The sequence below is a fragment of the Micromonospora sp. IBHARD003 genome (assembly GCF_056106285.1).
Map to the genome: position 1 here is coordinate 5,051,896 of NZ_JBWBBX010000001.1, position 57,671 is coordinate 5,109,566.

Sequence of the window (57,671 nt, forward strand, 5' to 3'; positions counted from 1 at the left end):
CCATCAAGCCGCTCGAGGACCGCATTGTGGTCCAGCCGCTCGACGCCGAGCAGACCACGGCCTCTGGCCTGGTCATCCCGGACACTGCTAAGGAGAAGCCCCAGGAGGGCGTCGTCCTGGCCGTCGGCCCGGGTCGCTTCGAGAACGGCGAGCGCCTGCCGCTCGACGTCAAGACCGGCGATGTCGTGCTCTACAGCAAGTACGGCGGCACCGAGGTGAAGTACAACGGCGAGGAGTACCTCGTCCTCTCGGCCCGCGACGTGCTCGCGATCGTCGAGAAGTAGGTCGGTCGTCCGGGGGTGTCCCCGGATGACCCGCACCAGCAGGTTTGCTTGAGCCGCGCCCTGGCCCCCGTGTCTGAGAAGCCGGGTCGCCGGGGCGCGGTTCGTTTTTCGCGATGGCGGCTGTCCCGCAGGCAGCCGAGGATCGCAACGAGAGGACTTGAGAAGCTCCATGGCGAAGATCCTGAAGTTCGACGAGGACGCCCGTCGCGCCCTTGAGCGCGGCGTCAACAAGCTCGCCGACACGGTCAAGGTGACGATCGGCCCCAAGGGCCGCAACGTCGTGATCGACAAGAAGTTCGGTGCGCCCACCATCACCAACGACGGTGTCACGATCGCCCGTGAGGTCGAGATCGAGGACCCGTACGAGAACCTCGGCGCCCAGCTGGTGAAGGAGGTGGCGACCAAGACCAACGACATCGCGGGTGACGGCACCACCACCGCCACCGTGCTCGCCCAGGCGCTGGTCCGCGAGGGTCTGCGCAACGTCGCCGCCGGTGCCTCCCCGGCCGCCCTGAAGAAGGGCATCGACGCCGCGGTCAAGGCCGTCTCCGACGAGCTGATCGCCACCGCGCGTCCGATCGAGGAGAAGTCCGACATCGCCGCCGTCGCCGCGCTGTCCGCCCAGGACCAGCAGGTCGGCGAGCTCATCGCCGAGGCGATGGACAAGGTCGGCAAGGACGGTGTCATCACCGTCGAGGAGTCCAACACCTTCGGTCTGGAGCTGGACTTCACCGAGGGCATGGCCTTCGACAAGGGTTACCTGTCGCCGTACATGGTGACCGACCCGGAGCGTATGGAGGCCGTCCTCGACGACCCGTACATCCTGATCAACCAGGGCAAGATCTCCGCGATCACGGACCTGTTGCCGCTCCTCGAGAAGATCATCCAGGCCGGTGCCTCCAAGCCGCTGCTGATCATCGCCGAGGACGTCGAGGGCGAGGCCCTGTCCACCCTGGTCGTCAACAAGATCCGCGGCACCTTCAACGCGGTCGCGGTCAAGGCCCCCGGCTTCGGTGACCGTCGCAAGGCGATGCTCCAGGACATGGCCACCCTCACCGGTGCCACCGTCATCGCCGAGGAGGTCGGCCTCAAGCTCGACCAGGCCGGTCTGGACGTGCTGGGCTCCGCCCGCCGCATCACCATCACCAAGGACGACACCACGATCGTCGACGGCGGTGGCAAGAGCGAGGACGTGGCAGGCCGCGTCGCGCAGATCAAGGCCGAGATCGAGACCACGGACTCCGACTGGGACCGCGAGAAGCTCCAGGAGCGCCTCGCGAAGCTGGCCGGCGGCGTGTGCGTGATCAAGGTCGGCGCCGCCACCGAGGTGGAGCTGAAGGAGAAGAAGCACCGTCTCGAGGACGCCATCTCCGCGACCCGCGCCGCGGTCGAGGAGGGCATCGTCTCCGGCGGTGGCTCCGCGCTGGTCCACGCCGTCAAGGTGCTCGAGGGCAACCTCGGCAAGGCCGGCGACGAGGCCACCGGTGTCGCGGTCGTGCGCCGCGCCGCCGTCGAGCCGCTGCGCTGGATCGCCGAGAACGCCGGCCTCGAGGGCTACGTCATCACCGCGAAGGTGGCGGAGCTGGAGAAGGGTCAGGGCTTCAACGCCGCGACCGGCGAGTACGGCGACCTGGTGAAGGCCGGCGTCATCGACCCGGTCAAGGTCACGCGCTCCGCCCTGGAGAACGCCGCGTCGATCGCCTCCCTGCTGCTCACCACCGAGACCCTCGTGGTGGAGAAGAAGGAAGAGGAGCCGGCGGATGCGGGCCACGGCCACGGTCACTCCCACTGAGCTCCCGGGGCCACCGGGCCCCGCTGAGTTCCTGGGGCCCTGAGCTCCCGGGGCGCTGAACGCCCCGTGCTCCGGACCCTCCGAGCTGCGCCGTCCCCAGGGACGGAGGAGCCCCCCGTTCCCTCTCCGGGAGCGGGGGGCTCCGTCGTGCGCGGCGGGGTCGGGTCCGTGGGGTCCGCCGTGCGGGCGGGGCGGTCCGTGATGTCCCGGGTACGGACTACATCTCGAGTACGCCGAGCCGGCCCATCAGTCCCAGCCGGTCGTACTGCCACCAGCTCTCGCAGATCATGCCGTCGCGGAAGCGGTGGGTGGTCGTACCGGTCATGGTGCACTGCCGGCCGGTCGGTTCCACCCCCATGAACTCGCCCTTGTGTACGCCGGTCCAGGTCCAGCGGGTGGCGAGGCGGTCGCCTTCGGCGACCTGCTCGTCGAGGACGAAGGTGAAGTCGAACCCGGAGCGCCATTCGGCGACCTGGCGCAGGAACGCGTCGATCCCGACGAGGTCCCCCGGGTTGGATGGATCGTGGTCCCGGTAGTCGTCCGTCAGCAGCTCACCCAGCAGCTCCGGGTTGCCCGCGAGGCCGTCCAGGAAGAACCTGCGGCCGGCGTCCTTGTTCAGCTGCTCGTCCCTGACCACCTCCAGATCGGTGAACGTCGGCATGCCATCGCACAGCGCCACCATCTCCTGGAAGATCCGGTCGGTCTCGGGCAGGTTCGAATTCTTCATCGCCTCCTCGTAGGAAGGGAATTCGACGAGCTCGATGACATGGGTCGAGTCCGAGCGGTCCCTGCCGACCATGCTGTGGGTCGCGGTGCGCTTGCCCTTGGTCTGCTCGACCCAGGTGTCCATGAGCCGGTTGAGCTCGTCCAGGCGATCCGTCTTGCAGTCGATCATTTGTACGAACGTCATGGCGTCTCCTGTGGGAGTTCACTGGGGTATGCCCATTTTAGTGAGATATGCGTGAAGGGGATACGTGCATGGCGGGGGCCTCGGGCGCGGTCACGCGGAACGGTGCAGCGTTTCCGGCCGTACGGGATCGGCGAACGGCAGACCGCGGGCGAACCGCTCCACCTCGTCCAGTGCCCGGTCCGCCAGCCGGTGCAGCTCACCGCCCAGCGAGCCGGCGACATGGGGGGTGAGCAGCACGTTCGGCAGGTCGTACAACGGCGAGTCGGGCGCCGGGACTTCGGGCTCGGTCACATCCAGGACGGCGTTCAGCCGACCGGAGACCAGCTCGGGGAGCAGCGCGGCGGCGTCGACCAGTGAGCCGCGCGCGGTGTTGACGAGCGTGGCGCCGTCCGGCATCAGCGCGAGCCGGCGGGCATCGATCAGATGACGGGTGGCGGGCAGCTCGGGCGCGTGCACCGTCACGATGTCGCTGTGCGCGCAGAGCTCGTCGAGCGGCATCGCCTCCGCCCCGAGCAGGCCCGCCTCGGCGGCGTCGAGATACGGGTCGTACACCAGGACCCGCAGATCGAAGGGGCGCAGCAGCTCGATCACCCGGCGGCCGGTCCGGGAGGCGCCGACGACCCCGACCGTGCGCCGGAAGTTGCCGGCACCCTCGAGCTCGGCGGCCCAGTCGTGGGGACCGCGAAGCTCGCCGTAGCGGCGACGGGCGTGCAGCACCCGCTTGTTGGCGAAGAGGACGGCGGCGAGCGTGTACTCCGCCACGGGCAGGGCGTTGGCCGACGCGACGGACGCGACGGCGATGCCGCGGTCCCAGCAGGCCGGGGTGATGTGGTGCTTCACCGAGCCCGCGGCGTGCACGACGGCCCGCAGCCGCGGGGCCGCGTCGAGCGCGTGTGCGTCGAGCGGTGGCGCTCCCCAGCAGGTGAGCAGCAGTTCGGCGTCCGCCAGTGCCGCGGCGACGGCGGGGGAGGGGGCGGACAGATCATGGGCGACCAGCCGCGGTTCGGTGCGCACGAGCGAGACGAGCCGGCCGCGACGGCCGTCGTCGAGCAGCTGTTCGGCGATGCCCGGCCCCATCGACAGCAGCAGGGACGGCCGGTCGCCGACGTGGCCCGCGGGGGTGTCGTCGGTACGGCGCATGGGGACGTCGGCTCCTCACGGTGACGGGAGGCGCCGGAGCCGCCGGAAGCCCGACATGCCGTCACCGGCCGCCGCGGTGGCGGACGGTGATGCCCCTTCGGCTACTCCCGGCTCCCGGCTGCTTCCGGCTACTTCGGTCCGTACTTGCGGCCGGCCCGGGTGCTGAACCCGCCCAGCAGCCCCCGCGGGGCCAGCTTCACCACGCCCATCAGCGCCTTGTAGCGGGGATCGGGAATGGACAGCGACTTGCCGCGCGCCAGGTCGGAGAGCGCCGCCGACACCAGCTTGTCGGCGTCCAGCCACATCCACCCCGGGATGTTGTCGGTCCCCATCCCGGCCCGCTGATGGAACTCGGTGCGCACGAAGCCCGGGCAGAGCGCCATCAGCCGCACACCCGTGCCCGCGAGATCACGCGCCGCGCCCTGGGTGAACTGCACGACCCACGCCTTGGACGCCCCGTACGTGCCCCGCGGCACGAACGCCGCCACCGACGCCACATTGACCACTCCGCCCCGGCCGCGCTCGCGCATCGCCCCGGCCGCGGCCGACGTCAGCCTCAGCACCGCCTCGCAGTGCACCTTCAGCATCCGCAGCTCATCGGCCAAGGACACCTCGAGATACCGCCCCTTGTTGCCGAACCCGGCGTTGTTCACCAGCAGATCCACCGGGCGTCTGCTGTCGGCGAGGCGCGCCTCGACCGACGCGATCCCCTCTTCCTCCGCCAGATCCGCGCTCAGCACTTCCGCCTCGATGCCGTGCCGGTCGTGCAGCTCGGTGGCCTGCTCCTGGAGCCGCTTGGTGTCGCGCGCCACCAGGACCAGATCGTGTCCGTCCGCTGCCAGCCGCCGCGCGAACGCCGCGCCGATTCCCGCCGTCGCGCCGGTGATGAGTGCTGTCGTCATGAGCGGCACGTTAGTGCCCCGCGCGTATGCACGGCATACGGTGCCGTCCGCTCCCCGTGCTTACGCCGAGCCGTACTTGGCCACGTACTCCTCGGCCGTCCGCAGCAGCGCCGACTCCATCCACGGTGCCGCCACCAGCGTACGCGGCAGCAGTTCCCGCTCCAGTGTGACGGCCCGGAACAGCAGGGCCACGGTGATGTCGTGGTCGGGGCGGTGTACGACCTCGACCGGATCGCCGGCCTGGAGCGTGCCGGGCTCGATCACCCGCAGCAGCGCCCCGGGTGCCGCCGTACGGGTGAACCGCCGGACCCAGCCCCGCTCGCCGACGTGCCCCTGGAAGGTGTTGCAGGGGATGCGGCCGCCGGTCACCTCGAGCACCACGTCCGAGCCGATGCGCCAGCGCTCGCCGATGAGAGCCCCGTTCACGTCGAGGCCCTGGGTGGTGAGGTTCTCGCCGAACGCCCCACCGGCGAGCTTCCGCCCGAGCTCCCGCTCCCAGGAGTCGAGGTCCTCACGGGCGAAGGCCGTCACGGCCCGGTCGTCGCCGCCGTGGAACCGCAAGTCCCCGACGGTGTCCCCCTCGACGCCGCTGCCGGCGACCCCCGTGGGGCCGGGAGCGAAGATCTGCACGGGGCCGTCGACAGGCCGCTTGTCGATGCCGGTGAAACCGGTCGCGGCATCCGTGTAGTCGACGGTCTTGGGGCGCCCCACGTTCACAGACAGAAGCTTCATACGAGCGACACTAGTGCTGTGACCGGATAGGTTCACCGGCTCGCGGCGTCCTGCACGGCGTCTCGCTGCGTTGTCGAATCACCCGAGTACATCCAGTACAAGGGCGATCCTCCGCCTTGCGATACACCGCACCGGACGCCGCGAGCTTCCCGGCAAACCTATCCGGCCACAGCACTAGCGCAGCGACCTCAAAGCATCCATTGAGTATGACGTCCTCAATCCAAGCGGAGCTTATGATTTCTCCGTGATCGAGGCACGTCATCTCCGCATCCTGCGCGCCGTCGCCGCCACCGGCTCCTTCTCGGCGGCGGCCCGCGAGCTGGGGTGCACCCAGCCCGCCGTCAGCCAGCAGATGAAGGCCCTGGAGGCCTCGGTGGGGACGCCGCTGCTGATCCGCACCGGCCGCGAGATGCGGCTCACCCAGGCCGGTGAGGCGCTTGTGCGCCATGCCGCCGGCATCCTGGCCGGGCTCACGGCCGCGGAGGAGGAGGTCGCGGCGATCGCGGGTCTGCGCGCGGGCCGGGTCCGCCTCGTGTCGTTCCCGAGCGGCAACTCCACCCTGGTGCCCGCCGCCCTCGCCGCCCTGCGCGCGGCGCACCCCGGCACCCGTGTCTCGCTCGTCGAGGCGGAGCCTCCGCGCTCGGAGGAGATGCTCCGCGAAGGGGACGGCGATGTGGCCCTGGCGTTCCGGTACGGGCCTGCCGGCGATGAGTGGGACGACCTGGTGGTCCGGCCGCTGCTGAGCGACCGGCTCGTCGGTCTGGTGCCCGAAGGCCACCGGCTCGCGGACGCCGGCGCGGTCGCGATCGCCGATCTGGCGGACGAGCCCTGGATCGCGGGCTGTCCGCGCTGCCGCCGCCAGCTCGTGGCGGTCTGCGAGGAGTCCGGGTTCACGCCCAGGATCGACTTCGCCACGGACGACTACCCCGCCGTGGTCGGACTCGTCGGCGCGGGCCTCGGCGTGGCCGTACTGCCCCAGCTGGCACTGGAGACCGTGCTGCCCAAGGGCGCCCGTACGGTCGTGGTGGAGCCTGCCGTCCACCGCGAGATCGTCGCGCTGACCCTGCCCGACCTGGCTCATGTGCCCGCGGTCGCCGCCACGCTGGAAAAGCTCGCGCTGGCCGCGGCACGCTGAAGCGGCACCGCCACGAGCCCGTCCTCGGGGTCCGTACGGTGCTGATCTGGCGCAACAACAGTGTCGTCTGCCGCAGCAACCCGTCTCGCAGGGCCGTGGTGCGGTTACCTGCGTTGCAGGAACGTTTCTTCGTCTCTCGGTGGAGGGGTGGTCAGCTGCTGCGGCCGGTGACACCGCCCGCGCTCGACGCCGGGATCAGCCGGTTCCGTGCCCGCCCCATGAGCTCCTCACGCTCGTCCTCCGTCAGTCCGCCCCATACCCCGTAGGGCTCCCGCACTGCCAGTGCGTGCGCCGCGCACTCCGCGCGCACCGGGCACCTCATGCAGACCTCTTTCGCCGAGTTCTCGCGCGCACTCCTTGCCGCACCGCGTTCCCCCTCGGGATGGAAGAAGAGAGAGCTGTCTACCCCACGGCATGCTGCGAGCAGCTGCCAGTCCCACAGATCGGCGTTCGGTCCGGGAAGGCGGGAGAAATCTGCCATAGCGCATGTCCCCTTGTAGCCGTGCTGAGTGGATGCCTGAAGCTCCGACCGTACATCTACGGTGTTAGTAGATGTAAATATGACTCATTGCGAATCTAGCCACAGACACCAGCAAAAGGGAAGAAAAGCCGCTAAATGGGGCATACCGCCTCCTGGGCCCGCGGATGAGCCGTGTTGCTCTGCTCCGTGCGCGACTCCTCACGTAGAGTGCCGAAAGCGCCCGTCGCACCCGTAACTCTTTCGAGTGACCGTCGTTGAGAGTGCGGAGGCGGTTGAGAGAACAAGCACTCGGGCAGGAGTCCGGGGGCGTCAACCGCACAGGTGACGATACGTAACCAGCCTGGAGGCTCAAGGTGACGCGCATCAGCTGCGGAGGGCGGCCATGACATCCGTCCTCGTCTGCGACGACTCCCCGCTCGCCCGAGAGGCGCTCCGTCGCGCGGTCGCAACCGTGCCCGGCGTAGAGCGCGTGACGACCGCGGCCAACGGCGAGGAAGTCCTCCGCCGATGGGGCGCCGACCGCTCGGACCTGATTCTGATGGACGTACGCATGCCCGGACTGGGCGGCGTCGAGACGGTCCGCCGGTTGCTCTCCGCCGACCCCGGCGCCCGGATCATCATGCTCACGGTCGCCGAGGACCTGGACGGGGTCGCGCTCGCCGTGGCCGCCGGTGCCCGTGGATATCTGCACAAGGACGCGTCGCGTGCCGAGTTGCGGGCCACGGTCACGCAGGCACTCGCCGACCCGACCTGGCGGCTCGCCCCGCGCAGGCTCCGCTCGGCCGAGATGGGCGCGGCGCCCACGCTCACCGCGCGTGAGATCCAGGTGCTGGAGGGCATGAGCCACGGCCGGTCCAACGCCGAGATCGGGCGTGAGCTGTTCCTGTCCGAGGACACGGTGAAGACGCACGCCAGACGGCTGTTCAAGAAGCTGGGCGCCTCGGACCGGGCGCACGCCGTGGCGCTTGGCTTCCGCTGGGGCCTGGTTCGCTGAGCGGTGCCGGGCGAGGCCGGGTCCGCACCCGGCGAGCAGGGCCGCGGTGGGCGCGGCCGGCGGCCGGGAGTCCTCGGCCGGGCAGGGCGAACGGGAGCGCGACCGCTCCCCTCGCCCGCCGGCGCGCGGGGAGACGTTCAGGGGGGTCGTCACGGCGGGGCCTCCGGGACGGGGATGTGGGCATTGCGGAGCCGCGGTTCGGGGCCGTCCGCCGGAGGTCCTTTCGTAGGGCCGGGCGTAAGGCCGTCCCCGTTCGTCGGCAGGCGGACGGGGCGACCGCGACCCGCGGGCACACGTTTCCCGCGGGATGCCGCATCCTTGAGGTGTGGAGGTTCTCGGGGACAGGTTGATCGAGCGCAAGGGGAGGGCGCAGGAGATGACGTCCAGCGCACCTGCTCATAACGCTTCGGTGCACAACTACGCACGCGGTGCCACGGAGCAGAGGCAGTCAAGGCACCATGGACCGATGCGCAACGACGAGGCGGTGAATGCCCGCGGGGTGATCGGTGCACTCGTTCTCCGCGCCGTCGAAGGCGATGAGCAGGCCACGCACGATCTGCTGGCCCATGTGCATCCGCTCGCGCTGCGCTACTGCCGCACCCGGCTGAGCCGGCTGCCCGGTGATGCCCGTCACTTCGTCGAGGACCTCGCGCAGGAGGTCTGCGTCGCCGTCCTCATGGCGCTGCCGCGATACCGGGACACCGGCCGGCCGTTCGAGGCGTTCGTCTGCGCCATCGCCGCGCACAAGGTCGCCGATCTGCAGCGGGCCGCCATGCGACACCCGGGCTCCACGGCCGTGCCGTCCGACGAGATGCCCGAGCGTCCGGACGATTCACTGGGGCCCGAGGAGCGTGCGCTGCTCAGCGATGACGCGGAGTGGGCCAAGCGACTGCTCGCCAGCCTGCCGGAGAACCAGCGGGAGCTTCTGGTGCTGCGGGTGGCCGTCGGTTTCACCGCCGAGGAGACCGGCCAGATGCTGGGGATGTCCCCGGGGGCGGTGCGTGTGGCACAGCACCGTGCGCTCAGCCGGCTGCGGGCGCTGGCGGAGCAGTAGGAACCGGACCCTGCGGTTCTCACGTGGAGCAGTACGGTGGGGATGCTGAACGGGGCACGGATCCCTGCGTACGAACGTACGAAAATGCTTGGTGATCTTGATCGTGGAATGAGACACCCACGGATCCCGTTAGCATGGACATCCGCACCGATCAAGGCCATTTGGGGAAGGTGTCATGACTGCCAACGTCGACGGAGTGCCCGAGAAATTCGCGACACTCGGGCTGACCTACGACGACGTACTGCTGCTGCCGGGCGCGTCGGACATGGCGCCCGACCAGATCGACACCGCCTCGTACGTCTCCAAGAACGTCCGGGTGAACATCCCCCTGCTGTCGGCGGCCATGGACAAGGTCACCGAGTCGCGGATGGCGATCGCCATGGCCCGCCAGGGCGGCGTGGGTGTGCTGCACCGCAATCTCTCCATCGCCGACCAGGCCAACCAGGTCGACCTGGTGAAGCGCTCCGAGTCCGGCATGGTCACCGACCCGATCACGGTGCACCCGGACGCCACGCTGGCCGAGGCCGACGCCATCTGTGCCAAGTTCCGCATCAGCGGCGTCCCCGTCACCGACCGGGCGGGCAAGCTGCTGGGCATCGTCACCAACCGTGACATGGCGTTCGAGACCGACCGCGCGCAGCAGGTGCGGGACGTCATGACCCCGATGCCGCTGGTCACCGGCAAGGTCGGCATCTCCGGCGTCGACGCCATGGAGCTGCTGCGCCGCCACAAGATCGAGAAGCTTCCGCTCGTCGACGACCAGGGCATTCTCAAGGGCCTGATCACGGTCAAGGACTTCGTCAAGGCGGAGAAGTACCCCCAGGCGGCCAAGGACAAGAACGGCCGGCTGATCGTCGGTGCCGCGGTGGGCGTGGCGGGCGACGCGTTCGAGCGTGCCCAGGCACTGATCGAGGCCGGCGTCGACTTCATCGTCGTGGACACGGCGCACGGCCACTCCAAGCTGGTCGGCGACATGATCGCCAAGATCAAGTCCAATGCTCCCGTCGACGTCATCGGCGGCAACGTCGCGACCCGCGACGGCGCCAAGGCGCTCATCGACGCCGGTGTCGACGGCATCAAGGTCGGTGTCGGGCCCGGATCGATCTGCACCACGCGGGTCGTCGCCGGTATCGGAGTCCCGCAGGTCACCGCGATCTACGAGGCCTCCCTCGCGGCCAAGAACGCGGGCATCCCGGTCATCGGCGACGGCGGCCTCCAGTACAGCGGTGACATCGCCAAGGCCCTGGTCGCCGGTGCCGACACGGTGATGCTCGGCTCGCTGCTCGCGGGCTGCGAGGAGTCGCCCGGCGAACTGCTGTTCATCAACGGCAAGCAGTTCAAGTCGTACCGCGGCATGGGCTCGCTCGGTGCGATGCAGTCCCGTGGAGAGCAGCGCTCCTTCTCCAAGGACCGCTACTTCCAGGAGGGCGTCGCCTCCGACGAGAAGCTCGTGCCCGAGGGCATCGAGGGCCAGGTGCCCTACCGCGGCCCGCTCTCCGCGGTCGTGCACCAGCTGGTCGGCGGTCTGCGCCAGTCGATGTTCTACGTCGGCGGCCGGACGGTGCCCGAGCTGCAGGACCGGGGCCGGTTCGTGCGGATCACCTCCGCGGGGCTCAAGGAGAGCCACCCGCACGACATCCAGATGACGGTCGAGGCGCCGAACTACAGCAGGAAGTAGCAGCGCCCGCCGGTCGGGCGGCAGCAATGGTGTTTCATCAGGGGCGGTTCCGGGGATTCCCGGGACCGCCCCTGACGTATGCGTCGGGGATACTGGTAGGCGCAGACGTAGAGGGAAAGGCCACACATCGTGACTGAGATCGAGATCGGGCGCGGCAAGCGCGGCCGCAGGGCGTACGCGTTCGACGACATCGCCGTCGTACCGAGCCGACGTACCCGGGACCCGAAGGAGGTCTCGATCGCGTGGCAGATCGACGCCTACCGCTTCGAGCTGCCCTTCCTCGCCGCTCCGATGGACTCCGTCGTCTCCCCGCAGACCGCGATCCGCATCGGTGAGCTCGGCGGTCTGGGTGTGCTGAACCTCGAGGGGCTCTGGACCCGCCACGAGGACCCGCAGCCGCTGCTGGACGAGATCGCGGAGCTGCCCACCGAGAGCGCGACCCGCCGTCTGCAGGAGATCTACGCGGCCCCGATCAAGGAGGAGCTGATCGGGCAGCGCCTCAAGGAGGTGCGCGACGCCGGAGTCGTCACGGCCGCGGCGCTGTCGCCGCAGCGGACGGCCCAGTTCTCCAAGGCCGTTGTCGACGCGGGTGTGGACATCTTCGTGATCCGCGGGACCACCGTCTCGGCCGAGCACGTCTCGGGCGCTGCCGAGCCGCTCAACCTCAAGCAGTTCATCTACGAGCTCGACGTGCCGGTCATCGTCGGCGGCTGCGCCACCTACACCGCGGCCCTGCATCTGATGCGGACGGGCGCGGCCGGCGTGCTGGTGGGCTTCGGCGGCGGCGCCGCGCACACCACCCGCAATGTGCTGGGCATCCAGGTGCCGATGGCGACCGCGGTCGCGGACGTCGCCGCGGCACGGCGGGACTACATGGACGAGTCCGGCGGCCGGTATGTGCATGTCATCGCGGACGGCGGGGTGGGCTGGTCCGGTGACCTTCCGAAGGCCGTGGCCTGCGGTGCGGACGCCGTGATGATGGGCTCCCCGCTGGCGCGCGCGACGGACGCGCCCGGCCGGGGCCACCACTGGGGCATGGAGGCGGTCCACGAGGACGTGCCGCGCGGCAAGCTCGTCGACCTGGGCATCGTCGGTACGACGGAGGAGATCCTGACGGGGCCCTCGCACACCCCGGACGGCTCGATGAACTTCTTCGGCGCACTGAAGCGGGCCATGGCGACGACCGGTTACAGCGAGCTCAAGGAGTTCCAGCGGGTCGAGGTGACGGTCGCGGACTCCCAGCACAAGCGCTGACGTCCGCTGCATACGCTGCCGCATCCGGCGCCGTGACGCAGTACGAACGGGGCCCGGTACCTCACAGCTGGAGGTACCGGGCCCCGTCGGTGTCAGTAGGTCACTCCGCTGCCTTCTTGGCCCCTCCGAAGGCGGCGACCGCGGCAAGACCCAGGAACACGAAGGTCATGAGGTCCTTGCTCTCGTTCCAGGCCTGCGTCAGCAGACTGAAGTTGTCGAGGAAGATGTCGGTGGTGGACACCTTCAGTTCCTCGGCGGCGATGATCGCCATGCCGAGGAGCTGGCCCACGTAGACCGCCCCGACCGAGAGGGCGGCGCTCACCACGGGCAGCAGCGGGTTGCGGCCGCCGAGCTTGGCCGCGGCGAAGCCCACGAGGAAGCCGACACCGATGGCGGCCCAGCCGATCTCGCGCTCGATGGATCCGGCGACGCCGCCGTAGACGCCGCCCGCGACGAGCGCGGCGACGAGTGCGGCCACCAGCCCGAGCGCGACGTTGTCACGGGCGGGGGCGGTCGGCGCCGCCGGAGCGGGCGCGGTGGTGGACGAGGCGCCGTCGGCGAATGGGTTGCCGGATGGTGGTACGGACTCGGACATGCTGAAGATCCCCCCCAAGGGATATGGCAGCGCACGAATGTGCGACAAGTGGCGCTGGAGGCTAGCACCTACCTCGGACAACCCCCCACCGAGATTCCCGGAGCCGCACCGCCCACGGCCCGCAGTGGCATTCCGTGCGGACGGGCAGCGGGGGACCTTCTTGGTGCCGTAGCTCAGAGACGGTGTGCGGCACCCGTAGGGGACGCTCCCCTCGTGTCCAGCAGCAGCTGCGCCTTCACTGCCAGGCCCTGGAGGTCGTAGGTGCGGTGGTGCTGGAGCAGGATCGTCAGATCGGCGTCGGCCGCGGCCTCGTAGGGGAAGTCCGCACGGGGGACCGGGCGGTCGCCGACGCGCCAGTCGGCGACGTACGGGTCGTGGTAGCTGACGCAGGCACCCAGCTCCGTGAGCCGCTGGGCGATCTCGGGCGCGGGTGAGGCCTCGAGGTCGCCGAGGTCCGGCTTGTAGGTGACGCCGAGGAGCAGCACCCGTGCGCCGCGCGCGGACTTCCCGTGCTCGTTGAGGAGCGTCGCGCAGCGCTGGACGACGTACTGCGGCATACGGGTGTTGATCCGGCCCGCCAGCTCGACCAGCTGCAGGGGCCGGTGCACGCCGACGGTGTCGACGGGGACCGCATGGCCGCCGACGCCGGGTCCGGGCCGGAACGCCTGGAAGCCGAACGGCTTGGTCTCGGCGCAGCGGATGACGTCCCACAGATCGACGCCGAGGTCGTGGCAGAGGACCGCCATCTCGTTGACGAGGGCGATGTTCACATGCCGGAAGTTGGTCTCGAGGAGCTGGACGGTCTCGGCCTCCCGTGGTCCGCGCGCGCGGACCACCTTGTCGGTGATGCGCCCGTAGAAGGCCGCGGCGGCTTCGGTGCAGGCCGGGGTGAGTCCGCCGATCACCCTGGGGACGGCGGAGCCATGGGCGCGGTCGCCGGGGTCGAGCCGGCTCGGCGAGTGGGCGAGGGCGAAGTCATGGCCCGCCCGGAGCCCCGAACCCTCTTCCAGGAGCGGCCGCAGGACACTCTCCGTGGTGCCCGGGGGGGCCGCGGATTCCAGCACGACGGTGGTGCGCGGGCGCAGCCGCGCGGCCAGGGCGCGGGCGGCGTCCGTGATCGCGGTCAGATCGGTCCTGCGGTCGGCGCCCAGAGGGGTGGGGGCGCAGATGACGGCCGTCCGGACCCGGCCCAGCTCGCCCGGGTCCGTCGTGGGCCGGAAGCCCCCCGAGAGCATCCGGCGGATGTCCGCGGCGCTGAGCGAGCCGTCCACCGGCGGGCGCCCCGCGGCCAGTTCGGCGACGGGGCGCGGATCGGTGTCGTAGCCGATGGTCTCGATGCCTGCGGCCACGGCTGCTTGGGCGAGAGGCAGTCCGAGGTGGCCGAGTCCGATGACGGCGAGGTCTGCGGGCATGGCGGTGAGCCGTCCTTCCCGGGCGCCGAAGCTCCCGATAGCCGAAGGGGACGTGGCTCGCAAGTCCTGTGGACCAGAACGAGCAAGTGCAATGTCAGACTAGGAGTAAATATGACCGAAATATGGCATTGCGCGGCTCTGGCGGGCCGAGTGTTGTCCACAGGCGGTGGCTGAAGCCGGGGAGTGCGGACAGAATCGAGGTGTGAGTCCCACCAACGGGGGCGACGGGAGGCAGCCGTGAGGACAGTGACACTGGGGCCCGCCCAGCGTGCCGAAGCGCTCGCCGCGATGGCCGAGCGAGAGCTGGACGTGCTGGTCGTCGGCGCGGGAGTGGTCGGCGCGGGCACCGCGCTGGACGCCGCGACACGCGGGCTTTCCACGGGCCTCGTCGAGGCCCGCGACTGGGCGTCGGGCACCTCGAGCAGATCCAGCAAGCTCATCCACGGCGGGCTGCGCTATCTGGAGATGCTGGACTTCGCGCTGGTCCGGGAGGCCCTCAAGGAGCGCGGACTGCTGCTGGAGCGGCTCGCCCCGCATCTGGTGCGGCCCGTGCCGTTCCTCTACCCGCTGCAGCACCGGGGCTGGGAGCGGCTCTACGCCGGATCCGGCGTGGCGCTCTACGACGCGATGTCGGTGTCGTCGGGTCACGGCCGCGGGCTGCCCGTCCACCGCCACCTCACCCGCAGGCGCGCGCTGCAGGTCGCACCTTGTCTGAAGAAGGATGCCCTGGTGGGCGCCCTGCAGTACTACGACGCCCAGATGGACGACGCCCGTTTCGTGACGACCTTGGTGCGCACCGCGGCGAGCTACGGCGCCCAGGTCGCCAGCCGGGCCCGGGTCATCGGCTTTCTGCGGGAGGGCGAGAGGGTCGTCGGCGCCCGGGTGCAGGACGTGGAGGCGGGCGGGGAGTACGAGGTCAGGGCGAAGCAGATCGTCAATGCCACGGGGGTGTGGACGGACGACACCCAGGCCCTGATCGGTGAGCGCGGCCAGTTCCATGTCCGGGCCTCCAAGGGCATCCATCTGGTCGTGCCCAAGGACCGGATCCACTCGACCACGGGCCTCATCCTGCGCACCGAGAAGTCCGTGCTGTTCGTCATACCCTGGGGCCGTCACTGGATCGTGGGGACGACGGACACCGGCTGGGATCTGGACAAGGCCCACCCCGCGGCCTCCAGCGCCGACATCGACTATCTGCTGGAGCACGTCAACTCCGTGCTGGCCGTGCCGCTCACCCGCGACGACGTCCAGGGGGTGTACGCGGGGCTGCGTCCGCTGCTCGCGGGAGAGTCGGACGCCACCAGCAAGCTCAGCCGTGAGCACACCGTGGCCCATCCGGTGCCGGGTCTGGTCGTCGTCGCCGGCGGCAAGTACACGACGTACCGGGTGATGGCGAAGGACGCCGTGGACGAGGCCGTGCACGGACTGGACCAGCGAGTGGCGTCCTGTGTCACGGAGGACGTACCCCTGCTGGGCGCCGAGGGCTACCGGGCGCTGTGGAACGCCAGGGCGAGGATCGCGGCGAGCACCGGTATCCATGTTGCCCGGGTGGAGCATCTGCTGGGCCGCTTCGGCTCCATGACCGAAGAGGTGCTCGAACTCATCGCCGCCGACCCCGGTCTCGGCGAGCCGCTCGCGGCCGCGGACGACTATCTGCGCGCGGAAGTCGTCTACGCGGCCTCCCATGAAGGAGCCCGCCATCTCGACGACGTCCTCACCCGTCGGACGAGGATCTCCATCGAGACGTTCGACCGGGGCGCGCGCAGCGCCAGGGAGTGCGCGGAGCTGATGGCGCCGGTGCTCGGCTGGGACAAGGCGCAGATAGAGAAGGAGATCGAGCACTACGAGAAGCGTGTGGAGGCCGAGCGGGAGTCGCAGCGCCAGCCGGACGACCTGACGGCCGACGCGGCACGGCTCGGGGCGCCCGACATCGTGCCCATCTAGGTCCTGTCCGGGCGATCTTTGAGGAGTAGCCCGCGGCGTCAGATGCATGGGGCCTCCCCAGGCCCTCCGGGGCCGAGGGGAAGCATCGCAAGGCGATGGGGGTACCCCCGGCCGGAGGCTGGGGGAGATCGTCCTCGTACTGGATGTACTCGGACGACTCCGACAACGCAGCGAGGCGCCGTAGCTGTCGTCGCGGGCCCGAGAAGATCGCCCGGACAGGACCTAGTAGTGCTGTGGCGAAAGGTTCGGGCCAGACTTTTCCGGCCCGGGGCCAGGGTGGGCCGTGTCTCGCCTTCGGGGAACTCGGCTTCCCCGTAAGCCCGTTCTGTCGTGTCCCGACCCGACTCGGCGTCGGACAAGGCCATGACCAGCGGGGCGGTCGGTGAGACGCCCAACGGGATGGCGGTGTGCGGCGCGAGTGGCCGAGCTATACGGAGTCCCCCTCCGCACGCCTGTGCTGACGCACGGTGGACCCGGGAGAATCGCCGGTCCTGGAGTAAGAGAGAATGGGACCTCTTCCAGGGCGGGTTACCGCATCGCGCGGAAGCGGCAGCGCGGGCGAGGATCAGGGATCGCAGAGGGGACGCATGTCGGAGGCGGAGCAGTCACGGGACACGGCACCGGAGCCCCTGCGGGACACTGACCAGGACCTCGAGGGCCCCGAGGCGAAGAGCTCTGACGGGGGCTCGGGGAGGGACGCGGCAGGGAAGGCGGTTGCGGACTCCGCGGCGGAACCCGCGTCGAAGTCCGTACCCCGGCCCGCCCGCGAGGCAGACCGCGCACGCACGGCGGGGGCCGGCGGAGCAGCCGGGAAATCGTCGGGCGGGGCTGCACGAGGCGATGCGGCCAAGAGCGCTGACGGGGAGCCGCGTGAGCCACGTCCGGAGGCGAAGACGGCCATGGCAAAGGCGGACATGGCGAAGGCGGACACGGCGAAAACGGCCATGGCAAAGGCGGACACGGCGAAGGGCGGGAGTACCCGCGGTTCGGATACGGGTGAGGACAAGGCCGTGAAGGCTGCCGGGACCGCAGCAGCGGACGTCAAGGCTGCCGAGCCGGGCAAGGGCGGTGAACCGGCCAAGGCTGCACGGACGGGCGGCCCCGGCGTCAGCAAGGGAGCCGACCCCGCCGACCCCGCCGAATCTGCCGACGCGAAGGAAGCCGAATCAGGAGCCGCTAAGGGCGAGGTGAAGGACGCGGGCGCACGGGGGAGCAGCGGTGGCCGCGCGGCCCCCGGCGGGGGCGGGCGGCCCGGCGCCTTGCGCGAAGCGGTGAAGCCCGCGACCGAAGGGCGGTTGCTCGGCGGGCGGTACCGGCTCGGCGGTGTGCTCGGACGCGGTGGCATGGGCACCGTATGGCGCGCCGTGGACGAGACGCTCGGCCGTACGGTCGCGGTGAAGGAGCTGCGCTTCCCCAGCAGCATCGACGAGGACGAGAAGCGCCGCCTCATCACGCGCACCTTGCGCGAGGCGAAGGCGATCGCCCGGATCCGCAACGCCAACGCGGTGACGGTGTACGACGTGGTCGACGAGGACGACCGCCCGTGGATCGTCATGGAACTGGTCGAGGGCAAGTCGCTCGCCGAAGCGGTGCGCGAGGACGGGCTCCTGACCCCCCACCGGGCCGCCGAGGTCGGCCTCGCGATCCTCGACGTGCTGCGTTCCGCGCACCGCGAGGGCATACTGCACCGCGATGTGAAGCCGTCCAACGTGCTCATCGAGAACGACGGACGCGTCGTCCTGACCGACTTCGGTATCGCGCAGGTCGAGGGCGACCCGTCCATCACGTCCACCGGCATGCTCGTCGGCGCGCCCTCCTACATCTCCCCGGAGCGCGCCCGGGGCCACAAGCCGGGACCGGCAGCCGACCTCTGGTCGCTCGGGGGTCTGCTCTACGCGAGCGTCGAGGGCTGCCCGCCCTACGACAAGGGCTCCGCGATCGCCACGCTCACCGCGGTCATGACCGAGCCGCTCGACCCGCCGAAGAACGCGGGCCCGCTGGAGGAGGTCATTTACGGCCTCCTGGCCAAGGACCCGGCACAGCGGCTCGACGACGCGGGTGCCCGCGCCCTGCTGCTCGACGTCCTCCGGATGCCCGAGCGCCCTGCCGAGCCCGAGCCGTCGCCCGAGGCGACCCGGGTGGTGGCCCTGCCCCCGGTTCCGCCGGAGCCCGCCGCACCGGTGGCCGACCGGGCCAAGGACCGTGCCAAGGACCGCGCCAAGGAGGCGGCCGACGCGGCGGCCGACCGGGTCCGCGGTGCCCTCCGCTCCGTGCGGAACGCGGCGGCGAAGGCCGAGCACGGGCAGCAAGGGACCGCAGTCGGCAAGCGGTCCCCGAACCAGTCCTCCCCGCAGACCACCGCCCACGCTTCCGGCCCGGCGACCACCCGGACGGCGCCCGTGCGCGCCCCGCTCACCGATGTGGTGCCCCGCCGCACCCTGGTGCTGATCGCGGTCGTTGCCGCGCTCGCCGTCCTTGTCACCGTGCTCGCCTTCGCGTACGGCGGCGACGAGGAGAAGGGCGGCCAGGGCAAGACGGGCAACGGCGCAGCCGCCGCGGGCGGTGCCACTTCCGGCGGCGACGGCAAGAACAAGGGCGACGGCGGCAAGAACCAGGACGGCACCAAGGGGGACCAGGACCAGGGGGTCGACCCCGGCAGAGTCGGCGCGGGCAACGGCACGGCGGGGAGTTCCGCAGGCTCACAGCCTTCCGGCGGCTCGACCGCGGGCAAGCCCGGGAGCGGTGCGGCGGGCGGGCTCCCGCCCGGGTACGTGATGGTGACGAACAAGCAGTTCCACTTCACCATGGCGATGCCGAAGCACTTCCGGATGACCGGCATCGCCGGCGAGAACTCAGGCGGGATATTCAGCGCCGACGGCGGATTCCCGCGTGTCCAGGTCGACTTCACCGGCAGCCCGGGCGGCGACGCGAAGCTCGCCTGGGCGACCGCGGTCGCGGGTGTCCAGGCCAGCAGCAGGGGCTACAAGCACCTGGGCATCGAGTCCGTCGACTACAAGGGGTACCCGACCGTCGCCGACTGGAGTTTCGAGCGAGACCAGGGCGGCCAGCGCGTGCGCGTGCTCAACCGCGGCTTCAAGGTCGACGCCGGCCACGGCTACTCGATCATGATCAGCTGTGGTGTGAGCGAGTGGAACGGGAAGGAGTGCACGACACTGCGCGATACGGCGTTCACCACGTTCGCCCCCAAGGACTGACCAGGCCACGTATCGTGAGAGACCGAAGACCGTACGCAGTCGCAAGAAGCCGTTTGGGTGAACGGTTCTGACGTTTCGTAGGGTCTTCGGGACCGGGGGACAGCGCGCTGGTGGGGAGGCGTCGTGGACGACTACGCGGGACGGGTGCTCGCCGAGCGCTACCGCCTGCCGCTTCCGCCGTCCGACGAGTACGACCTCGTCGAGACCCGTGCCTTCGACACCTACAGCGGTCAGGAGGTCGTCGTCCGGCAGCTGCCGCTGCCGGAGGTCGTCGACGCGGAAGTGCTCGACAGCACGGGCGCCATGGGCACGACGGGCGGGACGGGCTACGCGGGGCACCGGCACCCGTCCGGGCGGGCGACCCGGCGGCCGGCCGATCCGGCGGTCCGGCGGGCCGTCGAGGCGGCCCAGGCAGCGGCCCAGATCCCCGACCATCCCCGGCTGGACCAGGTCTTCGACGTTTTCGCGGAGGACGGTTCGCTGTGGATCGTGAGTGAGCTGGTCGCCGCGCGTCCACTGGCGGCGCTGCTCGCCGAGAAGCCGCTGAACCCCTACCGGGCCGCCGAGATCGGCTCGGACGTCCTCACCGCGCTCCGTGCCCTGCACGCCCATGGCTGGACCCACCGGAACATCACGGCCCGTACCGTCCTGGTCTGCGACGACGGCAGGATCGTCCTGACGGGGCTCGCCGCGGGCGCCGCGGAAGAGGCCCTGTGCGGCTACGCACCGGTGCCGGAGCCCCTGGACGGCGTGGACGAGGTGATCGACGCCGAGATCGCCGACCCGCTCGACCCGGGCGACCCGTCCGGGCTGCCCGGTCAGGCCGGCTATGAGGACCGGGACGGCGGCGAGGACGGGCTTGGTCCTGTGGGCGCCGTGGCCGCTGCGGAGCCGTACGCACCCGGCCCGGCGGTGCCCGGGCCGTACGCGCCAGGGGAGCTGCCCCCGAACCCCTACGGCTCGGGCGACCCCTACACCCCTCCGGCTTACGGGTACGGCTTCGGTGACGGTTCCGCGGACACACGGGGCACACGCGCCGGAGCCATCGCCGCCTACCGCGCGGGCGCCCGCGCCGCGGCACGGGACAGCGAGGACCGGCGGCAGGACGAGGCCGCTCACCGGCAGATCGAGGGCGGACGGCGACCACAGGACGGCATCCCCCGTGGCGGCGACGACGCGGGCGGCACGGGCACTTCGGGCAGCACGGGAAGCATGGAGGGCACCCGCCCGGCGAGCGGCCCGGCGGTACGCGACGGGCGCGAAGGCCACGAGGGTCCGGGTGACGAAGGCCGTCATGGTGTCAGGCGGCTGCATCACCCCGGCGTACCGGACGAGTCCGCCGCCGCGGGTTCGAACGCCGTCCCGGGCAGCGGCACCGAGTCCGGCACGGGCATCGCGCCCGGCTCCGGGCCCGTCATCGGCCCGGCACTCCCCGTCCCGCGGGCGAACGTGCCCGCCCCCAACTGGTGGTCCCGTCCGGCACATCCCGGCGGTATCCGCGACCCGTTCGACGACCCCTACGACGACGACACCGACTTCGACGACGAAGCAGCCGACGACGAAGCCGGCGAAGCGGGCCACGGCTTCGGGCGCTACACGAGCGGCCGGTCCGCGACGGACGACGACGGTCCGCCGCGTGACTCGTCGCCGTACGGCGATCCGCCGCGCAATCCGTACCGCGCCGAGCTGGCCGGCATCTGGCGTGACGGTCCCGCCGGTTCGGACGGCCCCGCATCGATTCCGGCGGGCGGTGGGGGATCCGGGTACGGCCGTCGCGACTTCGGCTCCGACGCGCTGCGTGCCGACGCCCACCGCCCCAACACCCTCGGTGCGGGCGCAAGCGGCGAGCGGCTGCCCGTCCAGGCGGAGATCGCGCACGCGAGCGCGACAAGCCCGACGGGCCCGGCAAGCACGGGACGCTGGGACGATGTCGTCGCGGCAGGTCCCGCCGCCCCCGTGTACCGCGGTCCGGCCACCCCCCTCGCCGCCGAGCGCGCCCGTCAGGCACGGATCGCCGTCGTCGGCCCCGTCACCGAACGCTGGGCACCCGAGCAGGCGGGCCCCGTGCACGAGAACTGGCAACTCGCCCCGCCGATCGGCCCCGCCACCGATCTGTGGGCACTGGGCGCGCTGCTGTTCCGCGCGGTGCAGGGCCACGCCCCCTACCCCGAGGAGAGCGCGGCCGAACTGGTCCAGATGGTCTGCGCCGAACCACCCGCGTTCGCCGAGGAATGCGGACCGCTGCGTCCGGTCGTCGAGTCGCTGCTGCGTCAGGATCCCACCGAGCGGCCCGACTTCGAGGAGCTCCGCGGCTGGCTGCGCTCGCTGGTCAGGTCCGCGCCGGAGCCCGACGCGGGCGCTTCGGTGATACCCGTCCCGTCCGTCGACGGCACTCGTCTGCCCGTCGTGCGCCGTCGTGGAGAGCTCGTCCGCAGACGCCGCGCCGGACTGCCCGACACGACCACCCACGGCCGTCACCGGCACCGGAAGGCCCGGCAGCCGCGGGAGCGCGGTGCGCGCAGACCGCGTTCGCTCGGCCGGCTGCTGCTGGTGCTGATCCTGCTGGCGGTCGCCGGGGCCATCGCGTACGCCATGCTGTTCCTGCCGAAGGCCGGGGAGGAGACGGGGGAGCGGCCGTCGTCGTCCGCGCCGGCCGGCGCCGTATCCGACCAGAAGCCGGGCAGCCCGGCGCCCAGCGCCCGTCCGTCCGGGACCCAGCAGCCTTCCCGAACCCCGGCCGGTCAGCAGCCGGGTGCCTCCGCACCGGCCGTTGACGTCGCCGACGGCTACGTGTTGCGCACGGATCCGGAGGGATTCCGGATCGCGGTCGACAAGACCTGGCGGCGGCAGCCCATCAACGACGTCGGCCAGGTCCGTTATACCGGCGGCGACTTCACGCTGATCGTCGTCCCCGGCCGGGACTCGGTCCAGGCGAACGGTGCGGACCCCATGGCCTACCAGCGGGCAAAGGAACGCGAGTTGCAGCCCTTCCGGGACTCCTCGTGGTCCTCCGCCTCCGGGCTGCGCCGTATCGACGTGGGCAAGCAGGCCATGGCGGAAGGGCAGTTCACCTGGCAGGACAGCGCCGGGCGCGAGGTGTACGTCCGCAACCTCGCCCTGATCGTCGGGGACCGTTACCACGTGATCCAGGTCATCGGCCCTGAAGGGCAGCGGGACAAGGTCACCGAGATCTATCAGCAGGCGACCACGGCCTACCGGCCGAGCAGTTGACGTTCTGCATGCTCTGCACGCTGTGCACCGGCGCCCCGGTCGGTGACGTTCCGTATTCGCCGGTCCGGTCGGCACTCGTGCGAGGTGCCCGGTTTCGGGGCAAGCGTCCGTCATGGGACCCTGCGAACCGACCGCATGAGGCAACCATCGAGTAACGGTGCGAGATACTGAGCAGCCCTGTGTTCCCTGTACGTACCTCCCCTTCGTAACCTGTCATTCCAAGGAACGGGGCGGGGGCACAGGCGTGTGGAGAAGATGAGCACAGGCGAGGGACTCCTGCTGGCCGGACGGTACCGGCTCACGGAGAGCATCGGTCGCGGCGGGATGGGCAAGGTATGGCGCGCCCAGGACGAACTTCTGCACAGAACCGTCGCGGTCAAGGAACTCACCGCCGGGCTGTACGTGTCGGAGGCGGACCGCACCGTACTGCACGCCCGGACCCAGAAGGAGGCCCGGGCCGCGGCCCGGATCTCCCACCCGGGTGTCGTCACCGTGCACGACGTCCTCGAGTACGACGGCCGCCCGTGGATCGTCATGCAGTACGTCGACGGCCCGTCACTCGCCGACGCCACCAAGGAGACCGGTCCGGTCGCCGCCAACGAGGCCGCCCGAATAGGGCTGCACGTTCTCGGCGCGCTGCGAGCCGCGCACGCTGCCGGGGTCCTGCACCGCGACGTCAAGCCCGGGAACGTGCTGCTCGCCTCCGACGGGCGGGCGCTGCTGACCGACTTCGGCATCGCCGCCATCGAGGGCGACTCCACCATCACCAGGACCGGCGAACTCGTCGGTTCCATCGACTACCTGGCGCCCGAGCGGGTGCGGGGCGCGGACCCGGGGCCCGCGTCCGACCTGTGGTCGCTGGGTGCCACGCTCTACACCGCGGTCGAGGGCAGCTCCCCGTTCCGCCGCACGTCGCCCCTGTCCACGATGCAGGCCGTGGTCACCGAGGACGCGTCACCGCCCGCGAACGCCGGAGCTCTCGGCCCCGTCATCACGGCGCTGCTGCGCAAGGAGCCCGGGGAGCGGCCGTCCTCCGACGAGGCCGAACGGATGCTGCTGGAGGCGATGGAGGGACGCAGCCCCCGGTCGGCTCAGGCCTACGTACCGACGCAGACGATGAATCCGGGGGACGCGAGGACGGCGACCGCCCATCTGCCCGTCCCCGGCGAGCCGTCCACGGCCGTGACCGTGCCCGGATCCGGTTTCGGCTCCGACCCCGGTCCCGGTCCCGGTGCCGGTACCGGCTTCCACTCCGGCCCTGTGGCGTCCTCGCCGTCCGCCGCCGTGGCCGGGCGCGCCGGCAAGCGACGCGGCCGCCGGCGCAAGCTGCTGCTCGCCGCGGTCCTGGTCGCGGCCGTCGGCGGTGGTGCGGTCTTCGCGGCCCTGCGCTACACGGGTGGTGACCCGGGGGACACCTCGGCCAAGCAGCCCGGCTCGTCGAGCGCTCCCAAGGTCCCCTCCGGTGTCGCCTCGCCCGGCGGCACCTCGGCGGGAGAGGCGCCCGACGGCTGGAGGCGGGTGAAGGACCCGGAAGGCTTCAGCATGCTCGTACCGCAGGGCTGGACGCGCCAGATGGACGGCAACCAGATCGACTACACGCCGGACAACGGCCGTCACCGCATTCGCATCAGCATGGATCCGTCACCCGACTTCGAGAATCCGTACATGCACATGCTCGATGTGGAGAAGATCGTCAAGAAGCGGCTGCCCAAGTACAAGCGACTGACCCTGCACGCCAACACCTTCCGTGACAAGACGAACTCCGCGCTCTGGGAGTTCTCGTGGAACGAGACCAAGGACCATCCCGGCAAGCGCCGTGCGATCGACCAGGTCTACTACGACGACGACGGCACGGAGTACGCCGTCTACATATCGGGTCCCGCCGAGGACTGGGACACGCTCAGGGCGCAGTTCGACACCGTGCTGCAGAGCTGGCAGCCCCCCAAGGCGGGCGGATGACGGCCCGGCCGTCCGTCCAGGGTCTCCGGCGCCTGTTCGCCGTCGCGGACTGCGGGACGGGGCGCGTGGGACACGCGCCCCGGTCCACCTGCCCACAGGCTCGTGGCCGCGAAAAGTGACCGAACGGTGGCCTGGAGCAGACACAAGCCCCTGATCAGGGCTTATCTGCCAGTGATCACTGGCGCAATGTGTGGAGCTCTCGAAAAGCTGTTACCGACGGGTACCCAAAGGCTTGATTGCGTCATACTCTCGCCCCCATGACGGACTCGCAGGCCCTCGCTCCCCACTCCAGCGGCCCCCTCGGCACCAACCCGGTCGCCCAGGCCCCGGCCGGTGTGCGCGCCCCCGCCGATGTGGTCACACCGGAGGTGGTCGCCCAGCTCACCCGTGGCGTCGTCGGCTCCGGCCGCACCGCCAACCACACCCCCTTCACCGGGGAGCAGCTCGCCGACCTGCCCGAGTCCACGCCCGACGACGTCGCCGAGGCGTTCGCCCGTGCCCGCGCGGCCCAGCCTGCCTGGGCCGCGACCCCGGCGCGGGCCCGCGCCGCGGTGCTGCTCCGCTTCCACGATCTGATCCTGGAGCGCCAGGCCGAGGTCCTCGACCTGATCCAGCTGGAGACCGGCAAGGCCCGGCTGCACGCCCACGAAGAGGTGCTGGCCGTCGCCGTCGCGGCCCGGCACTACGGCCGAAAGGCCCCCTCGTATCTGAAGCCGAAGCGGCACACCGGTGTCGTTCCCGTGCTCACCAAGACCACCGAGCTGCGTCAGCCGCGCGGAGTGGTCGGCCAGATCGCCCCCTGGAACTACCCGCTCGAGCTGTCCGTGGGCGACGCGCTGCCCGCCTTCGTCGCGGGCAACGCCGTTGTGATGAAGCCCGACACCGAGACCGCGCTCACCGCGCTGTGGGCCCGCGACCTCCTCATCGAAGCGGGGCTCCCGGAAGGCTGCTTCCAGGTCGTCATCGGCGAGGGTCCGGTCGTGGGCCCCGAGGTCGTCAGGCATGCCGACTACGTCTCCTTCACCGGCTCCACCCGCACCGGCCGCGAGGTCGCCCAGGGCGCGGCCGCCCGGCTGATCGGCGTCTCCCTCGAACTCGGCGGCAAGAACGCCATGCTGGTGCTGCACGACGCCGACGTCGACAAGGCCGCGGCCGGCGCCGTCCGCGCCTGCTTCTCCTCCGCCGGGCAGCTCTGCATCTCCATCGAGCGGCTGTATGTGCACGAGTCGATCGCCGACGCGTTCCTCGAGCGCTTCGCGGCCCGCACCAAGGCGATGCGCCTCGGTAACTCCCTCGCCTACGGCGCCGACATGGGCTCCCTCGTCGGCGAGCGCCAGCTGGAGACCGTCAAGCGCCATGTCGAGGAAGCGGTGGCCAAGGGCGCGACCCTTGTCGCGGGCGGTGTCCACCGCAGCGACATCGGCCCGTACTTCTACGAGCCGACCATCCTCGACGGTGTCGAGGCACCGATGGCCGTGTGCGGCGAGGAGACCTTCGGCCCGGTCGTCTCCCTCTACCGCTTCACGGACGAGGACGACGTCGTCGAGCAGGCCAACGCCACGCCGTACGGCCTGAACTCCAGTGTCTGGACGAAGGACGGCCGGCGCGGTCACGCCGTCGCCGCCCGGCTGCGCACCGGCACCGTCAACATCAACGAGGGCTACGCACCCGCGTACGGCAGCGTCCGGGCCCCGATGGGCGGCATGAAGGACTCCGGGCTCAGCCGCAGGCACGGCTCCGAGGGCATCCTGAAGTACACCGAGGCCCAGACCGTCGCCCAGCAGCGGCTGATGCCGCTCGCCCCGTCCTTCGGTCTGGACGACGAGAAGTACGCGGCGTTCATGAGCACCTCCCTGAAGGTGATGAAGGCCCTGCGCCTGAAGTAAGGGACCTCCGTCACCCGCCCCGGCACCACCCCGCACCCGCACCGAGGAGAGCCATGTCCGGTCCCGAGTTTCCCTCTGCCCGGAAACAGGAAGAGCACGACACCGACCCGGCGTACGACTACGACGTCCTCGTCGTCGGGTCCGGGTTCGGCGGCTCGGTCTCGGCCCTCCGCCTCAGCGAGAAGGGCTACCGTGTCGGTGTCCTGGAGGCGGGCCGCCGCTTCACCCGCGAGACCCTGCCCAAGAACTCCTGGGACCTGCGCAACTACCTGTGGGCCCCCGCCCTCGGACTCTTCGGTATCCAGCGCATCCATCTGCTGGGCAACGTCATGGTGCTGGCGGGTGCGGGAGTCGGCGGCGGCTCCCTCAACTACGCCAACACGCTGTACGTCCCGCCCGCGCCGTTCTTCAACGACCCGCAGTGGAAGGACATCACGGACTGGCAGGAGGAGCTGAAGCCCTACTACGACCAGGCCAAGCGGATGCTGGGGGTCCGGCTCAACCCGACCATGACCCCGTCCGACGTGCATCTGAAGGCGACCGCCGAGGCCATGGGAGTCGGTGACACCTTCCATATGGCGCCGGTGGGCGTCTTCTTCGGGGACGGCAAGGACGCCGTGGGCGAGGACGGCAGCGGTACGGCGAAGGCCGAGCGCGGCGCGGAGGTCCCGGACCCGTACTTCGGCGGTGCGGGGCCCTCCCGCCGCGCCTGCACCGAGTGCGGCGAGTGCATGACCGGCTGCCGCCACGGAGCGAAGAACACCCTCAACGAGAACTACCTCTATCTCGCCGAGAAGGCGGGCGCGGTGATCCACCCCATGACGTCGGTCGTCGCCGTCACCGAGGACGCGCGCGGCGGCTTCGAGGTCAGGACGCTCCCCAGCGACAACAAGCGCAAGGGCAAGGGGCGTACGTTCACGGCACAGCGCGTCGTCATCGCCGCGGGGACGTACGGCACCCAGACCCTGCTGCACCGGATGAAGGACAACGGGCTGCTGCCCCGGATCCCGGCGCGGCTCGGCGAGCTGACCCGCACCAACTCCGAGGCGATCGTCGGCGCGCAGACCGATGACCGCCGCTATCGCAAGCTGCACGGCGGGAAGAAGGTCGACTTCACCCGCGGCGTCGCGATCACCTCGTCGATCCACCCGGACGCCGACACCCATATCGAGCCGGTCCGTTACGGCAAGGGCTCCAACGCCATGGGCGGAATGACCGTCCTGCAGGTGCCCTACAGCGTGAAGCACCGGGTCGCGGGCTGGGCCGCGAACCTGGCCCGGCACCCCTGGCTGGCCGTCCGCGCGCTCTCCAACCGCCGCTGGTCGGAACGGACCATCATCGGTCTGGTCATGCAGTCGCTGGACAACTCGCTGACGACGTACCGCAAGCCGAAGGGACTCGGCAAGGGGCTGCTCACCGCACGCCAGGGGCACGGCGCACCCAACCCCAAGCAGATCCCCGAGGCCACCCGGGCGGCCTCCCTGCTCGCCGAGGAGATCAACGGCTTCGCCGGCTCCAACGTGGGCGAGCTGATGGGCACCCCGCTCACCGCCCACTTCCTGGGGGGCTGTCCGATCGGTGACAACGCGGACAGCGGGGTCATCGACCCGTACCACCGCCTCTACGGCCACCCGGGCATCTCGGTCGTCGACGGCTCGGCGGTCTCCGCGAACCTCGGGGTGAACCCCTCCCTGACGATCACGGCTCAGGCCGAGCGGGCGATGTCGCTGTGGCCGAACAAGGGCGAGGAGGACCCGCGTCCGGCGCAGGGTGCGGCGTACGAGCGGCTGGCCCCGGTCGCGCCCAAGTCGCCGGCCGTTCCGGCGGACGCCTTCGGAGCGCTGAACCTGCCGTTCCTGGGCATGCCCGCGATCCCGCCGAAGAAGTAGCGGCACCGGACGCGGACGGGAGCGGACCGGTACACCGGACCGGTCGGGACCGGACGGACCCGGCCGGGCAACGGGACACCGGATCTGATCCCGACACGGACATGAGAGAGGCGCTGCACCCCCCTCCGAGTGCAGCGCCTCTCTTGCTCTGGTGCCGCGTTCCCCGCGGCGACGCCTCCGGCCCTCCGGTGGTGTCCCTCGTTGACACGTGTCAGGTCTGGCGAGGTCCCCGCGGCGGGATGTGGAGGCGTGAGTGTTGGTTCCGCATGCATGACATGTGACTGACGTAAAGGGTTGTCTCCGGACTCGCAGAAAATCCATGTGGTCAGCGTCACATCGCCGGGGGTGACGGCCCGTGCACAAGCCACACCCCCTGAGGGGCGCGATGCCGAGGGGCGGGCGCACGGGAGGTGTGGCATGCCGGCGGAACGCCGAGGACTGACGGCCGAGGACCGCTCGAGCGGTGCGGGCGGTGCGGGCTGCGGGCGAACGAGAAGCGGCCGGCCCCGGGCGTCCCCGGAGCCGGCCGCTTGGGGTGACCGGGCTGCTGTCCCCTGCCGACCGGTCACGCGCGCCGGGGCGAGGTCCCATGACGTACCTGAGGTACGCCACACGCCCCGGCGGAGCCACGCATGGTTCTATCCTTCCGGCCCGCCCCTGGCTGGCGCGGACAACGGGATCAACGAAGCCTCGCGGGATGCGGTCACGCGCCGTACGGGTGAGAGCGCGTCCGGACAGATGTGCCGTACGGGTGCGCTCCGGCGTTGCCGCGACCGGTGTGCCGCGACCGGTGTGCCCGGCAGGTGTGCGGCGTCAGATGCGGCCCCGGCACAGCTCGAGCATGGTCATCGCCAGCGAGGTACCCGGCTTGCCCAGGGCATCGCGGTAGCGGCCCAGCACTTCCATCTCCCGCGAGAGGTTCACACGGCGGCCGCCCGAGGTGACGCGGGCCTCCTGGATGACGGCCGAGACGGCCATCCGTTCCTGGATGAGACCGATGATGCGGTCGTCGAGGACGTCGATGCGCTCGCGCGCGTCGCCGATGAGCGCGGCGGCGGCGTCGGTCCGGGCGCCGGTGTCGGGGGCGGAGGTGCGGGTGGTGGCGGTCGTGCTCATGGTGAGGGCTCCTGTCCGGTGGTCCTGTGCGGAGTGCGCGGGTCCGGGGAGCGACCAGGTCCGACAACGCCGAGCGCCCCGGACCTTGTCGGCCCGGGGCGCCTGGGAAGTCGCTTGATCAGTTGCTCAAGCAGCACGACCATGGCAGCCGGCGGGCCGGTTGCCATAGGTAAAGACGAAGATCGTGTGCTTGCGCATGACGGACAGTATGGCCCGGTCGGGGCGACGGGGCCAACGCGGGGGCCGGACCGGCTCGGATGGTGAGACGAAGAAGCGCTCCCCGCCCGCCGGTAGAATCAACAGACACAGACCCTCCCACCCCGCCGGAAGGCCGCCGTAGTGTCCTCAGCGCCCCCTGCTGCCGCCGCCGACGTCACCAACCCGGACACCACCCCAGACGTGGTCCTCGTTGTCGACTTCGGCGCCCAGTACGCCCAGCTCATCGCCCGCCGCGTCCGCGAGGCCCGGGTCTACAGCGAGATCGTGCCGTCCACCATGCCGGTGTCCGAGATGCTGGCGAAGAAGCCGGCCGCGATCATCCTCTCCGGCGGCCCCTCGTCCGTCTACGCGAAGGGCGCACCCCGGCTCGACCGTGCGCTCTTCGAAGCCGGGGTCCCCGTCTTCGGCATGTGCTACGGCTTCCAGCTGATGGCACAGACCCTCGGCGGCACCGTCGACAACTCCGGCGCGCGTGAGTACGGCCGTACGGGCCTGCACGTCACGAGGCCCGGTTCCACCCTCTTCGAGGGCACCCCGGCCGAGCAGCCGGTGTGGATGTCCCACGGTGACGCCTGCTCCGCCGCTCCCGAGGGTTTCGCCGTCACCGCGTCCACCGACGTCGTCCCGGTCGCCGCCTTCGAGAACGACGAGAAGAAGCTGTACGGCGTCCAGCACCACCCCGAGGTGATGCACTCGACCTACGGCCAGCAGGTCCTGGAGCACTTCCTCTACCGGGGCGCCGGTATCGAGCCGACCTGGACCACCGGCAATGTCATCGAGGAGCAGGTCACCGCGATCCGGGCCCAGGTCGGCAGCAAGCGCGCCATCTGCGGGCTGTCCGGCGGTGTGGACTCGGCGGTCGCGGCCGCCCTGGTCCAGAAGGCCATCGGCTCCCAGCTGACCTGCGTGTACGTCGACCACGGCCTGATGCGCAAGGGCGAGACCGAGCAGGTCGAGAAGGACTTCGTCGCGGCCACCGGGGTCTCGCTGAAGGTCGTCGACGCCCAGGAGCGCTTCCTGAACGCGCTCGCCGGGGTCTCCGACCCCGAGGAGAAGCGGAAGATCATCGGCCGGGAGTTCATCCGGGTCTTCGAGCAGGCGCAGGCCGAGATCATCGCCGAGGCGGGCGCGCACGGTGAGCAGCCGGTCCAGTTCCTGGTCCAGGGCACCCTCTACCCGGACGTGGTGGAGTCCGGCGGCGGTACCGGCACCGCGAACATCAAGTCCCACCACAACGTGGGCGGCCTCCCCGAGGACCTCGAGTTCGAGCTGATCGAGCCCCTGCGCAAGCTGTTCAAGGACGAGGTCCGGATGGTCGGCCAGGAGCTCGGCCTGCCGGAGGAGATCGTCCACCGCCAGCCGTTCCCGGGCCCGGGCCTCGGCATCCGTATCGTCGGCGAGGTCACCAGGGAGCGTCTGGACCTGCTGCGCGAGGCCGACGCGATCGCCCGCGAGGAGCTCACGGCGGCCGGTCTGGACCGTGAGATCTGGCAGTGCCCGGTGGTGCTGCTCGCCGACGTCCGCTCGGTCGGCGTCCAGGGCGACGGCCGCACCTACGGCCACCCGATCGTGCTCCGTCCGGTCTCGTCCGAGGACGCCATGACGGCGGACTGGACGCGGATGCCGTACGAGGTCCTGGCGAAGATCTCGACCCGCATCACCAACGAGGTCGCGGACGTGAACCGCGTGGTCCTCGACGTGACGTCGAAGCCGCCGGGCACCATCGAGTGGGAGTGACCCTCCCCGAACGTCAACGCCGACGCCGTCGCTCATTCGTTTGAGCGGCGGCGTCGCCGTTCGCTGTGGGTAGTCTGATCGAACGGACCAGACTCACGGCCATGGGAGCACTCATGAGCGCAGAGATCTCGCACCACTGGCCGGTGCCGCCGCGCGACGGCTACACCGTGGACGATCTCCTCACCCTGCCCGACCTCCCGCCGCACACCGAGCTGATCGACGGGAGCCTGGTCTTCGTGAGTCCGCAGCGGGATTTCCACAGCATTGTGATCGACCTGTTGGTGCAAGGGCTGCGCAGCACGGTGCCCCCTGAGCTGAAGGTCCGGCGCGAGATGACCGTGGTGCTCGACAAGCGCAACGGCCCGGAGCCGGACGTGTCCGTTGTCCGTGCCGCCGCGGCGCGGAGCCGTGCGCAGACGTACTTCCAGGTGCGGGACGTCCTGCTGGCGGTCGAGGTGGTCTCCCCCGACTCCGAGGCCCGCGACACGGACACCAAGCCGCACAAGTACGCCGGCGCCGGGATCCCTTACTTCTGGCGGGTCGAGATGGCCGGTGAGGACGAGCAACCGGTGGTCCATGTCTTCGAGCTCGACAAGGAGACCAGGGCCTATGTGCTCACCGGCACGTTCCGTGACCGGCTCAAGGTCTCCGTGCCGTTCGACATCGACATCGACCTCACCGGGATCGATGAGCTCTGATCCCCAAGCCATGTGACATCTCTGGCCAGTTGAGGAGCGCGGCGCTACCTTCCGCCGCATGGACGAGATCCCGGCGAAGCCGCCCGCTCCCGCTCCCCCTCCCGTACCGGTCGACCGGTTGCAGTTCGCGATGCCGCCGGTGTGCGCGTCCGTGTCCGAGGAGCGAGCCCACCGCAAGCAGCGGCTCGCGGGGGCACTGCGGGTGTTCGCCGCGCTCGGGTACGAGGAAGGGGTCTCGGGGCACATCACCGCGCGCGACCCCGAGTTCGAGGACTGCTACTGGGTCAACCCGTTCGGGGAGCCGTTCGCCACGATGACCGCGAGCACGCTCGTCCTGGTCAACTGCGAAGGACAGGTCGTCGAGGGCGCCCGGCGCATCAACCAGGCCGCGTTCGCCGTACACGCCGAGGTGCACCGGGCCAGGCCCGGGGTCGTGTCCGTCGCGCACACCCACTCCCTGCACGGCCGCGCCCTGGCCGCGCTCGGTGACCTCCTCGATCCCCTCACCCAGGAGGCCTGCGCCTTCTACGAGGACCACGCGCTGTACGACGCCTACACGGGAGTGAGGGTGAACGCCGACGAGGGCCGGCGTATCGCCGCGGCCCTCGGTGGCCGCAAGGGCATCATCCTGCGCAACCACGGTCTGCTCACCGTCGGCGACTCCGTAGACGCCGCCGCCTGGTGGTTCATCGCCATGGAACGCTGCGCCCAGGTACAGCTCACGGCGCGGGCGGCCGGAAAGCCGGTGCTCATCGAGCACAAGGACGCCGCGGCCACCAGGGAGCAGCTCGGCAGCGACCTCGTGGCGTGGATCAGCTACCAGCCGCTGTGGCGGAAGATCGCCGCCGCCGAGCCCGAACTCATGTCGTAGTACGTCAATTTGATCGTGAGGCAATCACCCTCGCATTGTCCCGCGCGGGCCTGTTCCCGTTCGCCCTTACGGCACAATTCCTTTGCATTACAAGGTCGTTGCTCTGGCGGAAGGGTGCGTCGCCGTGGCGGTGCAGGAGGCGGGACACAGCGTGCACGGCGGCGGCTGCGCGTGCGGGGACTGTCCGCACGGCGCTCGGGAGGGGCACCGGCGGGCGGTCGCCGAGTTCGGCGTGCGGCGGGACGAGCTGGCCTCGGGGCACGGGCTGCCCGCGCAGGTCGCGTACTCCGAAGGAGCGTCCCGTCAGTGGATCTCGGACGAGCTCACCGAGTCGGCGCGCGTCGTCTCCGAGCGCAGCCGCGCCGCGGGTGAGGCCTGGCTCCACCGCGTCTGGCGGCGCACGCTGTGCGCGGTCTGGGGTGCTGCCGGTCTGCTGCTGGCCGCCCTGACCGTGACCGCCGTCGGCTCCGGCTGGAGCGCGACGCGCACCGCGGGACTGGCCGCCGCGGTCTGCTTCGCCGCAATGCTCACCGGGGCGGCCTGGCTGCACCGTGCCCACGGCGGTCTCCTCGCCCCGGTCGTCGGCGAGGACAACCGGCTGTCCACCTCCCGGGTGGTCGCCGCAGCTTGGGTGCTCTTCGCCGTCGGCACCGTCCTGTTCCTGGCCTTCCGTCTGGCCGCCGCGGGATCCGTCACGGCCTCGGGCGGCGGTGCGGGGCCCGCCCGTGGTGCCGCGCTGCTGTCCGTCGTCACCGTCGTCTGCCTCGTCGCCGTCGTCGTCCGCCGTGTCGTCACCGTGCGCATCCTGACCCAGCGTCTGCAGAAGGTGCAGGCCGACCACCCCCGTCCGGCCGATCTGCTGTGTGACGACGCGGGCCGCGGCAGTTTCACGGACGCCCAGTACGTCCTCGTCGGCGCCGCTGTTCTGACGTACGCCGCGGTGCTGATCGTCCGCCGCCCGGACGGGCTGCCGCAGCTCCCCTGGGGCGTGACCGCCCTGGCGCTCGTCTCCGCCGTCGTCTACCTCGCCGGGAAGTACGCGGAGGGCGGCAGGCCCGTCGTCCTCTCGGTCGTCCGTGCCCGCGAGCCCGGCGATCTGGACGGCCCCATCAGGACCGGCGACGACATCGAGATCCGCGGCTCGGGCTTCGTCCCTCCGGGCGCGGGTACGCCGGACCGGCTGTCACGGATGACCGTCCGCATCGGTACGGTCCATGTGCACGTCCCGCTGGTTCCCGTCTCCGGCGGCTTCAGCAATCCGACCGACACCACGGTGCGAGTCCCCGTCCCGGTCGACGTCGAACCGGGCCGGGTCGATGTGCAGGTGGTGACGGCGGCGGGCGCCGAGTCCAACCGTGTCGGCATCGACGTCGCGGACTGACCGCCCGAAACGTCGGCTCTCGGGGCCTTTCGTCTGCGTATCGCCGGGCTGGTCCGAACGAAAGCCCCTGGGCCCTGTCACCGATTCGGCGTAGAAGTCTGAGCCGTACGGCCGTCATACGCGTAGTCATACATGCAGACCGGGGAGAGAATCGTTCCAGCCGGGTATGACGCGGAGGCGACGATGGCGCATGTGGACCGGACGACGAGCATGGCAACCTACGGAATGATCAACGATCGGCGGGACGGCGCGGGCGGCTGGCGGGAGACGGGGCAGCGATACGCCCTGCTGCCTCTGCGGCTCTTCCTCGGCGTGACCTTCATCTACGCCGGACTCGACAAGCTCACCGACCAGGCCTTCCTGTCCGCGAGCGGCACGGGGTCGATCGGTGAACTCATGCGCTCCGTGCGCGGCACCTCAGCGATCCCGGCCCTGGTGGACCTTGCCCTGAAGAACCCAGAGGGCTTCGGATACGCCATCGCCATCGGGGAACTCGCCGTCGGCATCGGCACCCTGATCGGGCTGCTGGCGCGGCTCGCCGCCTTCGGCGGTGCGCTGATCTCCCTGAGCCTGTGGCTGACCGTCAGCTGGCAGACCTCCCCGTACTACTACGGCAACGACCTGATCTATCTGATGGCCTGGTTGCCGCTCGTGCTCGCCGGTGCCTCCGTCCTCTCGGTCGACGCGGCCATCCGGGACCGGCGCAGTCTGATCCGGTAGTGGGCGAAGGCCACGGCACCGGCCAGGACCAGACCGCCGAACACCAGCGGCAGGGCCACGAACCAGGCGACGTCCCAGGCGCCCGCCACGTCTCCCAGGGAGAGCGCTGCGGCCGCCAGGGCCGCCGATCCGGCGATCAGCCTGGCCGGCCGGAACTCATGGAGCAGCACGGGTGACCTCCACCTGTCCGAGCCCGACCCGCAGGTCGAGCGTGAGCGTGCCGCCGGGCTCGGCACCTTCGGGCGGGGCGAGGGTCGCGGTGCGCCGCTGGGAGGGGCCCACGTCCACGTCCCGGGGCGGATCGCCCGGCAGCCGGATGTCGCCGAGCCCGCTCTGCGCGGTGATCCGCACCGTCGCCTCCCTGGGCACGATCACCCTCAGCTGCCCCGCGCCGACCTCGGCCTCGGTGCCGGCCTCCTGCCCCGCCGCGATCGCGAGCCTCCCCAGGTCGAGCGTGGCGACACCGGTCCCGTGCTCGTAGCGCGGCGCGAGCGCGGCGACGGTGGCCGGCCGCCACTCCGTGCGCATCCACTGGGTGCCGATCTCCTTGGGCAGTAGGGACGCACCCGTCAGCAGCAGGGCCGTGAGCATCGTCATCAGGATCGTGCCCGCGCCCGTACGTCCGAGGAGGCTGCTCGTCACCAGGCCGAGGCCGAACACCGCCAGGGCACAGGCGAAACCGATCTGCAAAGAGGTGCCGAGCGGTTGTGTGCCCCAGCTCAGCCCGGTGCCGAGACCAGCGGCGAGCAGCGCGAGCAGGAAGACGAGGCCGCCGATGCCCCGCGGCCCGCGCGGGCGCGGCGTCACCGTGTTCCCGCCCGGGGCGCCGCAGCCCCACGGAACACCGGTGTGAGGGCTGGTGCCGGTGGCGGCGTCCGCCACCACCGCGTCGGGAGGGCCCCAGAGATAGCCGGTGGCCACCGGGCCGGTCGTGCCGTCCTTGATGATCGGGTCACGCCACCAGGACGGGCCGCCCGGGGCGGGCGGTGCCTGCGTCTCCGGCGGCGCCTCCGCGACCGCGTGCGCGGACGCCGGGTCGAGCGGGCTTCCCTCGGGAGCGGCCAGCGAGCGCCGCTGGGACCAGACCGCGGCCCCCGTCACGGCGAGCGCCAGCAGTGCGGAGAAGGCGAGGGTGCTGCCGTTGCCGATCATGGACAGGAACAGCGCACAGCCGAGCAGGGCCATCACCACGGCGATCAGTGCCGCACCGTCGACCCGGCCCGACAGCGCCCGCCGGGCCTCGTTCTCGTCCTCGCCCGCGAGGGGCACCAGCAGCCAGGCGAAGCCGTAGAAGATCAGCCCGATACCGCCCGTCACCGCGAGCACCCCGATGACGATCCGGAAGATCACCGGGTCGATGTCGCAGTACCGGCCGAGCCCGCCGCAGACACCGGCGACGACCTTCTGCCGCGGGGCGCGGCGCAACCGGGGCGGAGGCGGCTGCTGCTCCGGCGGCGGCCCGTGGGGCGGGGCGGTCGGCTGAGTCATGACTCCATGGTGACCGGCCCCGGCCCTCCGCGGCAGCCGCCATGACCCTGGCCCTTCCCTGATATTGCCCTTCCGGGGCCCACCCGGGGCCCACCCGGGACCCCGGGCATCAGGGTCGGCATCAGGGACGGCCCTGATGCCCCGGCGTGGACGTACGTGTGACGATCGGGGCATGCCAGCCGCAGCCGCCCGCCTGCCGGAGACCGAAGAGCCGCCCGTCCGCAAGCTGTACCGCAGCGCGGACGGGCGGTGGCTGGGCGGTGTGGCGCGCGGTCTCGCCGGCCATCTCGGGCTCCCCGTCATCTGGGTCCGGCTGGTCTTCCTCGGACTGTTCATGGCGGACGGGCTGGGCGCCCTGCTGTACGCGGTGTTCTGGATCGTCGTACCGCTCGGTGTCGGCGGCCGGTCCGCGGAGCCGAAGCCGGTCTTCGAGACCACACCCGACGGCGGACGGCGGCTGCGAAAGCCCGACAAGGGCCAGCTGTTCGCCCTGTTCGCCCTGCTGATCGGGGCCGCCGCCTTCGTCGGCAACGTCGACCTCGGCGGCCCCGCCAACCGCTACATCTGGCCGGTGCTGCTGATAGCCACCGGTGTCGTGCTGGTGTGGCGCCAGGCCGACAACGCCCGCCGGGCCCAGTGGACCGGCGACGGCCGGCGCCGCCGGCTGCTCCAGCTCGCGCGCGGATTCGCCGGCGTCGCCCTCGTCGGGATGGGCCTGACCGTCTTCGTCGTGGTCCGCGGCTCGGCCGCCCAGTTCGGCAACGTCATGACCGCGGCGATCGCCGTGATCGTCGGCATCGGTCTGCTCATGGGCCCGTGGCTGGTGCGGATGACCCAGGACCTGTCCGAGGAGCGCCTGATGCGCATCCGGGCCCAGGAACGGGCCGAGGTCGCCGCCCATGTGCACGACTCCGTCCTGCACACGCTCACCCTCATCCAGCGGAACGCGGACGACGCGGGCGAGGTGCGCAGGCTGGCCCGGGCTCAGGAGCGTGAGCTGCGGAACTGGCTGTACCGGCCGGAGGGCACGGGCAAGGAGGAGGACGAGGAGCCCACCACCTTGGCCGATGCGGTGAAGCGGGCCGCCGCCGAGGTCGAGGACAAGCACGGCGTACCGCTGGAGGTCGTGGTCGTCGGCGACTGCCCGCTCGACGAGAGGCTGGCGGCACAGATGCAGGCCGCGCGTGAGGCGATGGTCAACGCCGCGAAGTACGGTGGCGAGGGTGGTCCGGTCCAGGTGTACGCGGAGGTCGAGGGCCGTACGGTGTTCGTCTCGGTACGGGACCGGGGGCCCGGCTTCGACCCCGAGGCGGTTCCCGAGGACCGGATGGGCGTAAGAGAATCGATCATCGGGCGTATGCAGCGCAACGGCGGTACGGCGCGACTGCGCTCCGTGCCCGGTGGGGGCACCGAAGTGGAGCTCGAGATGGAGAGGGAGAGGGCGGACGGATGACCGAGCAGACCGACGGGGGCGAGCGGAGCCCCGGGCGTCGCGTACGGGTCGTGCTCGTCGACGACCACCGGATGTTCCGCGCGGGGGTGCAGGCCGAGATCGGCCGTACCGAGCAGACGGGCGTCGAGGTCGTCGGCGAGGCCGCGGATGTGGAGCAGGCGGTCACCGTGATCACGGCGACCCGCCCCGAGGTCGTGCTCCTCGACGTCCATCTCCCGGGCGGCGGAGGGGTCGAGGTGCTGCGCCGCTGCGCCGGGCTGATGGCCGGGGAGCATCCGGTGCGCTTTCTCGCCCTGTCGGTGTCGGACGCCGCGGAGGACGTGATCGGGGTGATCCGTGGCGGTGCGCGCGGCTATGTCACCAAGACGATCACCGGCGCCGACCTGGTCGACTCGGTCTTCCGGGTCCAGGACGGGGACGCGGTGTTCTCACCCCGGCTCGCCGGTTTCGTGCTGGACGCGTTCGCGTCGACGGACGCGCCACCGGTCGACGAGGACCTGGACCGGCTCACCCAGCGGGAGCGGGAGGTGCTGCGGCTGATCGCGCGCGGATACGCGTACAAGGAGATCGCCAAGCAGCTCTTCATCTCCGTGAAGACGGTGGAGTCCCATGTGTCCGCGGTGCTCAGGAAGCTGCAGCTGTCGAACCGTCACGAGCTGACGAGGTGGGCGACGGCACGCCGGCTCGTGTGACCCTGTGTGACGGGTGGTCCGGCGGATTCTGTTACGCAACCGCCGTAATGCGGACGGCAACCTCGCAGTTCCGCTTTCCCTCTGACCGATCGTGATGAGTCTGACCGGGACGCCCTTCCTCGTGGCCACGATCGCGCTGGCCGTGTTCGCCTTGCTGCTGCCCCTGGCACTGTGGAGCAGGGTGCGCGGACCCGCTCTGGTACGGGGGACCACCCGGCTTCTCATGCTCGGCTTCACACAGGTGACCGCACTGCTCGTGGTGTTCGTGGCCGTGAACAACAGCAATGGCTTCTACGCCAGCTGGGACGACCTTCTCGGCACCGGCACGCATGTGGTGTCCGCCGAGGATCTCGGACGGGACGGCCTGGGCGGCGTGCGGGCCGCCGATCTGCCGACCGCGAAGCAGAACTTCAAGCCCGTCGACGACCCCGACGTCGGACCGGGCGTGCTGAAGGCGGAGTTCGCCGGTCAGGTCTCGGGCGCCCGCGGTGAGGTGTTCGTCTGGCTGCCGCCGCAGTACCACGACCCCGCGTACCGCAAGACGAAGTTCCCCGTCGTGCAGCTGCTGCCGGGCTTCCCCGGTTCCACCCGCGCCTGGTTCACCGCGCTCCGGGTCCAGGAGCAACTGCAGCCCATGATGGAGCGAGGCGAGGTGGCTCCGTTCATCCTGGTCGTACCGCGCACCGCTCTGCTGCGGGACGTGGACACGGGCTGTGCGAACGTGCCGGGGAAGGTCAACGCGGACAGCTGGATCAGCGTCGACGTCCGCAAGGCGGTCATCGACAGTTTCCGCGCCTCGCAGCGCCCGGACGGCTGGGCCGTCGCCGGCTACTCCGCCGGTGCCCACTGCGCGGCCAAGCTCGCCGTCGCTCATCCCGACCGCTACCGCGCCGGGGTGAGCCTGTCCGGCTACAACGACCCGGCCGCCCAGCAGGCGTCCCTCGCGGCCGCCGACCCCGCGCTTCGCCGGGCCAACAACCCGCTCGCCATCCTGAAGTCCGCTCCCACGGCCCCGCGCACCTCCCTCTACATCTCGGGAGCGAGGGGCGACGGTTTCGAAGCGGGCCTCGCACTGCGCGCCGCGGCCAAGGCCCCGACCCACGTCACGGTGGTCGAGGTCAAGGGCGCCCACAACACCGCGTCCTGGAAGCGTCAGGTCCCGGATGTCTTCCGCTGGCTGACCAGCCGACTCTCCACCGGGGGAGCGCCGCGCGCACAGGCCGCGGAGAGCTGAGACCCACCGGGGCGGCGGCCTACGCCACCCGGGTCGCACCCGCGAACGGCATCTGGTCGATCGGCGCGACCCGTACCGGTGCGCCCGGCCGCGGGGCGTGGATCATCTCGCCGTTGCCGATGTAGAGGCCCACATGGGAGATCCCGGAGTAGAAGAAGACCAGGTCGCCGGGAGCGAGCTGGGAACGGGGGACACTGCGGCCGGCGTTGATCTGGGTGTACGTGGTCCGCGGCAGGGACACCCCGGCGGAGTGCCAGGCGGCCTGGGTGAGTCCCGAGCAGTCGTACGCCGACGGGCCGGTCGCGCCCCAGACGTACGGCTTGCCCAGCGCACCGTAGGCGTAGGCGACGGCCTGTGCGGCACGGGGGTTGGGGGCCGGGACGGGGGAGGTGCCGGGAACGCCGGTCCGGGCCGTGTCACGGGCCGCACGTCCCGGGAGCGTGCCGTCCTGACCCGCGTAGGCGGCCTGTTGCTCAGGGGTCATCCGGGCCAGCACTGACCGGGCCGCGGCGAGCTTTCCGCGTACCTCGGTACGGTGACGGGCCAACTGCGCCTGGCGTTCCGTCAGTTCCTCCAGCAGCCCGTCCGCCTCGGTGCGCAGCTGTGTCAGCTCCCGTGACTGCTTGCGGATTCCCGCCATGGTGGCGGCCTGCCGGGCCCCGGCCCGCTCGGTGAACTCGGCACCGGCCAGATATCCGTCGGGGTCGGCGCTCAGTGCGAGCTGAACGGCCGGGTCGAGGCCGCCCGCCCGGTACTGGGCGGTGGCGATCGCACCGAGTGCGTTGCGAGCGGTGTTGATCCGCTCGGTGCGCCGGGCGGCCTCGTCGCGTAATGCGTCGAGCGTCGCGCGGGCCCGGCCGGCCGCTTCCTTCGCGCCGTTGTACCGCTCGGTGGCCTCCTCCGCCTCCCGGTACAGCGTGTCGGCCTTCGTCTTCAGCTGCTCTGGCGTGGAACGGGGCTCGGCATGCCCGGCTCCTTCGAAGAGGGTGCTCGTCGCGGCACCGGCCAGCGCGAGGGTGAGAGCGGTGCGGGCGGCGGAGCCGCCGAATGTGCGCTGTCTGGGTCTGCGGTGCGCTGCCACGAGGGCCAGTCCTTCCGGTGTCCGGCAGGTCGTGCCGTACGGGTCCGGCGGCGGCCCGCCCAGGGGAAAGCGGCCCACCGCCGGATCCATCGGCGCGGCGGCCGACCGTGCCGACCGCATATGCGGACGTGCTGGGGAGTCGGTCACCTGGGGGAGGACGCTAGACCGGCCGGACACAGCGGCGGGACGTCATGACCGTTATTGGAGGAAGTCGGACCGCCTGGGTCGGTTTCCGACCGTAGAGCTAGGCTCCGGTGCCATGGACGTACTCATCAATGTCTTCGTCGCCCTGCACATCATCGGTATCGGGGCCCTGCTCGGAGGCTTCCTCACCCAGATGAAAGCCATAGGTGCGGGCACCGCGCGCTTCACTCCGGCGATGCTGCACGGTGCGCTGACGATGCTGGTCACGGGTGTGGCCCTGGTGGGGCTCAACCAGGCGGACGACCAGGCGGTGAACAACCTGAAGGTCGGCATCAAGCTGGCGCTGCTGGTGGTGATCCTCGCCCTGGTCTATGTGAAGCGGGACGAGGAGCAGGTGGACAAGGCGCTGTTCGGTGCGGTCGGCGGTCTGACGATCGCCAACATCTTCATCGCGACACTGTGGACCTGATGAGGGTGGCCCGGCCGACGGGCTGATCCGCATCGTCGTCTTCCGTCTTCCGTCTTCCGTCTTCCGTCTTCCGTCTTCCGTCTTCCGTCTTCCGTCTTCCGTCTTCCGTCCTGCGGGACGGCGACGGTGTGAGTATCGCTGCGATACGGCGATTTTCAGCCAACTTCTGGCCGAGTGTCATCGCCGTTCGCACTTCTTCTTCACAGCTGCCACACAGGTAACCCTCGGTATGAGCACGGTGTTTGCGTATCCGCTGCCGGGTGGGGCCCCACAAGTGGTGCCCCCGAGGGGTTCCGGACGTACAAGTCCCCCCTTGCCGCAGGGGGTTGATCTGCGTCTATGGTGATCGCCGCGTGCGCGTGTGAGGGACCTTCAACCACTCCGTCATGTCGCGCGCATGTCATTAGGCGGCCGGGGGGAACTGTGCCGCCACGGGGGAAGGACGGTTCGTCATGCCGCGATGCCGGCTTGCCGTGAACACGGCGAACGTTGTGAGCGCAGCCCTGGTCGCTGCTGTCTGCTGCCCCTGGTCCCGTATCGGGACGGCGGGCTGACCCGCGCATCTCCACCGCCTCTTCGGGCGGTCACCCCTGCCTGCACTCGTTCGCTACGAAGGATGCTGCTTTGCGCCTCAGACCGGGGTTGTTCAACCCCAGATCACGAACATTCACCACATTCACCACAGCCGTCACGTCCGTCACCGCTCTCGCCGTTCTCGGCGGGCTGGCCGTCCAGCCCGACGCCCTGAGCCGGATCGCGGGGCAGCGTATGGCCTCGGTGGGGGACGACTACGACTGGTACACGGACACCGCTGCCGAGCAGTTGCGGCAGGACCAGTGCCTGATGTCCGATGTGCTGCGGCTGGGCGGGCCCTCGATGGCAGCCACCGCGCAGAACGGTCTCGACCAGTCGCAGGACAAGCTGCACGAGCTGGCCAACCGGCAGCACTGGGAGGACACTCCGCTCGCTCAGGCGTACAAGAAGGACCGGGACGCCGCGGACAAGGAGCTGGACGCCCTCCACGCTCAGCGGGACACCTGGAAGAAGCCGCTGGACGGTCTTGAGACTCCCGCCGGCTTCACGGTGGCCGGGTTCCACTGGCCTCCCGGCTCGCCCGGTGACGGCCAGCAGGACTTCTACAGTCAGACCGGTCTGACCAAATGGGTCGCCGACCGGTTCTGGAAGAGCGAATCCGACTTCTACGAGGACCCCACGCCGAAGGCTGATGCGGCGACGGCCAAGGCCGTCAAGGACGTCGGCGCGCCGCTGTACGGCAAGGACCCGAGCGTGCAGCTGCCCGAGTGGGAGCGTCAGCGCGCCGAGCACAACGGGTATGAGCATCTGTCCGCCTGGTCGCTGGAGCCGATGGGTGCGGACAACGCCCGGCTCTTCCTCGCCTCCGGTGGCTTCCCGCGTACGGCGCCTCAGCCGGGCACGGCGGAGCACCGCATCGCGGTGGAGGACCTGAAGACCCGGTTCGCGTCGTGTGCGTGGCGTGATCCGATCGACCCGAACAAGGTCCGGGGCGATGTCTCCACGACGGCCGCGGCGGAGTGGCAGCAGGAGGTCGCGTCCCAGGCGACGCAGCGCAACCAGCTCCTGACCGCCAACAAGGACGCCACCACGTCCCTGGCCACCGGTGCGAAGGCGCTGGGTGATCTGCTGGGCCACTCCTGGATCGCCGACCGCCTGGCGCGCTGGCAGGACTACTGGTCCGCGGGCGGACTGGGCTGGATCGGCGACAGCTATGTGACGATCGAGGTGCCCGGCGCGAAGGGCAACTGCCTGGACGTCCAGGGTGGCGGCAAGGCCAACGGCACCGCGGTCCAGATCTACACGTGCAATGGCGGCGCCGCCCAGCAGTGGACGCTGGAAGGCAGCGAGGACAACCTCCACATCCGCAATGTCGGTTCGTTCAAGTGCCTTGATGTGGCGGGGAACGCGTCGGCGAACGGCACGAAGATCCAGATCTCGGACTGCTACGACTCCAAGGGGCAGTCGTGGAAGGGCGATGTCCGGGCGACCTCGCCGCTGAAGAGCGTCTCCACGGGCAAGTGCCTGGATCTGAGTGCGTTCACCAAGAGCACGGACGCGCGGCTGTGGGACTGCAAGGACGCGAGTGCGCAGAAGTTCCTGATCAAGCCGTCCGGTCACAAGGGCACGGACAGCCTGTCCTACCCGGACAAGGCGCAGTTCGACAAGGCGAAGAAGGGCATCACCGACACTCAGGCGGCGGCGAAGAAGCAGCTGGCGGCGCTGAAGACCCAGCTGGAGAACGCCAAGAAGTCGGGTACCGCGTCGGATGCTGCCGAGCAGGCCGCCTACGGGATCGCAGACGCGGCGGGTGCGCCGCGGGGACGTGGTCTGCTGGTCGGTCAGCAGAAGGCGCAGGTCACCAAAGGCATCGTCGCCGCGCTGACGGCGATGGTGAAGGCCGCTGAGACCGCGGAAGCCGCGACGAGGGCGTCTGCTGGTGACAGTGAGACCATCGCGCAGCGCGCCTTGGCGCAGGCCGCGCAGGTCAACGCGGAGTTCCGTAAGGAGGCCGCGCACAAGGCGGAGTTGCAGGCGAAGGCGGCGGCGGACGCGGCCAAGCTGCACCGGGACAACGCCAAGAAGGACAAGGAGACGGCGGAGGCCAAGCTCGCGGTCGCGCTGAAGGCCGAGGGTGACGCGAAGGCGGCCGCCGCTGACGCGCACGCCAAGCGGCTTGCGGCGGAGGCCGAGGAGAAGACGGCCAAGGCGGAGAAGGAGACCGCCGCGGCCAAGCAGGCCGAGGCCAACCAGCACAAGCAGAACGCCCAGGCCGAAGCAGTCAAGGCGCAGGAGGCCAAGGAGAGGGCGGAAGCCGCCGAGGCGACCGCTGTTCAACGGAAGAACGGCGCGGTCCAGGCGAGGGACAACGCGAAGGCCAAGCGGGACGACGCGTGGGATGCCGAGCAGAAGGCAGAGGCGGACCGCGCGAAGGCAGACGCCCTCGGTGCCTACGCCGACTCCCTGGACGCCGGCGATGAGGCGACCGCTGCTCGTGCGGCCGCCAACGAGGCGGACCGGCACGCGGACGACGCCGAGGCGGCTGCCGGGCGGGCCCGCGCCGACGCCAACGCCGCCACCGAGGCCGCGGCCGCGGCGGACGCCGCAGCAACCCGCGCCGAGGCGGCCGCCAAGCGGGCGCGTTCGAACGCGGACGCCGCGCAGGCCGCCAAGCTGAAGGCCGACGCCGCGGTGAAGACCGCGACCAGCGCCGTGGCCGATGCCATCAAGGCATCCGAGCACGCTTCCGGCGAGGCCAAGACCGCGGTCAAGCTGGCCGGCGAGGCCGCGCATCTGGCGAAGACCGCCAAGAGCGAAGCGGACGCGGCGAACCGGGAGGCCGTCAAGGCCGTAGTCGCTTCGGCGAAGGCCGCGGGCTTCGCCCATGTCACCGCGCAAGCCGCGGTCGACGCGGGCAACGCCGCAGCCCAGGTCGCCAAGCCCGCCAACGACGCGATCCAGCTCGGCTCCCCGTACGTCACCACCGACGCGGCCGCGAGCCTGGTCGTGCTGACCGGCCAGGCATCGAAGTCGATCGCCGACCAGCAGAAGGCCGTCGCCGACGCCCACGCCAAGAACGCGCAGGCCGAGGCTCAAGCGGCCAAGAACCTCGCCGACCAGGCCACCGGCGACGCGAAGATCGCGTACCAGTACGCGGCCAACGCCGCCGCACACGCCGCCAATGCCCGCACCTACTCCAAGGAGGCCCTGGGTTACGCGGCCGACGCCGCGGCAGCAGCCTCGAAGGCCGCTCAGTCCCTGGCCCGCACCGTCGAGTACGACCGCCAGGCCACCGCGGACGCAGCCGCGGCCGACCAGGCAGCCGGACGTGCCGAGGGCTACGCCAAGGACGCCCGTGCTTCGGCCGATCAGGCCGCGCTCGACGCCCAGGCAGCACGCGAGGCCGCAGCGGCGGCCGAGCAGTCGGCCAAGGAGGCCCGCGCCGCCGCCGACCGCGCCGACGCCGCAGCCACCGAAGCCGAACAGGCCGCCAAGGACGCCGAACGGTACGCCAGGGAAGCACAGGAAGCCGCCGACCGGGCTGAAAGGGCCAAGAAGGGCGAGGGCATCGATGCCGGCACCGTCGTCGACAAGGACGGCTCCATCGGCAGGGTGTTCTACAAGGTCGACCGCTACGAGCAGATCGGCGAACCCAAGACCCTGACGAAGACAGACGCCTGCGACGCGTGGTACACCCCGCTCGTCTACACCGGCGGCTGCACGATGAAGGTCGAGTTCCGTTTCAAGGCCTACCTCAGCCTCTACATGTGCGACGCGGTCGACATCGACCCCATGAAGCTCATGTGCCCCGCCGGTGCGACCACCTACCTCGGCCCGCACGTTGCCGAAGTGACCCGCGAGGTCGAGCACACCATCACGATGGCCGAGTTCCAAAAGGGCATCGACCCTGTGGACGTCATTTTCGGCAGCTGGATCAAGTGCTTCCAGAAGATCGTCCCCGGCGGTGCCGGCGGAGACGGCGGCCAATGCGGCTGGGTGGTCTTCGACGTCGCATCACTATTCGCGGGCAAGATCCTCAGGCCCATCGCTGACGCCATCAAGGCAGCCGAAGCCGCGATGCGATTCGGGGTCGGCTTCGCGGACGCTTTCAAGGCCCTGCGGGCGCTCAACCTGAATCCCGCGACCCTCGCCAGGATCGAAAAGAGGGCTGCTGCCTACGAGGGTGCCCTCACCGCCTGCACCCGCAACAGTTTTCCCGGCACGACCAAGGTGCTGATGGGAGACGGCTCACACCGGCCCATCAGCGAGGTCGGCGTGGGCGACATGGTCACGTCCACCGATCCGGCCTCCGGGACGCTGCGGTCCCGGATGGTCACCGACACTTTCCGGCACAACACGGAACGGCTGGTGGACATCACCATCAGCGGCGGTAGTTCACTGAGCAGCACCGCAGGTCACAAGTTCTACGTGGTGAACCGCGGGTGGACGCTGGTCTCCGACCTACGCGTCGGCGACTCCCTGCGCACTCCGGACGGTTCCGTGCGCGAGGTAACGGCCCTGCACGACCGGACGGGTCTCGCTCCGCGCACGGTCTACGACTTCACCGTAGGAGACCTGCACACCTTCTTCGTGCGTACCTCAGGCCGGCAGCAAAGTGACATCCTCGTCCACAACTGCAGTACGCTATGGGTTCCATTCCGTGAGGGCGTCGACCACGGCTACCAGGGAACTCTTCCGGCAAGTGCGGGAATTGAGGCAGGGGCACGTCTCAAGCAGGGCGAGTACACTTACATCGTTCGTCAAGATGGCTCCCTGCGTGCCATGAAAAACGAAGACATGTGGGCTCTCAATCCGGACGCCGGGCACACATCGCTCGGCGACGGTAAAGGGGTGCTGATGGCCGGCACCTTTAAAGTCAACGCACACGGTGTGATCTCCCAAATCGACAATTTCTCCGGTCACTACCAACCGGCAAATGTCGCGGGGAAATCCTCATTGGTGGACATCACGCGCGGCGCCTTCCAGCGGCACGGCTGGAACTTCAGTGACGAGGTATGGGAGTACTGGACTCCACCACGTGACAGGCCGTAGCCGCATTTAGCCTACTGGGGGCGGCCTCCTTGAGTTCGCCCCCAGAAGGTGAAGAACACCCCGAATCATGGCGGAGGCGATGGACGTTTCAACCCACCCGGACCCCAACGTGCTCCTCGCACGGCTCATGCAAATACAGGAGAACACTCCTCCGCAGGACGCCGAAACTTCGGCGGGAGAATTTTCTGCGGTTTCCATGGGGAAGGACTTTCTCTCCCAACTCGCGCAGCGGGTGGGTATGCGGAGCCAGGACATCCGTCTCGTGGCGGGAGTCCCTGTCTCCGATGCCACGCGATTCGATGAGGAAGCCAGCGGCGAGCTCCCCGGTCTGGTGCGGCGTGCGCTCTCTTTGTCTTCGTCCGACAGGCAGCAGCTGCGTAGCTTTGCGCGGTCACTGCCTGAGCTTCCGAGAACGGCTCCAATGAAGGAGCGGAAACCTTACGAGCAGTACCCCCCGGGTCTCGGATCTCTCCTCGTGGGGATGCTCGAACTCCGCAACCTGGGATGGTCTTCGGCGGCCAAGGTGATGTACCTGATGTCCGGCGTGTACCTGTCGCCGGCCACGATCGGAGCGATCGGGCGAGGCACAAGAGAACTTGACGCGGATCTCCTCAATGGATTTTCAGCCGTACTCGGCATCCCGGTCGAGACCCTGGAAGTCTTGACAGGTGTACGTGGGAAGGCAATGAGCAACAGGCATTCGACGAAAGTTGCTGAAACGTCCTCGCTGTTGTGGGACGTCCGTAACCTGACAGCGGCTCAGGTGCGAGATGTGTCAGATTTGGTGAACGCTCCCGAGAAGGGCGACCTGGGATAGGTCGGACGTCGACGCTGTCACTGCCGAGACGGCAAGGAGGTCGTGTCAGTCGATCCCGAGGCCGAGAAGCGTCTGCGTGGGGGTGCCGGGGGCCGCCTGGACCGAGGTGCCGACCGGCGATCCGATCGCCTGCCTGCGAGCTGCTCTGAACAAGGAGCGACTCGCCGCCTCGGTGACGTCGAAACCCCGCCAGGCAGTCCCTGGCGGGGTTTCTTCGTGCGGCTCACGCGGTCGGCCCTGCTGCTCGGCCCGGGCCCTGCCTCCGCAGGGCTCACGCTCAGGCCGGTCGGACGCTGCCGTAGATCGGCATGTAGTAGATCGACTCCTCGCGGACGTTCGCCCCCGGCTTGGGGGCGTGGATCATCTGGCCGTTGCCGATGTAGATGCCGACGTGGCTGATGTCGTCGTAGAAGAAGACGAGGTCCCCGGGGACGAGGTCCTTCGTCGCGACGCGCTGTCCGACCTCGACCTGGTCCCAGGTGGTGCGGGGCAGATCGACGCCGGCGGCCTTCCAGGCCGACTGGGTCAGGCCGGAGCAGTCGTAGGAGCTCGGACCGGCCGCGCCCCAGACATACGGCTTGCCGATCTGGGCGCGGGCGAAGGCCAGCACCTTTTCGGCCTTGGCGGCGTACGTGCCGGCGGAGGTGCCGGTGGAGGCACCGGCACCCGTGCTGGTGCCGGAGCCCGCGCTCTGCTCCTGCTGCGCCTGGCGCTGGGCCTCCGCCCGGGCTTTCGCCTCGGCCTCGGCCTTGGCCCGGGCTTCCGCCTCGGCCTTCGCCTCCGCCTTGCGGCGGGCCTCCTCCTCGCGCTGGCGCTCCAGCTCCGCGAGCCGCGCCTTCTCCTCCGCCGTCAGCTTCGACAGCAGCGTCCGGGCCTCGGCGAGCTTCCGCTGGACCGTCTCCTTGGTGCTGCGCAGCGACTCCTGCGAAGCGTTGAGCTTCTCGAGGCTCTGCGTCGCCTCCTTGCGCTGCTTCGCCGCCGAGGCCTGCTGCTCCTCGAAGTCGGTGACGGCCTCGCGCTGGTCGTCGGAGAGCCGGTCCATCAGCCGCGTCTGGTCGAAGTAGTCCTGCGGGCTGTCTGCGAAGAGCAGCGCGGCGGTCGGCGTGACCGCACCCGTGCGGTACTGGGCCGCGGCGTACGAACCGAGTTCGCGGCGGGCCTCGTTCAGGGACTCCGTGCGCTTGGCGGCGTTGTCGAGCATCTCGCCGACCTCGCGGCGCTGCTCCGCGGTCTCCTCTTTGGCCCGGTTGTACTGCTGGGTCGCGGTGCCTGCCTGGCGGTAGAGGTCGTCGACCTTCTTCTGTACCTCGTCGATGCTCGGTCTCGGCTCGGCCTGGGCGCTCTGACCCGAGAGCAGGGTCACGCCTGCGAGTGCTGCCGTCGTGAACCCGACGGCCGGGTTTTTCGTACGAGTACCCGTACGGGCACGCGCCTTGCGATGCGACGCCAAGGCCGACATCTCCTTCCGTGGACCGCCTACCGGGTTAGCTGTCGGGTTCGGACGGAACGGAAGGCTGTCCTACGAGCCGAGTTGAGCGCGGCCCGATTCACCCCGGTGGTGCTGGGCCCCTCTTGTGCCGGCGCGGCGACAGGAAGGGTTGGGTCCCCGGTTCCTAACTTCCTTGCGGAATGGGTGGATTCGGCGTGAGCTGCCCGATTGGCGTAGGTCGCCGTTGGGGGAACGGGCTGCCTGGGCGAGCACGCTAGCCAAAGTGTGGCGCTGCTGTGAAGGCCGGTGGGCTATATGTCCGATACATTTCCGTTACCTTGGCGTGTCGTGGCCGCAACTTCACAGACGGTGACGGGTGGGGAATGGCGCGATTGCCGTGAAGGCGGCGGCGGGCTGTCGGTGCGGCGGCCTAGACTCATAGAGCGATGAGCAGCCTCTTTGACGACAGCTTCCTGGCGGGACTCCAGCGCTCCACGGCGCAGCAGGAGCCCCCGCCGCCGGAGCACGACGAGCCCGAAGCGCCCGACGAGTACGGACCTCCCGAGGACGTCCCGCACGACCTCTTCGAGGGGCGGTTCGACGTGCCCCCGGCCAGGGACGCGTACTACCGTGACGGCGCCCCCCGCCCGGCCGTGGACCCGGCCGCGCTGCTCGAGGGGCTGAACGAGCAGCAGGGCGCCGCCGTCGTGCACACGGGCTCGCCCCTGCTCATCGTGGCCGGTGCCGGCTCCGGCAAGACCCGGGTGCTGACCCACCGGATCGCCCATCTGCTGGCGACCCGCAATGTCCACCCGGGGCAGATACTGGCCATCACCTTCACCAACAAGGCCGCGGGCGAGATGAAGGAGCGCGTCGAGCAGCTCGTCGGCCCGCGCGCCAACGCCATGTGGGTCTCCACCTTCCACAGCGCCTGCGTCCGCATCCTGCGCCGCGAGAGCAAGAAGCTCGGCTTCACCTCGTCGTTCTCGATCTACGACGCGGCCGACTCCAAGCGGCTGATGGCGCTGGTCTGCCGTGATCTCGACCTCGACCCGAAGAAGTTCCCGCCGAAGTCGTTCAGCGCCAAGATCTCGAACCTGAAGAACGAGCTGATCGACGAGGAGACCTTCGCCGACGAAGCGGCCGGCGGAGGCTCTGGAGGAGGTTTTGAGAAGACGCTGGCAGAGGCGTACCGGATGTACCAGGCGCGGTTGCGCGAGGCCAACGCCCTGGACTTCGACGACATCATCATGACCACCGTCCATCTGCTCCAGGCGTTCCCGGACGTCGCCGAGCACTACCGGCGCCGGTTCCGGCACGTCCTGGTGGACGAGTACCAGGACACCAACCACGCCCAGTACACCCTGGTGCGCGAGCTGGTCGGCGAGGGGTACGAGGACCTGCCCGCGGCCGAGCTGTGCGTCGTCGGTGACGCCGACCAGTCGATCTACGCCTTCCGCGGTGCCACGATCCGCAACATCCTCCAGTTCGAGGAGGACTACCCGGACGCGACCACGATCCTCCTCGAGCAGAACTACCGCTCGACGCAGACGATCCTCTCCGCCGCCAACGCCGTCATCGAGCGCAACGAGAGCCGCCGCCCCAAGAACCTCTGGACGAACGCGGGCGCGGGTGCCCAGATCACCGGCTACGTCGCCGACACCGAGCACGACGAGGCGCAGTTCGTCGCCGACGAGATCGACCGGCTGACGGACGCCGGCCAGGCCAAGGCCGGCGACGTCGCGGTCTTCTACCGGACCAACGCCCAGTCCCGCGTCTTCGAAGAGATCTTCATCCGTGTCGGCCTGGCCTACAAGGTCGTCGGCGGAGTGCGCTTCTACGAGCGCAAGGAGGTCCGGGACGTCCTCGCCTATCTGCGGGTTCTGGCCAATCCCGAGGACAACGTCCCGCTGCGCCGCATCCTCAATGTGCCCAAGCGCGGCATCGGGGACCGCGCGGAAGCGATGATCGACGCGCTCGCCCTGCGCGAGAAGATCACCTTCCCCCAGGCGCTGCGGCGCGTGGACGAGGCGTACGGCATGGCGGCCCGGTCCGCCAACGCCGTCAAGCGCTTCAACACGCTGATGGAGGAGCTGCGTACGATCGTCGAGTCGGGCGCCGGCCCGGCGACGGTCCTCGAGGCCGTGCTGGAGCGGACCGGCTATCTGGCCGAGCTCCAGGCGTCGACCGACCCGCAGGACGAGACCCGCATCGAGAACCTGCAGGAACTGGCCGCCGTGGCCCTGGAGTTCGAGCAGGAGCGCGGGGAGGCCGGCGGGCCGGGAGCGGCTGGCTCCGGCACGCTCGCCGAGTTCCTGGAGCAGGTCGCGCTCGTCGCCGACTCCGACCAGATCCCGGACGAGGACACGGAGGGCAGCGGTGTCATCACGCTCATGACCCTCCACACCGCCAAGGGCTTGGAGTTCCCGGTGGTGTTCCTCACGGGCATGGAGGACGGCGTCTTCCCGCATATGAGGGCGCTCGGGCAGACCAAGGAGCTGGAGGAGGAGCGGCGGCTGGCGTACGTGGGCATCACACGCGCCCGCGAGCGGCTCTATCTGACCCGCTCGTCGATGCGCAATGCCTGGGGCCAGCCCGCGTACAACCCTCCGTCGCGGTTCCTGGAGGAGATCCCCGACGCGCATGTGGAGTGGAAGCGGACGGGACCGATGGCGGCGCCGGCCGGACCGACGGCGGGGATCACCTCCTCGCTCTCGTCGTCGCGGTCGCGTTCCGGCCCTTCGGGCTTCGCCACCCGCAGGGCGGCCGACAAGCCGGTGATCGCGCTCGCGGTCGGCGACCGGGTGACGCACGACCAGTTCGGGCTCGGGACCGTGATGGCGGTGACGGGATCGGGCGCGGACGCCCAGGCGACGATCGACTTCGGGGACGCCAAGCCCAAGCGGCTGCTGTTGCGGTACGCCCCGGTCGAGAAGCTGTAGCGGGGAGGACGGTGGGGCGGGGAGGTCCGGGCGGGTTCTCGGACCCGGCCCCGCCGAAGCCTTCGCGCCGGCGGGGCGTGGGGTGCGTTACGAAGGGTCGAGTCCGTGGCCGCGCAGCCACGGGAGCGGGTCGATCGCGGAACCGCCGGGCCTTACCTCGAAGTGCAGATGCGGTCCGGTGGAATTGCCCGAGTTGCCGGAATAGGCGATGACCTGACCGGCTTTGACCGAGCCGGACCGGATCTTGGTGCTGCTGAGATGGCAGTACCAGGTCTCCGTGCCGTCGGCCGCTGTGACGATGGCCATGTTGCCGTAGGCGTTGTTCCACTGGGTGCGCACCGTGCCGTCGGTGGCGGCCATGACCGGCGTCCCGTAAGAGACGGGGAAGTCGATGCCGGTGTGCATGGACATCCAGTTGACACCGGCCTGGCCGAATCGGGCGCTCAGTCCTTGCTGGCTGACGGGGAGGGCGAACTTGGGGCGCAGTGCCTCGCGGCGAGCGGCCTCCGCTTCGCGCTTCTTGCGCTCCGTCTCCTGGCGCACCTTGAGGTCGATGCGCTCCTGGGTGCGGTTCGCGCGGTCACCGAAGTCACGGGCGTCGGCGCTCAGCGCGGCAAGCTGGGTGTCCAGCTTGTTGTTGGCCGCGACGGGCTTCACCGAGGCCGGGTCGGCGGCCGTGGCCGTGGTCTTGTCGCCGTTCTCGTTGCCCCCGGCGAGCCCGCCCACCGAGGCGGCCGCGACTCCGGCGACTCCCATGACACAGACCGAGGGCACGGCGACGGTGAGCAGGGCGGAACGCTTGGCCGGAGTGCGGCGGCGGCCGCGGGTGCCGCCGGAGCGGCGCACGGGGCCGGTGACGGCCGGGGTGGTCATGGTGGTGGCCGCGGCGACGAGTTCGGTCTCGTCGTAGCCTTCGAAGTCGTGCCCGGCCAGGTCGTCACGGTTCGCGTCGTGGCCGTACGGGTCGTCGCCCTGCGGGTCGTGATCCTCCGGATCGTGGACCTCGGAGCCGTACGCCTCGGGGATCTGCCCCTGGGTGTCGTAGTCCTGGACGCCGTAGCCCTCGCCGAGGTGTTCCTCAGTGCCGAATTCGGTCTCCGGGAGCCCGGACTCCGCCGTGTGCACGGTCCCGAGGGGGTCGGCGTGCTCCGGCGCGGCATCGAACTCGGCCTGGGGGGAGAACTGTTCCGGCACGGACGCCTGCTCGGCGTAGTAGCCGCCGTACTCGGTGTGCTGCGGGTAGCCGGTGTGTGCCGCGTACTCGCCGTGAACGCCGTGCTCGGTGGCGTAGGGCATCTGGTAGGCGTCGGCGGCCTGTTCGGCGGTGGTGCCGGAGTCCGGATTCCAGGCAGTTGCGTCGTATGCGCCGGTTTCGTACGACGTGGTGCCGTATCCGCCCGCCGCGGGCCACTGCCCTGTGGCGTCGTAGCCGAAGGTGGCCGCGGCCGTCTCGAACTGCCCTGTCTGGTTCCAGGCGTTGGCGTCCCACTGGCCGGTGGCGTCGTACTGCTGCTGGTGCCCCTGCGTGGCGTACGCGTCGTAACCCGTCGCCGCCGACTGCCACTGCGTCGCGTCGTACTGTCCGCTCTGCCCGGGGTCGTAGGCATAGCCCCCCGGGAGGGCGCCGAAAAGCGGGTCGGTGTCGAAGCTGCCGGTGGCGTAAGGGTCGTACCCGGCGTCAGGGTGCTGGTCGTTCACCAACTTCTCTCTCGCCTCGGCAGCAGGACCAGGATCTCGGGTCACCCTCGATGGGGGGCCCGAGGAACGCAGTGGGCGCGACTGTACCCGGCGGTATGCGACGCCGACAATCTTCCGCTGGTTTTGGGTAGGCGGGAAACGGGCATTCGGCCGCCTTTCGGTGAGGTCAAGGAAGAGCCTTGGCCTTACGTTCGATGATTGTTCGAAGTTCGTTGAGGTGGTGGGGCTCAGGCGACGGACACTGCTCCGGTCGCCCCCTGCTCCGTCTCCGAGGAGTCGAGTGCTTCCCGGATGCTCGAGGCGACGGCGGGGTGCACGGGCAGGGCGAGATGGCCGATGCCGCTCACGCGGACGTTGTGCACCAGCAGATCCGGATGATCGAGGCGGGCCGTCTCGAGCGGCACCATCAGCTGGTCGAGGTCGCTCCAGAAGCTGACGAAGCGCGTCCGGCACCCGGGGGCGGGCAGCCGCAGCTCCTCCAGTACGTCCGAGCCCGGACGCATCTGGCGCACGAGGGGGTGGGCGCTCGCGAGGGGGGCGACGCGGGTGCCCGCGTGCGGGGTGCCGAGGGTGACCAGGGTGCGGACCCGGCGGTCACCGCCGAGCCGCTGGACGTAGTAGCGGGCGATCAGACCGCCGAGGCTGTGTCCGACGATGTCGACCTCGGGCCGGCCGGTGCGGGCGCAGATCTCCTCGACGTGGCGGCCCAGCAGCTCGGCCGCGGTCCGTATGTCACAGGTCAGCGGTGAGTAGTTCAGCGACTCGACGGGACGCCGTCCGTCCCGGGCGAGGTAGCGGCGCAGGAGGACGAACACGGAGCGGTTGTCGATGAAGCCGTGCAGCAGGACGACGGGGGCGAGAGGCTGGGCCGGTGCCGGCAGGGTCCGCGGGCCCGGGGACTCGGGGGCGTCGGGACAGTCCGGTGTCACCGGCCCCGGGCGGCCCGGACGCTCCTGGCTCATCCCCGACGGGTACAGCAGCAGATGACCGGCGAGGATCACCAGCTCCAGGGCTGTGGCTCGCAGCAGCGCGAGGGGCAGTTGTACCCGCAAGAGCGGCAGCATCCCCATGGCCGACCTCCCGAATGGCGCACGGGTCGACGGCTCCGTCCCCCGTATGCCCTCACGGGGCTGCCGACGGGCCGCACCGCCGTGCACGCTGTCGGCGCGGCACGGCGGTGCGGCAATCGTCCGGCGGCTCCCCTTGCGCTTGTCCCGTCCCTGCCGCGGCTCACCTGCCCGGCGGCTCGGTCACGAAGTCCGTGTGCCGCCCGGTGCGGGTACGGGTACGGCGCGTGGCGAATGTGTCCCACGTGTGATTTCCCCCTCGCTGTCCACCGTGAAACGAGCGCTTGCGGGATGCTGTAGATAACGTTCGTTCACCTCCCCGGGTCCCTGCGGCGCGGGGGGCGTGCCAATGACGGCGCAGCGTCGGTATGTGGAGGCAGTGATGGGTGTGACCGGTCCGATCCGCGTGGTGGTGGCCAAGCCGGGTCTCGACGGCCACGATCGCGGCGCGAAGGTGATCGCGCGGGCGCTGCGTGACGCCGGCATGGAGGTCATCTACACCGGGCTCCACCAGACCCCGGAGCAGATCGTGGACACCGCCATCCAGGAGGACGCCGACGCGATCGGCCTGTCCATCCTCTCCGGTGCCCACAACACGCTCTTCGCCAAGGTGCTCGAGCTGCTGAAGGAGCGCGACGCGGAGGACATCAAGGTCTTCGGCGGCGGCATCATCCCCGAAGAGGACATCCCGCCGCTCAAGGAGAAGGGCGTCGCCGCGATCTTCACCCCGGGCGCCACGACGACCTCCATCGTCGACTGGGTCAACGCGAACGTCCGGCACCACGCCGACGCCTGATCCGGCAGGACCGTATCCACGACGCCGGGACACCCCCGCTCACGCCTTCCGTGAGGGGCGAGCGGGTGCTCGTCGCGCGTGCGGTCTGCGGCGGTCGCCGGGCGGTGCCCGATCGCCCCCCCGGCGCCGGTTCTCCCGTCCGTTCGGGTGCCGCACCGGACGCAGCGAGCTTCCCGGCAAACCTGTCCGGCCACAGCACTAGGGGGCTCCGGACGGGACCCGGGTGTCCGGCAGGGCGTCCGGTGCCGCCAGTTCGGCGTGCATCACCGCACGCAGACGCAGGGTCGAGACCAGCCGCTGGAAGGCCTCGGACCAGTAGCCCCCCGCCCCAGGGGACGCACCCTCCGCCTCGTCGGGCGTCGCCGTCAGCAGCTCCAGGCGGGCCGCCGCCCCCGGGTCGAGACAACGCTCGGCGAGGCCCATCACCCCGCTGAAGCTCCATGGGTAGCTGCCTCCGTCGCGGGCGATGTCGAGCGCGTCCACCACCGCGCGGCCCAGTGGCTCCGCCCATGGCACGGCACACACACCGAGCAGCTGGAACGCCTCCGAAAGACCGTGCGCGGATATGAAGGCCCCGACCCATCCGGCCCGCTCCTCCTCCGGCAGCGCCGCCAGGAGCTTCGCCCGCTCCGCAAGCGACGAGGTGCCAGGCCCGGTGTCCGGTGGAGCGGCCGGCGAGCCGAGGAGGGCGCGGGACCACCCCGGATCCCGCTGCCGCACCGCGGCCCGGCACCAGGCTGCGTGCAGCTCCTGGCCCCAGCCGTCGGCGACGGGCAGTGCGACGATCCCCTCGGGCGTACGCCCCCCGAGCCGCTCAGGCCACATCGCCAGGGGAGCGGACTCGACCAACTGGCCCAGCCACCAGGATCGTTCTCCCCGGCCCGACGGCGGGGCGGGGACGACTCCGTCCCGCTGCATCTCCGCGTCGCATTCGTGCGGTGCCTCCACGGCTATGCCCGTACCGCCCGCCGACCGGTCCAGAGAGACACAAGTGGCCGCCCGCGCCGCCATCCGCCCGGCCAGGGCCGATTCCGGCAGTGCGGACAGCAGCTCGGCCGAGGTGGCACGCACATTGCGGCTCCGGTCGGAGAGCGCCAGCTCCAGGAAGGGCTCGTCCTCGCCCGACAGCCCCGTACGCAGGGAGTCCAGGAACATGAGGCGGTCCTCGGCCCGCTCGGTCGGCCAGGTCGCACGGAGCAGGGCCAGGCCCCCCGCGGGATCGTGCGCCCGCACGGAGCCGAGGAGGGCGACCCGCTCGGCGAACAGGCCTTCGTCCCACAGCTTCCGCACACCCACCGCGTCCTTGGGGTCGGGCAGCGCCGGGCCTCCTCCCGAGCCGTCGGCCCGCGAGGATCCCCAGGCCCCGCGCAGTGCGAACTTCCAGTCGCCGTTCAGCCGGGCGAGCCACAGGCCGCGGGGCCCGGCGAAGCGCAGTGCCGCGTGCCGCAGATCGGTGCGGGCCCGCGCGGCTTCGAGCAGGGCGGGCAGTGCGGAGGCCGGCGCGCGGTAGCCCTTCTCGTTGGCGGCGGCCAGCCACTGCGGCAGC

General features: G+C 70.5%; 41 protein-coding genes and 1 riboswitch (2 of these 42 only partly in view). Of the genes, 26 read left to right on the forward strand and 15 right to left on the reverse strand.

Annotation, left to right across the window (positions count from 1 at the left end):
* Together groES and groL are read left to right on the forward strand one after the other, a co-directional pair.
* Positions 1–284, forward strand: partial view of a co-chaperone GroES gene (groES, locus tag ACTWOL_RS22565; protein WP_015035628.1) — the 3' portion only. It extends 25 nt beyond the left edge of the window; 284 of the gene's 309 nt are visible here — the last part of the coding sequence; its start codon lies beyond the left edge, outside the window; its stop codon occupies positions 282–284.
* A 169-nt stretch (positions 285–453) separates the two neighbouring features.
* Positions 454–2,076: a chaperonin GroEL gene (gene groL / locus ACTWOL_RS22570; protein ID WP_474298552.1), complete on the forward strand. Its 1,623-nt coding sequence runs from the start codon at positions 454–456 to the stop codon at positions 2,074–2,076.
* A gap of 217 nt (positions 2,077–2,293) precedes the next feature.
* Here groL and ACTWOL_RS22575 read toward each other — a convergent pair whose 3' ends face one another.
* The 4 genes from ACTWOL_RS22575 to ACTWOL_RS22590 all read right to left on the reverse strand — a co-directional run bounded on the left by ACTWOL_RS22575 (position 2,294) and on the right by ACTWOL_RS22590 (position 5,760).
* Positions 2,294–2,986: an ester cyclase gene (locus ACTWOL_RS22575; protein WP_474298553.1), complete on the reverse strand. Its 693-nt coding sequence runs from the start codon at positions 2,984–2,986 to the stop codon at positions 2,294–2,296.
* 90 nt (positions 2,987–3,076) lie between these two features.
* Positions 3,077–4,126 carry a hydroxyacid dehydrogenase gene (locus ACTWOL_RS22580; protein ID WP_474298554.1) on the reverse strand — a complete coding sequence of 350 codons (1,050 nt, stop codon included), beginning with the start codon at positions 4,124–4,126 and terminating at the stop codon, positions 3,077–3,079.
* Between the two features lie 128 nt (positions 4,127–4,254).
* Positions 4,255–5,028 carry an SDR family NAD(P)-dependent oxidoreductase gene (locus ACTWOL_RS22585; RefSeq protein WP_474298555.1) on the reverse strand — a complete coding sequence of 258 codons (774 nt, stop codon included), beginning with the start codon at positions 5,026–5,028 and terminating at the stop codon, positions 4,255–4,257.
* A 60-nt stretch (positions 5,029–5,088) separates the two neighbouring features.
* On the reverse strand, positions 5,089–5,760 hold the full coding sequence (locus tag ACTWOL_RS22590; protein WP_474298556.1) for an MOSC domain-containing protein: 672 nt from the start codon (positions 5,758–5,760) through the stop codon (positions 5,089–5,091).
* Positions 5,761–6,004: 244 nt separating this feature from the next.
* On the opposite strand from ACTWOL_RS22590, the gene ACTWOL_RS22595 reads away from it, so the two are divergent.
* On the forward strand, positions 6,005–6,895 hold the full coding sequence (locus ACTWOL_RS22595; protein ID WP_474298557.1) for a LysR family transcriptional regulator: 891 nt from the start codon (positions 6,005–6,007) through the stop codon (positions 6,893–6,895).
* 151 nt (positions 6,896–7,046) lie between these two features.
* Here the strand turns inward: ACTWOL_RS22595 and ACTWOL_RS22600 are convergent, their stop codons facing one another.
* Positions 7,047–7,376 (reverse strand): WhiB family transcriptional regulator, encoded by a 330-nt coding sequence (locus ACTWOL_RS22600; protein WP_474298558.1) that lies wholly within the window; start codon positions 7,374–7,376, stop codon positions 7,047–7,049.
* 382 nt (positions 7,377–7,758) lie between these two features.
* Here ACTWOL_RS22600 and ACTWOL_RS22605 point away from each other — a divergent pair, with 382 nt between their 5' ends.
* The 4 genes from ACTWOL_RS22605 to ACTWOL_RS22620 all read left to right on the forward strand — a co-directional run bounded on the left by ACTWOL_RS22605 (position 7,759) and on the right by ACTWOL_RS22620 (position 12,356).
* Positions 7,759–8,370, forward strand: coding sequence for a response regulator transcription factor (locus ACTWOL_RS22605; RefSeq protein ID WP_003948568.1), 612 nt, complete (start codon positions 7,759–7,761; stop codon positions 8,368–8,370).
* A 466-nt stretch (positions 8,371–8,836) separates the two neighbouring features.
* The gene (locus tag ACTWOL_RS22610) at positions 8,837–9,424 is read left to right on the forward strand and encodes a sigma-70 family RNA polymerase sigma factor (RefSeq protein WP_474298559.1); all 588 of its coding nucleotides are present in this window, start codon (positions 8,837–8,839) and stop codon (positions 9,422–9,424) included.
* Positions 9,425–9,599: 175 nt separating this feature from the next.
* The gene (guaB, locus tag ACTWOL_RS22615; protein WP_474298560.1) at positions 9,600–11,102 is read left to right on the forward strand and encodes an IMP dehydrogenase; all 1,503 of its coding nucleotides are present in this window, start codon (positions 9,600–9,602) and stop codon (positions 11,100–11,102) included.
* A gap of 129 nt (positions 11,103–11,231) precedes the next feature.
* On the forward strand, positions 11,232–12,356 hold the full coding sequence (locus ACTWOL_RS22620) for a GuaB3 family IMP dehydrogenase-related protein (protein ID WP_474298561.1): 1,125 nt from the start codon (positions 11,232–11,234) through the stop codon (positions 12,354–12,356).
* Between the two features lie 100 nt (positions 12,357–12,456).
* Here the strand turns inward: ACTWOL_RS22620 and ACTWOL_RS22625 are convergent, their stop codons facing one another.
* Positions 12,457–12,951 (reverse strand): hypothetical protein, encoded by a 495-nt coding sequence (locus ACTWOL_RS22625; protein ID WP_474298562.1) that lies wholly within the window; start codon positions 12,949–12,951, stop codon positions 12,457–12,459.
* Positions 12,952–13,124: 173 nt separating this feature from the next.
* A complete protein-coding gene (locus ACTWOL_RS22630) occupies positions 13,125–14,363 on the reverse strand; it encodes a nucleotide sugar dehydrogenase (RefSeq protein WP_474298563.1) in 1,239 nt (412 codons plus the stop codon).
* A gap of 237 nt (positions 14,364–14,600) precedes the next feature.
* On the opposite strand from ACTWOL_RS22630, the gene ACTWOL_RS22635 reads away from it, so the two are divergent.
* The 6 genes from ACTWOL_RS22635 (at position 14,601) to ACTWOL_RS22660 (ending at position 28,487) form a co-directional block, all read left to right on the forward strand.
* Positions 14,601–16,307, forward strand: coding sequence for a glycerol-3-phosphate dehydrogenase/oxidase (locus tag ACTWOL_RS22635; RefSeq protein WP_474298564.1), 1,707 nt, complete (start codon positions 14,601–14,603; stop codon positions 16,305–16,307).
* Positions 16,308–17,206: 899 nt separating this feature from the next.
* Positions 17,207–19,522: a serine/threonine-protein kinase gene (locus ACTWOL_RS22640; RefSeq protein WP_474298565.1), complete on the forward strand. Its 2,316-nt coding sequence runs from the start codon at positions 17,207–17,209 to the stop codon at positions 19,520–19,522.
* Positions 19,523–19,645: 123 nt separating this feature from the next.
* Positions 19,646–22,753: a protein kinase gene (locus ACTWOL_RS22645; protein WP_474298566.1), complete on the forward strand. Its 3,108-nt coding sequence runs from the start codon at positions 19,646–19,648 to the stop codon at positions 22,751–22,753.
* 255 nt (positions 22,754–23,008) lie between these two features.
* Positions 23,009–24,712 carry a serine/threonine-protein kinase gene (locus ACTWOL_RS22650; protein WP_474298567.1) on the forward strand — a complete coding sequence of 568 codons (1,704 nt, stop codon included), beginning with the start codon at positions 23,009–23,011 and terminating at the stop codon, positions 24,710–24,712.
* Between the two features lie 257 nt (positions 24,713–24,969).
* Positions 24,970–26,598, forward strand: a complete 1,629-nt coding sequence (locus tag ACTWOL_RS22655) for a succinic semialdehyde dehydrogenase (RefSeq protein ID WP_474298568.1) — start codon at positions 24,970–24,972, stop codon at positions 26,596–26,598.
* A 53-nt stretch (positions 26,599–26,651) separates the two neighbouring features.
* On the forward strand, positions 26,652–28,487 hold the full coding sequence (locus ACTWOL_RS22660) for a GMC oxidoreductase (protein WP_474298569.1): 1,836 nt from the start codon (positions 26,652–26,654) through the stop codon (positions 28,485–28,487).
* An 813-nt stretch (positions 28,488–29,300) separates the two neighbouring features.
* Here ACTWOL_RS22660 and ACTWOL_RS22665 read toward each other — a convergent pair.
* Positions 29,301–29,603 (reverse strand): chorismate mutase, encoded by a 303-nt coding sequence (locus ACTWOL_RS22665; protein ID WP_474298570.1) that lies wholly within the window; start codon positions 29,601–29,603, stop codon positions 29,301–29,303.
* A gap of 339 nt (positions 29,604–29,942) precedes the next feature.
* Here ACTWOL_RS22665 and guaA point away from each other — a divergent pair, with 339 nt between their 5' ends.
* The 5 genes from guaA to ACTWOL_RS22690 all read left to right on the forward strand — a co-directional run bounded on the left by guaA (position 29,943) and on the right by ACTWOL_RS22690 (position 35,229).
* Entirely contained in the window at positions 29,943–31,559 is a 1,617-nt protein-coding gene (guaA, locus tag ACTWOL_RS22670) for a glutamine-hydrolyzing GMP synthase (RefSeq protein WP_474298571.1), read from the forward strand.
* 113 nt (positions 31,560–31,672) lie between these two features.
* On the forward strand, positions 31,673–32,257 hold the full coding sequence (locus ACTWOL_RS22675; protein WP_474298572.1) for a Uma2 family endonuclease: 585 nt from the start codon (positions 31,673–31,675) through the stop codon (positions 32,255–32,257).
* Positions 32,258–32,315: 58 nt separating this feature from the next.
* Complete coding sequence (locus ACTWOL_RS22680; RefSeq protein WP_474298573.1) at positions 32,316–33,128, forward strand: class II aldolase/adducin family protein; 813 nt, start codon at positions 32,316–32,318, stop codon at positions 33,126–33,128.
* A 124-nt stretch (positions 33,129–33,252) separates the two neighbouring features.
* Positions 33,253–34,509, forward strand: coding sequence for a hypothetical protein (locus tag ACTWOL_RS22685; protein ID WP_474298574.1), 1,257 nt, complete (start codon positions 33,253–33,255; stop codon positions 34,507–34,509).
* A gap of 183 nt (positions 34,510–34,692) precedes the next feature.
* Positions 34,693–35,229 carry a DoxX family protein gene (locus ACTWOL_RS22690; RefSeq protein WP_474298575.1) on the forward strand — a complete coding sequence of 179 codons (537 nt, stop codon included), beginning with the start codon at positions 34,693–34,695 and terminating at the stop codon, positions 35,227–35,229.
* On the opposite strand, the gene ACTWOL_RS22695 is transcribed toward ACTWOL_RS22690, so the two are convergent.
* Positions 35,136–35,399, reverse strand: coding sequence for a hypothetical protein (locus ACTWOL_RS22695; RefSeq protein WP_474298576.1), 264 nt, complete (start codon positions 35,397–35,399; stop codon positions 35,136–35,138). The two genes, ACTWOL_RS22690 and ACTWOL_RS22695, sit on opposite strands and share 94 nt — an antisense overlap.
* Entirely contained in the window at positions 35,386–36,717 is a 1,332-nt protein-coding gene (locus ACTWOL_RS22700) for a PspC domain-containing protein (protein ID WP_474298577.1), read from the reverse strand. The genes ACTWOL_RS22695 and ACTWOL_RS22700 overlap by 14 nt, the downstream gene beginning before the upstream one ends.
* Before the next feature lie 172 nt (positions 36,718–36,889).
* Here ACTWOL_RS22700 and ACTWOL_RS22705 point away from each other — a divergent pair, with 172 nt between their 5' ends.
* The 3 genes from ACTWOL_RS22705 to ACTWOL_RS22715 all read left to right on the forward strand — a co-directional run bounded on the left by ACTWOL_RS22705 (position 36,890) and on the right by ACTWOL_RS22715 (position 40,096).
* Positions 36,890–38,170 carry a PspC domain-containing protein gene (locus tag ACTWOL_RS22705; RefSeq protein ID WP_474298578.1) on the forward strand — a complete coding sequence of 427 codons (1,281 nt, stop codon included), beginning with the start codon at positions 36,890–36,892 and terminating at the stop codon, positions 38,168–38,170.
* Complete coding sequence (locus tag ACTWOL_RS22710) at positions 38,167–38,862, forward strand: LuxR C-terminal-related transcriptional regulator (RefSeq protein ID WP_474298579.1); 696 nt, start codon at positions 38,167–38,169, stop codon at positions 38,860–38,862. The genes ACTWOL_RS22705 and ACTWOL_RS22710 overlap by 4 nt, the downstream gene beginning before the upstream one ends.
* A gap of 94 nt (positions 38,863–38,956) precedes the next feature.
* Positions 38,957–40,096 (forward strand): alpha/beta hydrolase, encoded by a 1,140-nt coding sequence (locus ACTWOL_RS22715; RefSeq protein WP_474298580.1) that lies wholly within the window; start codon positions 38,957–38,959, stop codon positions 40,094–40,096.
* A gap of 19 nt (positions 40,097–40,115) precedes the next feature.
* Here ACTWOL_RS22715 and ACTWOL_RS22720 read toward each other — a convergent pair whose 3' ends face one another.
* Positions 40,116–41,255 carry a C40 family peptidase gene (locus tag ACTWOL_RS22720; protein ID WP_474298581.1) on the reverse strand — a complete coding sequence of 380 codons (1,140 nt, stop codon included), beginning with the start codon at positions 41,253–41,255 and terminating at the stop codon, positions 40,116–40,118.
* Between the two features lie 181 nt (positions 41,256–41,436).
* Between ACTWOL_RS22720 and ACTWOL_RS22725 the strand changes: the two genes are divergently transcribed.
* The 3 genes from ACTWOL_RS22725 (at position 41,437) to ACTWOL_RS22735 (ending at position 48,193) form a co-directional block, all read left to right on the forward strand.
* On the forward strand, positions 41,437–41,790 hold the full coding sequence (locus ACTWOL_RS22725) for a hypothetical protein (RefSeq protein ID WP_474298582.1): 354 nt from the start codon (positions 41,437–41,439) through the stop codon (positions 41,788–41,790).
* Between the two features lie 624 nt (positions 41,791–42,414).
* Positions 42,415–47,376: a ricin-type beta-trefoil lectin domain protein gene (locus ACTWOL_RS22730; protein WP_474298583.1), complete on the forward strand. Its 4,962-nt coding sequence runs from the start codon at positions 42,415–42,417 to the stop codon at positions 47,374–47,376.
* A 67-nt stretch (positions 47,377–47,443) separates the two neighbouring features.
* Positions 47,444–48,193: a hypothetical protein gene (locus ACTWOL_RS22735; RefSeq protein WP_474298584.1), complete on the forward strand. Its 750-nt coding sequence runs from the start codon at positions 47,444–47,446 to the stop codon at positions 48,191–48,193.
* Positions 48,194–48,470: 277 nt separating this feature from the next.
* On the opposite strand, the gene ACTWOL_RS22740 is transcribed toward ACTWOL_RS22735, so the two are convergent.
* Positions 48,471–49,643 carry a C40 family peptidase gene (locus tag ACTWOL_RS22740; RefSeq protein ID WP_474298586.1) on the reverse strand — a complete coding sequence of 391 codons (1,173 nt, stop codon included), beginning with the start codon at positions 49,641–49,643 and terminating at the stop codon, positions 48,471–48,473.
* A 7-nt stretch (positions 49,644–49,650) separates the two neighbouring features.
* A riboswitch (cyclic di-AMP (ydaO/yuaA leader) is annotated at positions 49,651–49,848 on the reverse strand.
* 220 nt (positions 49,849–50,068) lie between these two features.
* Here ACTWOL_RS22740 and pcrA point away from each other — a divergent pair.
* Complete coding sequence (pcrA, locus tag ACTWOL_RS22745) at positions 50,069–52,564, forward strand: DNA helicase PcrA (RefSeq protein ID WP_474298587.1); 2,496 nt, start codon at positions 50,069–50,071, stop codon at positions 52,562–52,564.
* 87 nt (positions 52,565–52,651) lie between these two features.
* Here the strand turns inward: pcrA and ACTWOL_RS22750 are convergent, their stop codons facing one another.
* Positions 52,652–54,262, reverse strand: a complete 1,611-nt coding sequence (locus tag ACTWOL_RS22750; RefSeq protein WP_474298589.1) for a M23 family metallopeptidase — start codon at positions 54,260–54,262, stop codon at positions 52,652–52,654.
* 227 nt (positions 54,263–54,489) lie between these two features.
* Positions 54,490–55,332: an esterase/lipase family protein gene (locus tag ACTWOL_RS22755; RefSeq protein ID WP_474298590.1), complete on the reverse strand. Its 843-nt coding sequence runs from the start codon at positions 55,330–55,332 to the stop codon at positions 54,490–54,492.
* A 379-nt stretch (positions 55,333–55,711) separates the two neighbouring features.
* On the opposite strand from ACTWOL_RS22755, the gene ACTWOL_RS22760 reads away from it, so the two are divergent.
* Positions 55,712–56,125, forward strand: coding sequence for a cobalamin B12-binding domain-containing protein (locus ACTWOL_RS22760; RefSeq protein ID WP_474301236.1), 414 nt, complete (start codon positions 55,712–55,714; stop codon positions 56,123–56,125).
* A gap of 198 nt (positions 56,126–56,323) precedes the next feature.
* Here the strand turns inward: ACTWOL_RS22760 and ACTWOL_RS22765 are convergent, their stop codons facing one another.
* Positions 56,324–57,671, reverse strand: partial view of a DUF5691 domain-containing protein gene (locus tag ACTWOL_RS22765; protein ID WP_474298591.1) — the 3' portion only. The gene runs 329 nt beyond the window's last position; the window shows 1,348 of its 1,677 coding nt (coding positions 330–1,677); the start codon falls outside the window, past its right edge — the gene reads right to left on this strand; its stop codon occupies positions 56,324–56,326.

Excerpts from the sequence above, each read along its gene's own strand:
- ACTWOL_RS22665 (WP_474298570.1), bottom strand. The coding sequence starts at position 29,603 with ATGAGCACGACCGCCACCACCCGCACCTCCGCCCCCGACACCGGCGCC.
- ACTWOL_RS22735 (WP_474298584.1), top strand. The coding sequence starts at position 47,444 with ATGGCGGAGGCGATGGACGTTTCAACCCACCCGGACCCCAACGTGCTC.
- ACTWOL_RS22660 (WP_474298569.1), top strand. The coding sequence starts at position 26,652 with ATGTCCGGTCCCGAGTTTCCCTCTGCCCGGAAACAGGAAGAGCACGAC.
- ACTWOL_RS22690 (WP_474298575.1), top strand. The coding sequence starts at position 34,693 with ATGGCGCATGTGGACCGGACGACGAGCATGGCAACCTACGGAATGATC.
- groL (WP_474298552.1), top strand. The coding sequence starts at position 454 with ATGGCGAAGATCCTGAAGTTCGACGAGGACGCCCGTCGCGCCCTTGAG.
- ACTWOL_RS22705 (WP_474298578.1), top strand. The coding sequence starts at position 36,890 with ATGCCAGCCGCAGCCGCCCGCCTGCCGGAGACCGAAGAGCCGCCCGTC.
- pcrA (WP_474298587.1), top strand. The coding sequence starts at position 50,069 with ATGAGCAGCCTCTTTGACGACAGCTTCCTGGCGGGACTCCAGCGCTCC.
- ACTWOL_RS22640 (WP_474298565.1), top strand. The coding sequence starts at position 17,207 with ATGGCAAAGGCGGACATGGCGAAGGCGGACACGGCGAAAACGGCCATG.
- ACTWOL_RS22680 (WP_474298573.1), top strand. The coding sequence starts at position 32,316 with ATGGACGAGATCCCGGCGAAGCCGCCCGCTCCCGCTCCCCCTCCCGTA.
- ACTWOL_RS22630 (WP_474298563.1), bottom strand. The coding sequence starts at position 14,363 with ATGCCCGCAGACCTCGCCGTCATCGGACTCGGCCACCTCGGACTGCCT.
- ACTWOL_RS22575 (WP_474298553.1), bottom strand. The coding sequence starts at position 2,986 with ATGACGTTCGTACAAATGATCGACTGCAAGACGGATCGCCTGGACGAG.
- ACTWOL_RS22725 (WP_474298582.1), top strand. The coding sequence starts at position 41,437 with ATGGACGTACTCATCAATGTCTTCGTCGCCCTGCACATCATCGGTATC.
- ACTWOL_RS22625 (WP_474298562.1), bottom strand. The coding sequence starts at position 12,951 with ATGTCCGAGTCCGTACCACCATCCGGCAACCCATTCGCCGACGGCGCC.
- ACTWOL_RS22760 (WP_474301236.1), top strand. The coding sequence starts at position 55,712 with ATGGGTGTGACCGGTCCGATCCGCGTGGTGGTGGCCAAGCCGGGTCTC.
- ACTWOL_RS22710 (WP_474298579.1), top strand. The coding sequence starts at position 38,167 with ATGACCGAGCAGACCGACGGGGGCGAGCGGAGCCCCGGGCGTCGCGTA.
- ACTWOL_RS22590 (WP_474298556.1), bottom strand. The coding sequence starts at position 5,760 with ATGAAGCTTCTGTCTGTGAACGTGGGGCGCCCCAAGACCGTCGACTAC.
- ACTWOL_RS22700 (WP_474298577.1), bottom strand. The coding sequence starts at position 36,717 with ATGACTCAGCCGACCGCCCCGCCCCACGGGCCGCCGCCGGAGCAGCAG.
- ACTWOL_RS22585 (WP_474298555.1), bottom strand. The coding sequence starts at position 5,028 with ATGACGACAGCACTCATCACCGGCGCGACGGCGGGAATCGGCGCGGCG.
- ACTWOL_RS22650 (WP_474298567.1), top strand. The coding sequence starts at position 23,009 with ATGAGCACAGGCGAGGGACTCCTGCTGGCCGGACGGTACCGGCTCACG.
- ACTWOL_RS22580 (WP_474298554.1), bottom strand. The coding sequence starts at position 4,126 with ATGCGCCGTACCGACGACACCCCCGCGGGCCACGTCGGCGACCGGCCG.
- ACTWOL_RS22675 (WP_474298572.1), top strand. The coding sequence starts at position 31,673 with ATGAGCGCAGAGATCTCGCACCACTGGCCGGTGCCGCCGCGCGACGGC.
- ACTWOL_RS22715 (WP_474298580.1), top strand. The coding sequence starts at position 38,957 with ATGAGTCTGACCGGGACGCCCTTCCTCGTGGCCACGATCGCGCTGGCC.
- ACTWOL_RS22600 (WP_474298558.1), bottom strand. The coding sequence starts at position 7,376 with ATGGCAGATTTCTCCCGCCTTCCCGGACCGAACGCCGATCTGTGGGAC.
- ACTWOL_RS22655 (WP_474298568.1), top strand. The coding sequence starts at position 24,970 with ATGACGGACTCGCAGGCCCTCGCTCCCCACTCCAGCGGCCCCCTCGGC.
- guaB (WP_474298560.1), top strand. The coding sequence starts at position 9,600 with ATGACTGCCAACGTCGACGGAGTGCCCGAGAAATTCGCGACACTCGGG.
- ACTWOL_RS22610 (WP_474298559.1), top strand. The coding sequence starts at position 8,837 with ATGCGCAACGACGAGGCGGTGAATGCCCGCGGGGTGATCGGTGCACTC.
- ACTWOL_RS22605 (WP_003948568.1), top strand. The coding sequence starts at position 7,759 with ATGACATCCGTCCTCGTCTGCGACGACTCCCCGCTCGCCCGAGAGGCG.
- ACTWOL_RS22755 (WP_474298590.1), bottom strand. The coding sequence starts at position 55,332 with ATGGGGATGCTGCCGCTCTTGCGGGTACAACTGCCCCTCGCGCTGCTG.